The organism is Flavobacterium sp. WC2421 (assembly GCF_040822115.1).
Classification (GTDB): domain Bacteria; phylum Bacteroidota; class Bacteroidia; order Flavobacteriales; family Flavobacteriaceae; genus Flavobacterium.
Genome location: NZ_CP162004.1, coordinates 173,015 through 230,685 on the forward strand (window position 1 = coordinate 173,015; position 57,671 = coordinate 230,685).

Consider the following 57,671-nt stretch of genomic DNA (forward strand, 5'->3'; position numbering starts at 1 on the left):
AAGCATTAAGCATTTTGTATCGTTGTTTTTTCTCAGAAAGAACAGAAACATTTGTACTATATGATACTTTAGTCACGCCACCTTTTGCAGCATTTTTAGTTGTAACAATGATTACCCCATTCGCAGCTCTCGATCCATAAATAGAGGAAGCCGATGCATCTTTTAAGACTTGAATAGATGCAATAGCACTTGGGCTCAAACTAGCAAAAACCTCAGGTCTTGTTGTAGGAACACCATCGATAACATACAATGGATCTGTATTACCAAGTGTACTTACCCCTCTAATTAATATTCTACTATTTGCTCCGCTTGGATCTCCTGATTTCTCTATATTCAAACCAGCTACCCTTCCTTGCAAAGCCTGCATAGCATTTCCAGAACTCATGGTTTGCCCAGTAATAGGTTTCAATTCTACTACTGTAACTGCACCTGTTAAATCGGCTTTTTTCTCTCTAGAATACCCAGTTACAACAACATCATCTAATTTCAAGGATTCTGCTTTCATTGAAATTTTTAAAGAAGTTTGTCCATTAAGCTTAATAGTTTGTGTTGCATAACCAGTATAGCTAAATACCAAAGTTGCATTTTTGTCTACATTGTTAATCGAAAACTGGCCGTCAAGATCTGTAGAGGTTCCTATTTTTGTTCCAGAAACCAGTACTGATGCACCAGGTAGAGACATCCCATCTTCCGAAGAAGTTACCACTCCTTTGATTCCAATATTTTGGGCCGATAAAGAAAAAAAGGATCCCATTAGGATTAGGTAAAGAATAATTTTGTGTTTCATAATTAAGTTGGTTTAGTTAAAATTTAGTTGATTAATAATTACGTTTTCAATGGTATACTCCGTATTAGCTTTAGAAGCTGAGAAAAATTCCATTGGTTTATCAGGAAAAAATATTTCTGTCATTACTGTCTTTCCATTATTATAAAAAATTTCAATTGAGGTTTTATCGACGATTATTCTTATATCCATTTTATCAAAATCACCAGTAAAAGGAGCTTTTGAAATCTTGTTTGCGAAAACATCAGAAAAAGTAATTTTACTGGATTTTGATCTATCTATAAAAAAGTAATTTTCCTTTTTATTGATTCCAAATTGAATTGAATTGTTAGCATCATTAGACAACGAAAAGCTGTAAACATCCTTTTTAAGATTCTTTAATGAAAATCGAATATCTAGTTTAGATAAATTGACTAAACCTTTATCGATTAAAACCGTTTCTTTATCTATTTTAAGAGATTCTTTTTTAATCGTTTTAGCGATGTAATTTTGTAATTCTTTTACAGGTTTAGACGAAACAATAAAGTGCCCATCCTCTTTTATAAGTACCAATTCTCTCGGAATTGTCATGCTACTTCTCCATGTTTCCGTAGGTACTTTTTGAGCATAATCCCAATTTGACATCCATCCAATAAATATTTTACGGCCATCTACCTCAGAAATATTTGACCAAGTAACACCCGCATAATTGTCTCTTCCGTAGTCAATCCAAAGGCCTTTTTGTTCTTTAACATCTTTTGCAAAAGATGTATCTATAGTGAATGTTTTTCCATCAAAATCACCTACAAAATATTGTGTAGCTGAACCACCATTAGGACCTCCAGGATTAATACTTGACAACATAACCCATTTGTAATCATCAGTTCCATCAATCAGCATGGGAAAGAAATCTGGACATTCCCATACCCCTCCGTGAGCACCAATCTCTTTTCCAAAATTGGAAAGCAGTGACCAGTCTTTCAAGTTTTTAGAACCGTAAAGCATTGTTTTATCTCCTCCTGCAAGAATCATAATCCACTGTTGATGAATTGCATCCCAAGTCATTTTAGGGTCTCTAAAGTCTTTGATATTTGGGTTTTTAATGATTGGATTAGCCTCATATTTCGTCCAGGTCAACCCTTCATTTAAGGAATACGCAATACCTTGTGACTGAAAATTAATCTCTCCAGATTTTTCTTTAATTGCATCATGATAAGTAAACATAGCGACCATAGGAGGGTTTTTTAAGCTCCCAAATCCTGATGTATTTTTGACATCAACTACGGCGCTTCCTGAAAAAATATACCCTTTTTCATCTGGATAAAGTGCAATAGGTTTTTCAGTCCATGAGATAAGATCAGTACTTATTGCATGTCCCCAATGCATCGGTCCCCATACATTTGAATCAGGATAATATTGATAAAAAAGGTGGTAATATCCATTATAATAAAACATCCCATTTGGGTCATTCATCCACCCTTTTTTGGGAGTAAAATGGAAATTTGGCCTGTATAATTCTGCCTCTGAATAGTCCTTCTTTTCATTAAGTAAAGATTGCTTACATCCTACTAAGACTACTGTACCTAAAATCATACATAAGAGTTTCAAAAATTCTTTTTTTATTATTGTCTTCATAACTATTATTTAATTAATTTTTTACTCAATTCTTCCAAAGAAATTCCTTTTGTTTCCGGCATCATAAAAGCAACAAACAAGAGTTGAAAAACCATCATCACTGCAAAAAATAGAAATACTGCTCCAGGTCCTACTGTAGAAAATAGATATGGAATTAATGATGGAATGATAGCTGCTAAAACCCAGTGTGTAGTACTCCCAAAGGATTGTCCTGATGCCCTTAAATGATTTGGAAAAATTTCTGAAATAAAAACCCAGATTACGGCCCCTTGCCCTATAGCATGAGCAGCAATAAATAGAAATAAGAAAATGGGAACAGCCATTCCTTCCCAGTGAAAAAAGAAAGCCATTGCAACTAGTGAAAGTGATATAATGTAGCCTACAGAACCAATGTACATTAATATTTTACGACCTAATTTGTCGATTAAGAAAACTCCAAGCAGTGTGAAAATTAAATTCACTACACCTATTCCAATACTACTTAACAAAGCAGTGCTTTCTCCAAGACCCGCTTCTTGAAATATTCTGCTCGAATAATATAAAAAAGCATTAATCCCCGATAATTGATTGAAAAAAGCCATTAAAAAAGCCAATACCAACGGGGTTCTGTATTTCTTTAAAAAGATAGTATCATTAACTTTAGAAGCATCTTTATTATCTTTATCTATCTCTTCTTTTATTTTTTCATAATCCGCTTCTTGCCCCATTAACTGTAAAACTTTTCTTGCCTCCTCATTCTTAGATTTCGATAATAACCATCTTGGACTTTTAGGAATCGAAATAATTAACAAAACATAAATGACAGATGGAATTGCTTGCACTCCCATCATCCATCTCCATGAATTTTCACCTACATCATTTAAAAGATAATTTGATAAAAAAGCCATAAGAATTCCTAAAACAATATTGAATTGATAAAAAGCAACCAACTTACCTCTATCTTTTGCAGGAGCAATTTCTGATATATATGCTGGTGCTGAAATAGTTGATGCCCCAACACCAAGACCACCAACAAATCGAAAAGCAGAAAAAACAAAAGGATTATTTGCAAAAGCAGACCCAATAGCAGAAAACAAGAATAAAACACCTATCCATAATAAAGTATTTTTTCTCCCTATCTTATTAGTAGGAATCCCACCAAATATTGCTCCAAGAACGGTTCCCCATAAGGCCATTCCCATAACAACTGTTCCGTGAAATGCATCCGAGGAATTCCAAAGAACTTGAAGCTTTTTATCAGCTCCAGAAATAACAACGGTATCAAAACCAAATAGGAATCCTGCTAAAGAAGCAATCAATGCCCAAACAACTATTTTTTTCATTATCAAAAAATATTAAATTAGATTGCTAAGATATCCGTATAAATTCTGCCTTTATTTTGAGGATGTTACAATTTCATTTAATACCGTTTCACAATAACGAATAAACAACAAAGTGCTTATTATCAAATAGTTAAAATTAAAATCGCTAAAATAACTACTTCGTTGTAGTTCGATTATGTTACACGTGTTACAATCATGTTACACGTATTTTTCTAAAAAAAATAGATATTCAGGAATAATAAAAGTCGCATGACGAATTTTATTCGATTAATAAAATTTTAAATTTATTTTTACAGGAAGTTTAAAAATAATCGATAAAAAAATGAATTTATTAAGCTATTCTATATTTTGAAGTATTCAAAAGCTTTTCAAGAAAAATCAAACAGATGAAATGCAATGTGAGCTCAAGATTCAGTGACGTTTTTATACCAGAGTACAGGAATTCCAACAAGAATAAGACAACTTGTATTAAAACAATCCCAATATATCTTCTGCTCCGTTTTATTATACAAAAGGCACTCGAACCCAGATTCCGAATAGTTACATCCAGCGTGGAAAGCAGCAGAATTATTGCATTGAAATAAAGCCATAAAAAAAACCATCAAAATTAGATTTTGATGGTTTTGATTTTAAGATTTCGCAGGTAAGAAAGTAAAAAATAAACAGAATTAATTTTAATTACTGATCCTTTAAAAACAAGCGTTATAAAAAAGATTAAAAAGACTAAAGTCACCCTTTTCTATACTCCTTTATTTAAAAATTTTTAAGTCTGAAAAAGTGACTTCACCATTATCCGAAAAAATAGCCCACGGATTCTGATTCATTTTATAGATACGGTTTGTAAAAGCGATTTCGTCATTAATGTATATCACACATACCGAATTTTCAGAAATGATTGTAACATCAAACTCTTTACTTGCCAACACAGTTAGCGGAAGCTGCGTTACATTTATGGAGGACGCATTTTTTATAACCTTATCTAATCTTAATTGATTTTTGGCTAAATCGAATACAATGGCAAATACTTCATTTCGTGTCCCACAGGCTCCAAATTCAAAACCAAATTGAGTGGATGATGTCGCTTTTATATGTGTTTTAATTTTAAATGCTCCAGTTTCTCTGTCAAACACTGAAAATGCTTTTTCAGAAGCATTACCCTTCAATGTATAGGCATCTCCTTGCTTTGTAGCTCCAAAACTTATTTTCGAATTTAAAGCTCTATTAATAATAAACTTGTTATCTACACCATTAGGTATCGCAATACCTAATGTTCCATTTGGATGCTGAACAATTCGATGCGTTACAAGAGATCCAGCCCAATCAAAATTATTAGAATCAATATCTTTATTTTTCGTAGGACACCATCCTGTTATATATCGATTGGTACCATCTGTAACTGTTTTTCCAGCATAAAAGGCAATCCCATCTAACTTATTATTTATAGGAGAAATCCAAGTATTAGCTGTCAGTAAACGGTATTTATAGTGTACCATTCGATCATCAATATTTGAGTAAATCAAATACTGATAATCACCCATCGTGAACACATCAGGACATTCAGTAATAAAGGTAGTTGTATCCTCATAAAATGGCTTTTCCAAAGTCCAATCTCTCAAATTCACAGAACTATATTGAGCGATTACTGCTCGCCATGGCACAGTACTATTAGTAACTATACCAACCTCAGAACGTGTTGCAATCAACATTTTATAAGTTCCTGTACTTTTATCTTCTATGACGATTGGGTCTCTAAATTCATTGCGATCATATCCCCAAGAAGCCTGCAATAAAAAAGAAGGATCTTTGGTCCAATTTTTTAAATCCGTAGACATTGAAAGCATAATTTTTTCTTTGGGATCAAGATTTCCGTTATGCCCTGTATAGAAAGCATAATAAACACCATTCCTTTTAAAAACGGATCCTGTACCCAATGCACCATCCTGCTGATTCGCAGTTCCTGTGGCAATCATTTCGCTATTGTCTGCAAATGAAGAAAAATCAGTTGTAGTTACTTTATACCAAGGATGAAACGTAGGCAAGGCGTTTCTGGCATCATACAAATAGAAAATATGGAATTTTCCGTTTTCATAAAATGGCATAGGATCTCCTACCCAACCAGTAGTTGGTTTATAAAAAGTGGTATACTGATTTGCCGATTCAACAGTCGTCTGACAAGCTGGCGCAGTTGTTTCGGCAACCGGAATTTCAACTCCTGGTTTATTATCACTACTGCAATTATAAATCAATGCAAAACAAAGTGGAAGACATAAAAACTTAAAACCTATTTTCATATTTTGATGGTTTACGAGAATGATTAAGTGCATAAAAAAGACATTAATACTCTTCGATTAAATATTTCTATGAGAAAAAGGAAACGATCAAAAAGAAATTAAAAACTTCCAAGATCTTTCGCAGCTGTAATTTAAATTGAAACAAAAAAATAATTATGTTTAGATCTTAAATTCAATTACCAAGATATTTTTAAAAAATCAGCTTTTATATCAAGAATAGTGTGATTTCATATAATGCTTTACAAAATCATAAAAAACAACTCAAAAACTCTAATTATCAACACATTATATACAAAATAAAAAAGCAACTACTTCGTTGTAGTTGCCATTATGTTACATAAAGTACAATTATGTTACGCTATTTTTGTTAGGAAGAAAATGGTTCCATCGATAATAATCTACTTTTTACTTTTGTATTCTTTAGGTGTAACTCCAAATTTATTTTTAAAGGAAGTTGAAAAATAATTTGGTGAAGAGAAACCCACTGCATAGGCAATTTCTGAAATGTTTAATTCTGACTTTTTCAGTAGCTCCTTTGATTTATCTAATCGCATATTATTTATATAGTCACTTACACTTATTCCTAATATAGCTTTCACTTTTCGATACAATTGTACCCTAGAAATAGTTAAACTTCGTGCAAGATCTTCAACAGTGTAACCAGAATTATCCAAGTTTTTTTCAATAAGATCATTTAACTTTCTTATAAAATCTTGTTCAGAAACACCAAAATCACCATCCTCAATATTTAAAATATTATTTGTATAATAAAATCGAAGTTTCTCTCTATTAAAAAGCAACCCTTTTATAGATTGAGACAACACTTTTAAATCAAAAGGTTTTGTTAAGAACACATCAGCACCACTCTCTAATGCCCTTAAATAAGAATCTGGATCGTCTGAGGCGGTCAGTATCAAAACTGGAATATGTGAAGTTCTAAGATCTTTCTTTAAAATTTGACATATTTCAAAACCGTTTTTTCCAGGTAAGTTTAAATCACAAATAATAACATCCGGTATTATTTCCAACGATTGCTCAATAGCATCAAATCCATTAGAGGTGTATACGTTATACTGTACAGACAATTTATCTGAAATAAAATCAGATAAATCCTTATTATCTTCAATATACAAAACAGAATATTTATCCTCATTAGTTTTGGTACCTGAACTTTGAATTACCTCCTCATCCAAATAATCCGTTTGATTAATGATGTCTAAAACCAGATTCTTTAGAATATTCTTTTCGTCAAGATGTGCTTTTCCTAATTGTAATGTTATTATAAATTCAGTCCCATTTTTAGAAATAATCTCTATAGTTCCCTTATGCAAATCAATAAAACTTTTTGACAAATGCAACCCAACCCCTGAGCTATTTCTATAATTATTCGACCCTTGGTAAAAGGCATTAAAAACTTGATTTAATTCGTTTTCTGGGATTCCTATTCCCGAATCTTTAAAAGATATTTTTACTACATTATTAGCTTTATCTTCTCGTATTTTTATTGCGATTTTACCATTTTCAGGTGTAAATTTAAATGCATTCGACAGTAAATTAAAATAGACTTTATCCATTAAATTGCGATCAATATAAACTTCAAGTTCAGGATTATTTGACACCAAGGAGAAGTCGATATTACGCTTCTTAGCTTCTCTTGTAAAATCGACAATAATACTATTTGAAAAATCCAATAAATTAGTATTTGAAGCCCTTAGTACAAATTTTTTATCTTCCACTTTTCTATAATCCAATAGCTGATTAATTAAACGGAGTAGCCTTCTGGAATTATTATACATCAAATTAATCTCTTTATTTACTGAACTCCCCTTAGTTTTTAATTCAGTACTCAAAGATTCGACCGAACTCAAAATTAGAGTCAGAGGCGTTTTAAATTCATGAGACAAACCCATAAAAAAATTCAAACGTGCTTCATTACTTTGTTTTATTTCTTCCGAGTATTTTCTAATTTCATTTCTTTGACTTTTAATTTTTTTATTTCTCTCTTCTAATTCAATCTTTTTACGACTTATTGTTATACGGGAATAAATACTAAAAAAAGCTAAACCTAATGCCAAGATAAATAGAAAAAATAAAAGCTTTAAAAGGTTACTTTGATTTGAATATTTCTCTACTTGTTTTTTGATAACACTTTGTTGTTCCTCAATATCAAGTTGTTGCTTTGATATTTTATCATATTGATTACTCATAATATCTGCATTAAGAGAATTTATCAATATGGTATTGAGTTTATTATTTTTGGGTACACTCTCTTGATTCGCTATTTTCATTGCCAATTTGATAGCTTCGCTCCCTCCTGTGGGGTATAAAATGGTAGATTCCAGTATTTCGTCCTGAACAAGCTGAATCCCTCCAAATGGTCCATTAAGTCCATCGACCCCAATAAATTTTATTTTATTTTCTAAACCCTTTAACTTGGCTATCTTCCATGCATTATAAGCAATCAAATCATTAAAAGAATAGACATAATCTATATTTGGCAAACTGTCTAATAATTTACCAAAAGTTGATTTAGGATGCCCAAAGTCATTAGAGTCAGTAATAATAACTTTAATTCCAGGAAATTGCTTAACAATTTGTTGAAATCCTATACTTCTTTCAAGCCCAGGAGATGTTTTTAAATCTGCATCAATTTCAACCACAGTAGCATGTCCGTTGGAAATGGAAGCAATATGCTTACCCGCTAATCGCCCAACTTCAATATTATCTGCTCCTAAAAATGCGGTATAATTTGGAGTATTTGCCTTTCTATCCACCATAATTACTGGAATGCCTTTTTCTCTGGCTTTCTCTATTACAGGGACAATTGAGTCTGATTCAAAAGGAGAAACAATAATAACATCCACTTTATCAGCAATAAATCTTTCAATATCATAAATTTGCTTTTTTGCACTACGATTGGCATTGTAAATAGTCAAGTTAACTTCTGGATGAAGCGAGGCTTCTACTTGCATACTATGATCCATTGTTTTTCTCCAAATATCATGATCTATACTTTGAGAAAAACCAATAGTTATTTTACGATTATCCGTAGCTGAAGAATTACAAGAACTTTGTATTAAAACGAAACTTAAAAGCAGTACAAAAAAGATACTTCTTATCATGATCAGATTGGTTGGTTATAGTATATTATTAGTCTAGAAATACTAATAACTTTTAGTTTATGATGAAAAACACAGAAATAGCCTGCTATTTTTGAAAATACATTAGTTTATGAATGTGAAGTGTAGTATTTAATAATATTCCCTAGCAGCTATTATAAAGTATTGAAAAACAAATATAAAAAAAAATGGTACCAAAATTAAATTTACAACAGTAAATTAGAACAAACGAAATAAAATAAAAAGCTCCCTCTTTATAACTTTAAAACTATTCATCTATTCATATTGCTCCACAAAATATTTAATTAAATCCGTTGTAGTTACAATCCCCATTAAAACACCATTCTCACAAACTGGCAGTGCGTGAAATTCATTTTTGGATAGAATTTCAGCTGTTTCTTTTATTGTGGTCTCTGGGCTAATAATCACAATTTCTTTGGTCATTACTTGCCGAATTGAAAACATATTAAAAACGATTGACTCTACTTCATCTGCTTCCTTTTCAACAACATCTGCATAAGAGACTCTCAGCAAATCAGTATAACTTAGCATCCCAATAATTTTACCATCACTCACTACTGGAATATGTCTAATTTTATGCTTTTTAAATAAATCTTCTGCTTTAGTCAATTCGTCAGAAAGATTCAATTTAATTATGTTTCTGGTCATAATCTCTGAAACCGGAACTATACTTTTCATGACATTGCTTTTTTAATTTCTACTTAAATTTACAACTTAAAAATCACAATTAATAGCAATTTAAATTATTAAACAAACGAGAAAACTAAAAATATCTTTATATTAAATGGAAATAAATCCAAAAAACACGATATTTTTAAGACCCAATTTAATCCACTTTTTTATAAAAAATCACCGAATGTGGGTATTGTTTATCGATTTATTTTTTCAAATATTTGTGAGTAAATATTCACAAAAAAAATAAAGTTTAGTCTCTCCTAGAAATCAAACAGTTAACTAACTTATTGCTCGTCGAATCATTTAAATTAAAACAAACAACCCCATTAATTGAAATTAAAAAAAAAGAAATGAACAAAATTTTTATTGCGCTTACCTTTATTATTTGTATAAAAGCCAATTCTCAAATAGCTAGTGACTACTACACATCAGGGAATAACAAAAACCTATTAAAAGATTACAAAGAAGCAGTTAAAGATTACAGTAAAGCCATTGAACTAAAACCCAACTTTAGCAAAGCTTACTACTCAAGAGCACTAGTAGAAAACATTCAAAAAGAGTACAAAGACGCTCTTAAAGATTTATCTAAAGTGATAGAAATTGATCCAAATCATAGCAAAGCATATTATTCTAGAGCAGCTACTAAAAGTATTTTGAAAGATTATAACGGCGCGATTGAAGATTATTCTAAGGCTATTGAAATAGATCCGAAATTTAGCAAAGCGTATAATGACCGGGCTGAATTGAAGTTTAAATTAAACCAAACAGAAAGTGGCTGTAGTGATTTAAATAAAGCAGCTGAACTTGGCTATCCCTACCCCTTTGATTACATTAAGAAAAGGTGCAAATAAAAAAAGAGCGATTATATAATCGCTCTTTTTTTATGTAAAACTAAAAATTTTATATTATTTGTGGCCGCGACAGGGTTCGAACCTGCAACCCTCAGAGTCGAAATCTGATATTCTATCCAGTTGAACTACGCAGCCGTTTGATTTTAGATTAACGATTTTAGATTTGTGATTTAAAATCGTTAACCTTGAATCCTAAAATTTATGTCAATAGTTTTTTCACTATTGTAGAAATAACTTTCCCTTCGGCAGTACCACCTAATTGAGCAGCAGCTAATCCCATTACTTTCCCCATTGATGCAATACCAACAGCTCCAGTTTCGGCAATTATTTTTGCTATCACTACTTCTACTTCAGCTTCTGTTAATTGTGCAGGTAAGAATTTTTCGATTACTGCAATTTGAGCCAATTCTGGTTCGGCCAAATCCAAACGATTTTGTTCTGTGAAAATTCTAGCACTTTCCTTACGGGTTTTCACTAATCTTTGTAGTAATTTAACTTCGTCATCTTCGGTAATTTCTTCTTTTGATCCCGTTGCTGTCTGAGCTAAAAGGATCTCAGATTTAATAGCTCTTAAAGCTTCTAATGCAACTGTATCTTTGGCTCTCATGGCGGTTTTCATTTCGTCCATGATTTGTACTGATAAACTCATATTCTTTATTATTTATTTGATTAATCGATTATTCATCGATTGTTGAATTCCTGTTACGAACTATCTTTTGCCCCAGATGGTAGTGAAAAGCATTTTGAGAGCCAATGCTTTTTTTCTTGAATTTAAAAAGCGACCGAAGGAAGCTCTTTTAAAGACGTAGAAAAAACCATTTGGCGATAAAATCTTGTAACGGACAGCTGGATTAAGGCACAAAAAATATTCTTTGCTAAAATAGTGGTGCGAAGATAAAAAAAATAACCCGAAAATTAAATTCAATTTTCGGGCTAGTTCTTATTGGTTAAAATTAATTAATCTACATTGTCATGTAAATAAGAATTATTTGAACGCAGCTGTAAATCATTATTGCTGTCTGTACCAACAGAAATTCTAGAATTTGTATTGTTTGACTGTGTATTTGAGATATCTATTCCTAACCTTTTGTAAGCAGGTTCTCTTTCATATTCATCCACTTTAGAAACATTATTATGAAACTTATAGTTGAATTCTTTTAGCTTTTTTCTTCTCTCATCAGCTCTTAGCCTCAATGTTTCCTCAATTGTCATTTCCATTGGAGATATCTCCTCAAAATGAGAAGGAGCATTTACACTTTTATCCACTTGCTTCATTGTGATATTCAATTCAGCTGGTATCACTTCTTCCACAACTTTAGCAACTGGTTTTGAAGAAATCAATTCATTCTCCGCTTCCATATACTCCTCAAGAGAATATTTAATGATTCCATTATCAGACAATTCAGTTACTGGAACAAATTGAACGGGTTGATTCACTTTTATCTCACGTGTTTCATTTGTCAATTCAAATAAAACTTTCTCTTCTTTTATTTCTGCAACTGGCTCAGGTTTTGCAATTGGCAAGTCAAAAGAAAATGTTGTTTGCTCTTGTCTTTCAATTACTTTAGGCTGTTGCCCTTCTGCTTCTACTTGTTTTGGAGCTGTAAATGTAAAATCAATATCTTTAATAGGAGAAACGATTTCAAAAGTAACATCTAAGTTCTTAATAAACTCAGACATGGCCAATAAACCTTCGTTTCCTGGAACTGGAACAATTGCTTCAGGCACGACTTTGTCTTCTAACAAATCAAATACGATTCTTTCATCGGAATTTGATTTTGGTGATTCTGTATTTAAATCAAAAGCAGGTACCGCATTTTTTGATAGATTATAAACATTACTTTGTTCATCCTCTAGTGCATGAATTATTTTTTTCGGCTCCGTATTTACGATTCCATTTTGTTGTTCAATATCAAAACCTGTTGCAATTATAGTAACTGCAATAGCATCACCAAGAGTTTCATCTTCACCAACACCCATAATAATATTGGCATTGTGACCTGCTTCATTTTGAATGTGGTCATTGATTTCTCCGATTTCATCTAAAGTGATTTCATTAGTTCCAGAAACGATGAGCAACAATACGTTTTTGGCACCTGTGATTTTGTTATCATTCAATAATGGAGAATCTAAAGCAGAAATAATAGCTTCTTTTGCTCTATTTTCTCCTTCAGCAACAGCCGAACCCATAATTGCAGTTCCACTATTAGACAAAACGGTCTTCGCATCACGTAAATCGATATTTTGAGTGTAGTGATGTGTTATCACTTCAGCAATACCTCTTGAGGCAGTTGCTAAAACTTCATCCGCTTTTGAAAATCCTGCTTTGAAACCAAGATTACCATATACTTCTCTTAATTTATTATTATTAATAACGATTAAAGAATCTACCTGCTTGCGTAATTTTTCTATTCCAATTTTCGCTTGTTCTTGACGCACTTTTCCTTCAAATAAGAATGGAAGTGTTACAATACCTACAGTAAGAATTTCTCTCTCTTTGGCTAATTGAGCAATAACCGGCGCAGCACCTGTTCCAGTACCACCACCCATTCCAGCTGTGATGAAAACCATCTTAGTATTGCGGTCCAACATTTTTTCAATTTCAGCAATGCTCTCAATAGCTGATTGCTGCCCTACATCAGGATTAGCACCAGCACCAAGTCCTTCAGTCAAGTTTACCCCTAACTGAATTTTATTAGGTACTGAACTACTTTGTAATGCCTGAGAATCAGTATTACATACAATAAAGTCCACCCCTTTAATTCCTTGCTTAAACATGTGGTTTATAGCGTTACTTCCACCTCCACCTACACCAATTACTTTGATTACATTTGATTGGTTTTTTGGTAAATCAAATGAAATACTTCCAAATTCTGAGTTGCTCATCATTTTATTTGGTTTTTGATATTAATTATTAATTGTTGTTCTATTTTATTTAGGTTTACCCTATTCCGCGTTGTCTAAAAAATCTTTAATCTTATCTACATATCGGTCAAAAAAAGATCTTTTTATTTTATCTCCTGTAGACTCTTCCTTCTTGGCATGATTAATCCTTTTTTCTTCTTCATTTTCTTCAGGAATATCCTGATAACTTTCGGCAATTGGGGCACGATAAACTGGAGCTTTTGGTTGTGGCACCTCTTCCTTTCTAATAGCGCTTTGCGTTTTATTTTCAATGCTATTCATTACTAATCCTACAGCCGTAGCATATAATGGGCTTGAAAACTCTTCATCAGAATCACCTGCTAAATGCTCATTAGGATATCCAATTCTAGTATCCATTCCAGTAATATATTCCACTAACTGCTTAATATGCTTTAATTGTGCTCCACCACCAGTAAGTACTATTCCTGCAATTAGTTTTTTACGAGGATCTTCATGACCATACGCTTTAATTTCAGTAAAAACTTGCTCCACAATTTCAACAACGCGTGCGTGGATTATTTTTGACAAATTCTTTAAAGAAATTTCTTTAGGTTCTCTCCCTCTTAATCCAGGTATAGAAACAATTTCATTGTCTTTATTTTCACCTGGCCAAGCTGAACCAAACTTTACTTTTAATAATTCTGCTTGTTTTTCAATAATAGAACACCCTTCTTTTATATCATCAGAAATTACATTTCCACCAAAAGGAATTACTGCTGTATGACGAATAATCCCGTCTTTAAAAATAGCTAAATCTGTTGTTCCTCCACCTATATCAATCAAAGCTACACCCGCTTCTTTTTCTTCTTGACTTAGGACTGCATCTGAAGATGCTAATGGTTCTAATGTCAATCCAGATAATTCAATCCCCGAACTCTGAATACAACGACCCACATTTCTTATAGAGGACGCTTGACCAACAACAACATGAAAACTAGATTCTAGTCTGCCACCGTACATCCCTATTGGCTCTTTAATTTCAGACTGCCCATCAATTTTAAATTCTTGTGGTAAAACATGGATTATTTCTTCTCCAGGTAACATGGCCAACTTATTTACTTGATCAATTAGCAATTGAATATCATCACCACCTATCACTTCTTCTGGATTACTTCTGCTGATATAATCAGTATGCTGAATACTTCGGATGTGCTGTCCAGCAATTCCTACAACTACATCTTTTATTTTATACCCTGAATTATTTTCTGCTTCATGTATTGCTTGCTGAATGGACTGAATTGTTTGAGTAATATTATTTACAACACCTCTTGCAACACCCAAACTTTTAGATTTACCTACGCCTAAAATTTCAAGTTTACCATATTCGTTTTTTTTGCCAATCATGGCAACAATCTTGGTAGTCCCAATATCTAGACCCACTGCAATATTCTCTTTTTCCATTATCTATTTATTTTGTACAAACTACTTGTTTAGTAAATCTCAGGTCAATCTTTTTATATTTATATAAAGAACTATCTAAAACTGCTTTTTGAAAAAAGGCCTTGTAATCTTTGAATTTTTGTTCCACATTTACCAATCTTCCAAAATCAATTTGATAATTAAAATTTCTATTGAACATTTTTAAGCTCCCATTAGGCATAATTTGAATTGCAATGATGTTTTTTTTCAAAAAATCATCGTCATAAATTACATGAAATAATTGAGCTAAATCTTCGCTATTTTTTTTATTTATCTCCCCCGAAACAAGTAGAACTCTAGCTGTAAAATTATCTGATAATGGCATCCTACCCCCTTCATAGTCAACATAAAAAGAGTGGTCACCTTCGAAAACCCTTGCTATAGGAGTCTTTTGTTTTACTACTGCTTTTAGAACACGATCAATACTTACAAACACATCTGATTTCTCAATCATAGCATTTGAATCCAGTATCCTTTCCAGCTTATTCAAATCTAATTTATCTTTTTCAATGCTTGAAGCATTCTCTTTATTTTCTATTAACAATTTATTAACCGTTTCTCTTTTCACAAAAAGAGCGTTATCTCCTACAAAAACAACTACGGATTTCTTTAATTTTCTATGTTCATTTCGATTTGACGTAAATGAAAACAGGAAAATTACTAATCCTAACATAAGAAATAATCTAATATTTGTCCAGTTAAATATTCTCATTTAGCGCTTGTTTTATTGACACTATCATTTCCCCAATATCACCTGCTCCAATAGTAACAATTATTTGAGCATTACTTTCCAAAATAGTCTTTATTAATTCTTCTTTTTGAACTAATTTTTTATGCTGATTATCAATTTTAGACAACAACCAATCCGAAGTAATTCCCTCAATTGGCAATTCACGGGCCGGATAAATATCCATTAAAATAACTTCGTCAAAATTAGACAAACTTTTGGCAAAATCATCAGCAAAATCCCTTGTTCTACTAAATAAATGAGGCTGAAATACAGCCAAAACTTTTTTATCAGGATACAATTCTCTTACTGCCTGATGCACAGCATCAATCTCAGTAGGGTGATGCGCATAGTCATCAATGTAAACTAAGTTTTTTGTTTTAATTTGATACGAAAACCTTCTCTTAACTCCTTTAAATGATGCTAAGGCTACTGCAATGGCCTCGGTTGGGGTGCCGAATATTTCAGCCATTGCAATAGCCATTAAAGCATTCATCAAATTGTGTCTTCCTGGTAAACCAAAACGAAAATCTTTTAAAATCCCTTTTGGAGTATTTATATCAAAAACATAACTCCCATTTTCAATTCGCACATTAAAGACATTGTAAACAGCATCTTCATTTACCGCAACTGTCACCCCTTTTAAAGGCAAATCTTTAGTGATAAATAATTTATTTTTATCCTCAATTTTATTTGCAAATTCTACAAACGATTCTGCTATAGCATCACTTGTCCCATAAATATCTAAATGATCTGCATCCATAGATGTGATACAAGCAATATTAGGATGCAAATGCAAAAAAGAACGATCGAATTCATCCGCTTCAACTACCGTAACTGTTTTACCACTACCTATTAAATTCGAATTATAATTTTCTACAATTCCTCCAATAAAAGCTGTTACATCAACCCCACTTTCATATAAAATGTGCCCTAGAATACTTGATGTTGTTGTTTTTCCATGTGTACCTGCCACAGCAAAGCAAAAAGTGTCTTTTGTTATTATACCTAAAACTTCCGCTCTCTTTTTTACTTGATATTCTCTTTCCAAAAAATAATTCCATTCAGAATGCATTTTTGGTACAGCTGGCGTAATAATCACCAAAGTATTTTCTACATAAAAATTTTTCGGAATTAAATCAATATTATCTTCAAAATGAATTTCAATTCCACTTTCAATCAATTCTCTCGTCAGCATCGTTGGCGTTTTATCATAACCCGAAACTTGCTTCCCGATATTCTTAAAATACCGTGCCAAGGCACTCATTCCGATGCCACCAATTCCGATGAAATAGACGTTATGTATTTGATTTAAATTCATTGTTTTTAATATCTTAAAGTCCGTTGAACTTACTGTTTGTTATTTTTTAATTAATTTCACAATTTCATCAGCAATTTGCTTTGTTGCTTCTGGCATTGCTAGTTGTTTTATATTTTCGCTTAGCTGCTTTTGCTTTCCTTCATCTTTTAAAAGGGCCTCAAAAACAAGACTGAATTGAGAATCCAAATCTGATTCTTTTAAAAGCAATGCTCCTTTTTTGTCAACAATTGCTTTTGCATTTTTTGTCTGATGGTCTTCTGCCACATTCGGTGATGGAATAAACAGCACCGGTTTTCCAACAATACATAATTCTGATACGGATGAAGCACCAGCACGTGAAATAATAATATCTGCTGCTGCATAAACAAAATCCATTCTTTCGATAAAAGAAACAACCTGAACATTCTCCGTATTGTATTTTTTATAATCTTCGTAATATAATTTTCCGCATTGCCAGATAATCTGAACATTTTGAGAAACAATCTTATCTAATTCTTTTTCAATTAATTGATTCATTCTTCTAGCACCCAGACTTCCTCCAAGAACAAGCAACGTCTTTTTATTAGGATCTAAATTAAAATATTCAATTGCGTCCCCTCTCTTACTTTCGATAGCAATCAAATCCTGACGAACTGGGTTACCCGTAAAAACCATTTTTTCTTTTGGAAAAAAACGCTCTAAATTTTCATAGGCAACACAAATAGCACTTGCTTTTTTGCTCAATAACTTATTTGTAATTCCAGGATAAGAATTTTGTTCTTGAATTACAGTAGGTATGCCCATTGTATTAGCTACTTGTAATAATGGTCCACTAGCAAAACCGCCTGTACCAATAACTACATCTGGTTTAAAATCCTTAAGTATCATTCTGGATTTCCATAAACTATCAACTAATTTAAAGGGAAACATCGCGTTTTTTAAATTAATCTGACGTTGTAAACCAGCAATCCACAATCCTTTTATATTGTAACCCGCTTGAGGAACTTTTTGCATTTCCATTTTATCTTTGGCTCCTACAAAAAGGAATTCAGCATTAGGGAAACGCATTTTTAATTCATTAGCAATAGCAATTGCAGGATATATATGTCCTCCCGTTCCTCCACCACTTAATATGAATTTATATTGTTTCATTTAATTTAAAATTACTGTTATGAAATACTTCAATTAAATATTATTTATTCATCACCGCATCCATAGGATTTCCAGCTTTATCTTCAATAGAATAATCCGAATTAATTTCTTCTTCAGAAGCTAGCTCAGCATCAATTAATTTTTGAAGCGCTTCTTCTCTTTTAGCTGCTACTTTTAATTCTTCCTCTATTTCTTCGTCTTTTTTAGTCACACTTATAATAATACCGAGTGCAAAGCACGTCATCCAAATGGAACTTCCTCCGCTACTGATCAAGGGTAACGTTTGCCCTGTAACCGGCAGTAACTCTACAGCTACGGCCATATTTATCATGGCTTGAAATATCATTGGAAAACCGAGCCCTATGACGACTAATTTTCCAAATAAGGTATTTGCTTTATGCGAAGCAATGACAAAACGGAATAAAAGCAGAAGGTATAAGGTAAGAACACCAAGCCCTCCAATTAAACCGTATTCTTCGACTATGATAGCATAAATAAAGTCAGAAGAAGATTGTGGTAAAAAATTCTTTTGAACACTTTTCCCCGGTCCTAATCCATAAATTTTACCTGAAGCAATAGCAATTTTGGCTTTCTCAATTTGGTAATCATCTTCGTCTGGTTTGTCGGTTGTAAAATTTTCAATTCGACTACTCCACGTACTTACCCTACTAAAAAATCTAGAATCAGGAAACGCTTTGGAAACAAGCACAAAAAAGGCAAGAAAAACAATACCTGAACCAATTATAAAACCAATATATTTTATTGGGTATTTACCAATAAAAACAAGCATAATTACCATTGAAAATATCAAGGCTGTTGTAGAAAAATTGGCAGGTAAAATAAACATTAAAGTTATAAATACGGGAATCCAAAGTTCTTTTAAAGATTCTTTAAAATCAATTGGTTCTTCTCGAGTTTTAGATAAATACCTAGCAACATAAATGAACAACACTAAGGATGCTAATGTTGATGTTTGAAATGTAATGCCCACAAACGGAATTTGAATCCATCGACTTGCATTAGCACCTGCAATTACCGTTCCTTTGATTAAGGTATAAGCCAATAATATCCAAACAACAGGTAATCCCACTTTAGAGATGGCTCTAAAATAATGATATGGCACTTTATGAACAAAATAAATAATAGTAAATCCAATACAAATATGAGCTAAATGTTTTACCAAATAACCCAATGTATTACCCGTCCCATGTCCTAAATAGGCTAAATTACTACTGGCACTAAAAACAGGCATAAACGAAAACAGCGCTAATAAAGCCACGAATGACCATATTACTTTATCTCCTTTTAAATTACCTATTAATTGCTTCATTTCAAAATTTGTTTAAAGTTTCACTTGTTTAAAGTTTAAAAATGTTCAACCTTACTCTTTATAATTTACCTTCTTTCTATAAGTTTTGTACCGCTTGTTTAAATTGTTTTCCTCTATCCTCATAGTTTTCAAACAAATCAAAACTTGCACATGCAGGCGATAACAATACAGTATCCCCTTTTTCGGTCAAACGTTGCGCCATTCTTACGGCATCATTCATATTGGTAACTTCAACCATAATATCAACTACATTACCAAATGCATCAATTATTTTTTTATTATCGACTCCTAAACAAATTATTGCTTTTACTTTTTCACGAACTAATGACATCAATTCATTATAATCATTCCCTTTATCGACACCACCTACAATCCACACTGTTGGTGTGTTCATACTGTCTAAAGCAAAGAAAGTAGCATTTACATTTGTCGCTTTTGAATCATTGATATATTGAACATTTTGAATTTTCAATACTTTCTCCAAACGGTGCTCTACTCCTTGGAAATTAGATAAACTTTCACGAATTGTTGCTTTTCTAATTTGCATCAATTTAGCCACAGAGGTTGCTGCCATTGCATTTTTCATATTATGTTTTCCTTCCAAAGCAATTGACTCCGTGTCCATTTTAAATTCCTCTTGATTAATTGATACTTCCATTATGTTGTTTTTGATAAATGCTCCTTCACTAAAAGTTTTTGTTAATGAAAAAGGGATTAGTTTTGCTTTTGTTTTATTTTTATTTAGCCATTCATTAATAGCCTCGTCATCTGCGTCATATATGAGGTAATCATCCTCTGTTTGATTCATTGTTATTCTAAATTTTGAATCAATATAATTTTCGTATTTGTAATCGTATCGATCTAAATGATCCGGACTAATATTGGTAATAATTGCTATATGAGGTTTGTAATCTTTAATGCCATCCAATTGAAAACTACTTAATTCTAACACATAGGAATCAAATGTGTCATCAGCTACTTGCCAGGCAAAACTCTTTCCAATATTACCCCCCAAACCGACATTCAATCCAGCCGATTTTAACAAATGATAGGCTAACATTGTTGTCGTAGTCTTCCCATTACTTCCAGTTATCCCAATAGTTATTGCTTTTGTAAAAGGAGCCGCAAATTCTATTTCTGATATCACAGGGATCCCTTTTTCGATTAGTTTTTTAACAATTGGAGCTTTTTCTGGAATACCAGGGCTTTTCATAACCACGTCAGCATTCAAAATCAAATCCTCAGTATGTTGTTCGTCTTCGAAATCAATACCATTACTTACAAGAACTTCTTTATAGTTTTCTTTTATCTTTCCAAAATCAGACACAAAAACATCATATCCTTTTTTCTTACCTAGGATTGCTGTTCCTACTCCGCTTTCTCCGCCGCCTAATACAACTAGTCTCATGTTATCTTAATTTTAAAGTAACAATTGAAAGTATCGCTAACATGATAGCTACAATCCAAAAACGAGTTACAATTTTACTTTCATGATAGCCCTTCTTTTGATAGTGATGATGTAAAGGAGCCATTAGAAATATTCTTCGTCCTTCACCAAAACGTTTCTTGGTATATTTAAAATAGGTCACTTGCAATACCACCGAAAAATTCTCAACTAAAAACACTCCGCAAAATAATGGAATCAACATTTCTTTTCGAACTGCAATCGCTAAGACGGCAATAATCCCACCGATCGTCAAACTTCCAGTATCTCCCATAAATACGGATGCTGGATACGAATTATACCATAGAAATCCAATTAGTGCCCCTGTAAAAGAGGCGATAAAAACCGTCATCTCACCCGAATTAGGGATGTACATAATATTCAAGTAATTGGAGAAAATAATATTTCCTGAAACGAAAGTAAAAATACCTAATGCCAGTACGGATATTGCCGAAGTTCCCGCGGCGAGTCCATCTATACCGTCAGTTAAATTAGCCCCATTAGAAACTGCTGTTATAATAAAAATCACAATAGGAATAAAGATTACCCAAGCCCATTTTTCATATCCTTCTCCAGTCCAAGCTAATAATTCAGCATAATCAAATTCATTGTTTTTGAAAAATGGAATTGTAGTCGCTGTCGACTTTTCTTCCAAAGGAGCTTCATAAATAACATTCTCAGTGGTCATCTTAAAAACATCACTTTTACCCGTATCAGTACGTACTGTTACACTTGGATTAAAATATAGAACTGTCCCAACAATTAAACCTAACCCCACTTGTCCAAAAACTTTAAAAATCCCTTTTAGTCCTTGCTTGTCTTTTTTGAAAATTTTTATATAGTCATCTACAAAACCAATTGTTCCCATCCATAAAGTCGTAACAATCAACAAGACAATATAAATATTATGCAATTTTGCGAATAACATAACTGGTAACAATGTGGCAAATATGATGATTAACCCCCCCATTGTAGGAGTACCTGCTTTTTCGTTTTGCCCAGCCAAACCTAGTTCTCTAACTGTTTCACCTACTTGCTGATTGCGTAAAAAATTGATAATTCTTTTACCATAAACAGTAGATAATAATAGTGATAATAAGAAAGCCAATGCCGATCTAAAAGTGATGTATTGAAAAACACCAGTTCCAGAAACATTCATCGTTTTATCTAAATATTCAAATAAGTAATACAGCATATTTTACTATTTATGAAGTTGTTCTAATATTTCTTTTACAATTTTCATATCATCAAAATCATGGCGAATTCCCATAATTTCTTGATATGTTTCGTGTCCTTTTCCTGCTATTAAAATAATATCATTGGGTTGAGCCAATTGACAAGCTGTTTTTATAGCTTGTTTTCTATCAGTAATTGTCAAGATCTTTTTATAGTTTTGAGGAGCAACACCCGTTTCCATCTCAGTTAGAATAGTATCTGGATCTTCATTTCTAGGGTTATCGGATGTAAGAATTGCTTTGTCACTCAAATCAGAAGCAATCCCAGCCATAATAGGACGTTTTGTTTTATCTCTATTACCTCCACAACCTACAACTGTAATCAATTGTTCGTTTTTGGTTCGAATATCATTGATCGTTTTCAAAACATTTTCTAATGCATCCGGAGTATGTGCATAATCCACAATAGCAGTAATATTTGACTCAGAAACGATATATTGAAATCTTCCTGAAACACTTTCCAATTCAGATAACAATCTTAAAGTTTCTAAACTATCTAAACCTAATTCAATAGCGGTTCCGTAAATAGCCAAAACATTATAAGCATTAAAAGTTCCAATTAATTTTACCCATACTTCATTTCCATCAATTTTCAATAACAATCCTGACAATTGATTTTCTAGGATTTGGGTTTTATAATCAGCATACGATTTTAATGCATAGGTGCGCTTTTTGGCCGCTGTGTTTTGCAACATAATTGCCCCATTTTTATCATCAGTATTTGATAATGCAAATGCCGTTTTTGGAAGATGATCAAAAAAAGATTTTTTCACATCTCTATATTCAGCAAAAGTGGGATGGTAATCCAAGTGATCGTGTGATAAATTGGTAAAAACTCCACCCGCAAAAAATAATGCCTCCGTTCTTTTCTGATGAATTCCATGTGAACTCACTTCCATAAAACAATAATCAACATTGGCTGCTTTCATTTCTGCCAAGTAATAGTTGATTGTTATAGAATCTGGTGTTGTATGAGTTGCTTTATATTCAACATCATCAACCATTATTTTAACGGTAGACAATAACCCAACTTTAAACCCTGCTTTTTTAAACAATTGATACAATAAAGAAGCAATTGTAGTTTTTCCATTGGTTCCTGTAATCCCTACTAATTTTAAACTTTCCGAAGGATTTCCAAAATAATTAGCCGCCATATAAGCCAAAGCCTTGTTTGTATCCAATACTTGTACATACGTAACTCCTTTTACTAAAACTTTAGGAAAGGCATCGCAAACAATTGCTTTAGCACCTAAATTAATTGCTTTTTGAATAAAATCATGACCGTCCGAAATAGCCCCACGAATAGCTATAAAAATATCATTTTGCTCTATTTTCCTAGAATCAAAATCTATTTTGTTAATAGCAATATCCGTTGAACCGTTTATAGACTCAATAGCTACTTTATATAATATGTCTTTTAGTATAATCACAATAATTCTAATGTTATAGTTGTGTTTTTTATTATATTCTGACCCGCTTGAAGCGATTGCGTTTTTACTTTCCCCATTCCTACCGCTTTTACCTTAATGCCTAGATTTTCTAATAAAGCAACTGCATCCATTCCCGGCATCCCTTTAACATCAGGAACCAGTTCTTGTTGTTTTTGTACTTTAGCAAAGTAATTGTTATAGCTATCTTCTTGTTTTGGGACTTTCTTATTTAATTTTTTAATTTCATTAGTCGAAGGCACATCTGTAAATATTTTTTGTGCAATTCGCTTAAAAACTGGTCCAGCAACATCGGCACCATAATAATTATTGTTCACTGTACTCGGCTTATGCACGACTACAATACACGAATATTTAGGATGATCTGCAGGGAAGTACCCTACAAATGAAGAGGCATAGTATTTTCCTGCTCCTCCATCTTTGGCATAATTAACGGCAGCAGTTCCCGTTTTTCCAGCCATTGAAAATTCTTTGGAAAACAATTTAGAAGCCGTTCCTTTTTTAACCACATTAGCCAAGACTGCTTTTACTTTCAATAGAGTTTCCTTAGAACATATCTTAGGATTAATTACTTCTTTTTCGACCTTTACAATCGTTTTATTCCATTCTTTAATTTCAGAAACAAATTGTGGTTTCACCATTTCACCATTATTTGCTACAGCATTATAAAAGGCCAACGTTTGCATTGGCGTAACCGAAACACCATACCCAAAAGCCATCCAAGGAAGTGAAATATTAGACCAATTCTTGTCAGAAGGTTGCGGTATAAACGGCCTACCTTCTCCTTCAAAATCCATATTCAATTTTTTATTCAATCCATACGAATTAACGTGGTTTACAAACTTGGTAGGATTATTTTTATAATTATCATAAACCGCTTGAACCATTACCGTATTTGAAGACAACTCAAAACCTCTAGCCAATGAGATCTTACCATATCCTCCTGTATGAGAATCCCTTACCGATTTTCCGGAATATTTAACTACCCCACCATGTGTATCATAAACAGTACTTGTATCCGCCACTTTATCTTCAAGAATAGCCATTAAATCAGCCAATTTGAACGTTGATCCCGGCTCATGCGATTCAGCTACAGCATAATTTGTAGTTTCATAATAAGTACCATCGTTAGCTCTTCCTAAATTAGCTATCGCTTTTACCTTACCAGTTTGAGTTTCCATCACGACAACACAACCATGATCCGCTTGGTAATCTTCCAATTGCTTCAATAAAGCATGATGTGCAATATCTTGAATATAAACGTCAATAGTCGAAATTACATCGTAACCATCCTGAGGATCTACTTCATTTATATCACGTATGGGTTTCCATTGCCCTTTCGCAATTTTTTGTTTTAAGATTTTACCGTCTTTACCGTTAAGATATTTTCTATATGCCCATTCAATTCCTTTACCATCAGAAGTTCCATTGGAATTTCGACGCTCATAGCCAATCGTTCTTTCGGCAATTTTACCTATCGGATGCTCCCTAACGGTCTTTTGCTCAACAATAATTCCTCCTTTGTAAGCTCCTAATTTGAATAAGGGAAATCCTTTTATTTTAATATAATCGGTATAACTTAAATCACGAGAAATCAAATAATATCTATTATTATTTGCTCTAGCTCTTCTTAATTCATTTTGATAAAAACTACTCGGTTTATCTAGAACTGTAGCTAAAGAATCTGATAATGCTTGAACATTTTTTTCGAATACCTCTGCTTTTGGTGCCAAAGCATCAAAACGTATTTCATAATTAGGAATCGAAGTCGCTAACAAACTCCCATCAGATGAATAAATATTTCCTTTATTAGAAGGAATTACAAAATTCTTAACCGTTCTCTCTTTGGCTAATTTTCTATAATAATCCCCTTCAACCCATTGAATATTTGTCAATTTCACGGCAATCGCAATCGCTATCAAAAAAATAGCAAATGCAACCAGATAGATTCGGTACGATATGTATTTATCTTCTACTGCCATAATTTTTTAAGAAAACTTTTCTCTTCTTCTTTTTTTACTTTTATCTTAATTGGAGGAACTGTTGATGGAAAAATTTCTTTCTCAATCATTTTTTCAGAAACTGTCGACTCCATTTTTAACTTCATTAACTGTGAACGTCTGTCCACAAATTCGGATCGCAATTCTTTGACCTCAGTTGTTAACTGAGCTATTTGAAAAACTTTTTGCTCAAAACGTTGTGTATTTGCAATCATAACTATAGCCAGTAATATTAAAAAAACTATAAAACGCCAATTTTTTACCGCGTCATCATCGATAAGAAACTTAGCTTTCAATATACCGTAAATGCCTTTTTTCATTACCTTAAATTATTTCTTTTCGGCTATCCTTAGTTTTGCACTTCTCGCTCTATTATTAACTTTAATTTCCTCATTTCCAGGAATAATTAATTTACCTATCGTTTTAAAAGGAACAGAAAAATTACCAAAAAAATCACGCTCAGGCTCTCCATCAAACATTCCGTTTTTCATGAATCGCTTCACTAATCTATCTTCTAAAGAATGATATGAAATAACACTCAACCTTCCACCTGGATTTAAAATTTCTAATGATTGCTCCAAAAATTCCTTTAAAACATCCATCTCTTGATTCACTTCAATTCGAATAGCTTGGTAGATTTGAGCTAAAATTTTATTCCTAACTCTTTCCGGTAAATATTTTGCCAAAACTTCTTTTAGCGTATCGGTTGTTTTTATTGGATGCACTTCTCTTGCTTCCACAATTGTTCTTGCCAAAACAGGCGCGTTTTTCAACTCACCATAATCTAAAAAAACTCTTTTCAAATCTGCTTCGTCATACTCATTCACCACTCTGTATGCATTCAAATCGTTTTTTTGACTCATCCTCATATCCAATTCCGCATCAAATCGAGTTGAAAACCCTCTCTCCGCAACATCAAATTGATGTGAAGAAACGCCTAAATCACCCAAAATTCCATCTACACTTTTCACTCCGTAAAAACGTAAAAACCGCTTAATAAATCTGAAATTTTCATTAATCAACACAAAACGATCATCATGCAAGGTATTCTCTAAAGCATCTTCATCTTGATCAAATGCAAAAAGCTTTCCTTCAGGCCCTAACCTACTCAAAATCTCCTTAGAATGCCCTCCTCCACCGAAGGTCACATCTACATATATACCGTCAGGCTTTATATTTAAACCATCTACAGATTCCTTTAGTAAAACCGGATTATGATATTCCATTGTCGTCGTCATTTATATTTCCCATTACATCTTCTGCCAAATCAGCAAAATCAACATCTTCTCCGCTTATTGATCTTTCATATAAATCTTTATCCCAGATTTCAACAATATTTACTGCTGATGAAAAAACAACATCTTTTGTAATATTTGCAAAAACAACTAAATCTTTAGGAACTAATAATCTTCCCAAAGAATCAATCTCAACAATTTTAACTCCCGCAGTGAACCTGCGTATAAAATCATTGTTCTTTTTAACAAATCGATTTAACTTATTAATTTTCAACATCATCAAATCCCATTCTTCCATGGGATACAGCTCAAGACACGGTTGAAAAACAGAACGCTTCAAAACAAAACCGTTTTGAAGAGATGGCGCCAATTGCTTTTTCAAAGGAGCTGGTAACAGCACCCTTCCTTTAGCATCGACCTTACATTCATATGTTCCAACAATTGTATTCAAACAAATAGCTTTTAAATGATATAGAGCAAAAATATGAAAAATATTACCACTATTTACCACTATATCCCACTTTGTTGATAAGTTTACCCGCTTTTAGAGAAAACACCTTAATTTTTGGACTGTCAGACTGTTAGCATCTTAATAATTTAAGTGTAAGAATATTCAGGCTATCGAAAAAGTGAGCAAATTATAATCAATAATTTAACGTTAAGACGATACTATTTATATTACAAAAAGTCTCGCGAAAATTGAAATCCAAAGGATTTTGAAGCAATCCATCTATTAAAAAATAAATGATTAATTATATACTCAAAAATCGCATTCAAAAATTCTTTTTAATTTATTAAATCATATATTTGTGAAAATTGAAAAATCGCATTCATAAACATGGAAAAAAACTATAAGAAAGAAGGCAGATACAGTTATTATGAAGCTGGAGAAGGAACGCCTATCGTAATTTTACACGGGCTAATGGGTGGACTAAGCAATTTTGATGCAGTTGCTGAACACTTTTCTGATAAAGGATATAAAATAGTTATTCCAGACTTACCATTATATACTCAAAATATTTTAAAAACTAATGTTAAAAATTTCGCTAAATACGTTAAAGACTTTATTACTTTCAAAGGTTTTGACAGAGTAATTCTTTTAGGAAACTCATTAGGGGGACATATCGCATTGTACCATACAAAAATGTATCCCGAAAAAGTAGCGGGACTTGTAATTACAGGAAGCTCTGGGCTTTACGAAAGTGCAATGGGAGACAGCTACCCAAAAAGAGGTGATTATGAATACATTAAGAAAAAAGCCGAAGATGTATTTTACGATCCTAAAGTAGCAACCCCTGAACTTATTGACGAAGTATATGCCTCCGTTAATGACCGAATAAAATTAATAAAAACGCTAACGATAGCTAAAAGTGCGATTAGACACAATATGGCAAAAGATTTACCTAAGATGCATGTACAAACGTGTATTATCTGGGGTAAGAATGACAAAGTAACCCCTCCTGATGTTGCAGAAGAGTTTAACAAATTGTTACCTAACTCAACTCTATATTGGATTGACAAATGTGGCCACGCAGCAATGATGGAACAACCGGAAGAGTTCAATCGTTTGCTAGAAGACTGGTTAACACATACCCATTTATCAGTTCATTAAATTTATAAAGGAGAATTTATACCTAAAAAAAATGAAAATTAATACAGCCGAATTTGTAATTAGCAATTCAGATGTCTCAAAATGTCCTAAGGACTTTTTACCTGAATATGCTTTTATTGGCCGATCAAACGTAGGAAAGTCATCATTAATAAATATGTTGACCAACCAAAAAAAACTAGCTAAGACTTCTGGGCGACCTGGAAAAACACAACTGATAAACCACTTTTTAATAAACAACAATTGGTTCTTAGTTGATTTACCAGGATATGGATATGCTAAAGTTTCTAAAAAAACAAAATCAGTTTTTCAGCAATTTATTACGGATTATTTTGAAACAAGAGAGCAATTAGTTTGCGCCTTTGTTTTAATTGACATCCGACATGAAGCTCAAGCCATAGATGTTGAATTTATGTCTTATATGGGTGAAAGTGAAATTCCTTTTTGTATTGTTTTTACAAAAGCAGACAAAATTAGCAAAGTAAAAATTGACTCTCATATCGCAGCGTATAAAAAGAATATGTTTGCCAATAACTGGGCAGAAATGCCTCATTATTTCGTAACATCAGCTACTGAAAATATTGGAAAAGAAGAACTACTTTCCTATATAGACGAAGTAAATCAAGAAGTTTTCAAAAACAATGGACAGTTTTAAATTACTGTTCATTATCCACTTCAAAAAGAAGATTTTTATACCAAAAAAAGTACAGCTAGCGCTGTACTTTTTTTTTACTTTATATTTTAAAAAGAAACTATTTTGATTCCAACAAATGGATATTCTTTTTTGTACTTTCATCAATATCATCTTTTATTTCAAGATTTAAGACTTTCCATTCTTTATATATTAAATACTGATATAAAATATAGAACAAGGAATTAAAAAACCAAAAATCCAATAAGAATGGCTTAGTGAAAATCACTGAATCACTATTTCCACTTAAAAAGATACTAGCACTACTAGCCAAATAAAGTATTAAGCCGTTACAAAAATAAAAATAATCGCTTTTATCCTTTTTAATATTAAACACTAAAAACAAAATTCCATAACTAATTAACAATAGTGATGTAATACCAATTTCAAGCATATTAAATTGCCAATAAATAGATGGATCTATTGAATATTGAATTCCTAAAAAAAGAAGAACTGCTATTAATAAAAATGCAACAATTTTTTTTTAAAAATCCAATTGAGAATATATTATAAAAAAACAGACTCATTGCAACAAATTGAAAAACAAAATAATAATGAGACAAATAAAAATTTTCTCCTGGCCTTAAAAAACCTATTAGATTGCAACAAAATTCAATAATAAACAACAAAATTAAATAAACAGTAATTATACGATACAAAACATCCTTGTTTTTTCTTGCCAAGTAAAATCGTATCCCGTTAATAAGTAAAAAAAACAAACCTACTAAACTAACAATAAATGGAAATAACATATCATCAAGATTTAATTGCAGACTAATTTAAAAATCAAATTTCCAATTGCACAACATCCCATTATACAATGTACTACATAACAAATATAACTAACTCATAAAAAAAACTAGCGCTAAAAATAAAATTTTCTGTTTTTTGACATAAAAAAAGGATAGTTTAAAAAAACTACCCTTAAAATATTTCACTGTTTTATTGCCACTACTTTGTCAACTCTAATTTTTCTGCAAAATAATCACAAAAATCTTTCATTGTATCGGCCATTTTTTCATCACCTGTAGCACGATGAAAAGTATCTGACATAGCAACTAAGGTTTGATGAAAGAAAATTTTCATCTCATCGACTGGCATTTCTTTTGTCCATAAGTCAATACGCATACTTTCTTTAGTTTTACTGTCCCACACAGACAACATAATCGCTTTCGCTTCCTCTAATTCCACCCCACCATCTTTGGCAGACCAAAGTAATTTTTCTGGAACACGGTTTTCATCTAATTCTACTAGAAATTTAATTTCTGATCTATTTATATCTGACATTACTTCTTTGGTTTATATTTTGATTTTTCAAATATTTCTTTAGCATTTGCTTTTAATAATCCTTGCAAAGATACTTCATTGTTATTCATATATGAACGAACAATTTGCCATCCAATCCAAGAACCAACTCTTCCCGGAGACTCATTATCAATTTCCAAATAAAATTTAGAAAATGGTGCTAGGTTTATAAATCGAGGAATCAGTTTTTGATCATCACTATATAGCATTTCTTTTTCTATAAAATAACGCCATATATAACTTTCATTTTCCTCACACCATTTAATTTGCTCAGGCGTATATCCCATTTTATCCGCATCGCTATAATCAGGCAAAAACATATCTTTTAAATACAATTCTTTCCCAGCATAAACCATATCAGACAATAAACTCTTTTCTTGATTAGGTGCCGTTTTATATTTAAAAAAACCAGAAACTACATCAGGCATAATTTGTTCTTGTTCAAAATTTTGCTTGATATAATTAGGAAACTGATAAAACTTATGTTCTTTACCTAAATACATCTCAAGAGAAATGACTACAAGACTATCCGCATAAATTGCTTTGTTATTGTAATCCATTTCAGATATAACGGTAATTATTTTTGGAGTTTTCGTTTTAGGAAAATAATACTTTATATGTTGAAAAAGCGAAGTTAATTCTAATTTTGTTGGTTCAAAATCAGCATATTTTTTTTGCACTTCACTATATAATTCACGCCACTGAGGGTTTTGCATTTTTTCCACCCAAACTTCGTCATCATTACCTAATGGAAAGAAAAAAGGAAACTCTTTTTTAAGTTTATTTAAATCTTTGGGTTGTGATTCAAAAAAAAGCTTGTCAAAACGAACTACTTTTAATTCAACAGGAACTTCAGCTACTGCTTTTTCAATTTTATTTTTTTGACCACAGGATAAAAAAAACAGAGATAGAACAAAAGGAATTATATATATTTTCATTTTTTTAATTAAATTTGCATACGAAAAATAAGGCAAAAGTACATACTGCCAAATGACTTTGCAAATATACATTCCTCCTACCTAAAAGTTAAACTATTATGACAAAAAAAAATACTATTCAAGTTGAAAAAGTCAATACTCATATTGTAAACTGGTTAAAAACATATGCCGAAAATTCAAAAGTAAACGGGTTTGTTATTGGAATTTCTGGTGGGGTGGACTCTGCTGTTACCTCCACTTTATGTGCCCAAACTGGATTACAGGTATTATGTGTCGAAATGCCAATTCATCAACACGAAAGCCATGTAAGTCGTGGACGAGAGCATATTAAACAACTAAAGGAAAGATTCCCAAATGTTTCTAATGTTGAAACAGATTTAACCTTGCTTTTTGAAACTTTCAAAAAAACGATGCCTACAAATGTCGAAGATTGTAAACTCCCTATCACACTAGCTAACACTAGAGCACGTTTACGAATGACAACTTTATATTATTTCGCAGGAATTCACGGTTTGTTAGTTGCTGGAACAGGAAATAAAGTAGAAGATTTTGGCGTTGGTTTTTATACAAAATATGGTGACGGAGGAGTTGATCTCAGTCCAATTGCAGATTTAATGAAATCAGACGTTTTTGCGTTGGCAGCATATTTAAAGGTACCCAATTCCATTTTAGAAGCCACACCATCAGACGGCCTATTTGGAGACGAAAAAACGGATGAAGAACAACTAGGTGCAAGTTATGACGAATTAGAATGGGCAATGCTTGTAGACGAACAAGATAAATCTCAAGAAAATTTTACCGAAAGAGAAAAAATAGTTTACGAAATTTACAAAAGGTTAAACAAAATCAATCAGCATAAAATGAATCCTATACCAGTTTGTTTACTTAATCGGGATTAATAGCATTTTATCAGAAATAAATAGTGATTATCTATTTTTTTAACTAACTTTAATGACATCGTTCAGTAAAAAACTCTTAAAAAAACAATATTATGATAAAAGTTTGTTTAGCAGATAACTATCCGGTAGTGCATTTTGGAGTAAAGTCTTACTTCAAAGACCATAGTGAAATTTCAATTACCGCAAATGTGGGAAGTTTTTTAATGATTAGAGATATTCTACTCACTAAGGATATTGATGTTTTAATTTTAGACTTAGAATTGGAAGGCCTTTCAAGTATTTTTGAAGTAAAATCAATTTTGAAAAATTTTCCAAAAACAAAAATTATAATCTTCAGTGGACTATCTGAACAAATATATGCGCCAAATGCAATTAAGGCGGGTGTATCTGGATTTGTTCATAAAAAAGAAAAATTAGAAACACTTGGTCTATCCATTATAAAAGTCTACCAAGGTAAGATTATAATGAATGAGACCGTTAAGAAAAACCTTGCTTTAATTGCCAAACAAAGTAAAAGTGAACGACTGTATAGAAAACTATCCAATCGCGAAGTAGAAGTGCTACGTTATTTAAGTGGCGGGAAAAAGAACCATGAAATTGCAGAAATCCTAAATCTTAACGAAAAAACAATCAGTACCTATAAATTACGATTGTTAACCAAATTAAACGTAACCAATCTAGTAGATTTAGTTGATAAAGCAAAAAAGCTAGAAATCGTTTAATTAAATCTTGACATAACTCGTCCTAATTTTTTTGAAAAAGCATGAGTTAAGCCATTATAATCTTGAATCATTGTCATAGGTTCTGTATTATCTGCATCAGCTGATATTGAACCTTTTAATTCCTCAATAATCCTGCCTACTAGATACCAACGCAATGTCAAAATAGTTTCAGAAACATTTTGAGCAATGGTGTCATTTTTTGATTTGGGAAAAATATTTTGCCCCTCCCAATTGTGCATAACAAGCCTTTCCTCTTCCATCAAGATGTCTGTAACTTCTTGTGCAAATTCTGGCTGCAAATGCATTAAATATTGTTCTAAACTAAAAGAATCATTTTGGAGGTAATAATTTGTCAAGTCATTAAATATTTCTCTAAATAAAGGATTTGCTAATTGCACCTCATCTTCTTGTAGACTCAAATAAATTCTTTGAAAAACTTTAAATTCTCTTTTTTCAACAACCATGACAATCTCTCCTTCTTCATTAGTTTTCATGAATGTATCCTCAAACTCTTCTGTCTTATTGCCATACAAAAGTAATATTTCGATTATTTTTCGCTCCAAACGATAGAGAATATCGACTTTTTCAGCTTCAACTGGATTCTCATTTTTTATTACTTCAAAGGATTTTTTTCCTTGCTCCTGTTTTTGTTTTTTCCCAACCTCAACAACATCTTTTTGAACTAATTGAGCCAAAGTACTCACTAATACTTGTTCAGAAATATCCATTATTCTAGAACATTCCTGAATGTAAATTTCTCTTTGAATTCGATCTGGGATTTTCGAAATACTCAATACCATATCTCGAATCAAATCGGCTTTCTTAATTGGGTCGTTCTTGGCTTCATTCATTAACATTGAAGCCTTGAATTGTATAAAATCCTTGGCGTTAGTCTCTAAATAAGCTACTAAATCATCATAAGAAGTTTTTTTGGCAAAACTATCTGGATCTTCTCCATCAGGAAAAGCACATACTTTTACATTCATCCCTTCTTCAAGAATCAAATCAATTCCACGAATAGTCGCACGAAGTCCAGCTGCATCACCATCAAAAAGTACTGTTATATTTTTTGTCAATCGATTCACCAACCGAATTTGATCTGGGGTCAATGCTGTACCAGATGAGGAAACAACATTTTCAATACCTGCTTGATTGAATTGAATCACATCTGTATATCCTTCTACTAAATAACAGTTGTTCAATTTAGCTATGGATTGTTTGGCTTGAAAAATACCATACAAAACTTTACTCTTATGGTAAATGTCGCTTTCAGGCGAATTTAAGTATTTTGCCGCTTTTTTATCATTGGTCAAAATACGTCCTCCAAAACCTAAAATCCGACCAGACATGCTTTCTATAGGGAACATTACTCTCCCTTTGAAGCGATCAAAAGGCCTGTCTTCTCTAGCAATAGTTAAACCTGTACTTTCTAAAAATTCTAATTTATACCCTTTACCTAATGCTTCTTTAGTAAATGCATCCCAACTTTCAGGAGAATAACCTAGACTAAATTTCTTAATAGTTTCATTTGTAAACCCTCTTTCTTTAAAATACGAATAGCCAATAGCTTTACCTTCCTCAGAGTTTAAAAGGGTCTTATGAAAATAGTCTTTGGCAAATTCAGAAACTAGATACATGCTCTCTCGAACATCAGTAATGGCTTTTTCCTCATCTGTTTGCTCCGTTTCTTCAATTTCAATATTGTATTTATTAGCCAAGTATCGAATGGCTTCAGGATAGGTAAAATGGGAATGTTCCATCAAGAATGCCACTGAATTCCCCCCTTTTCCCGAACTAAAATCCTTCCAAATACCTTTGGCAGGCGACACCATAAAGGAAGGGGAACGCTCGTCAGAAAACGGGCTCAAACCTTTAAAATTACTACCGGCGCGCTTTAAATTAACAAAATCGCCAATAACCTCCTCTACTCGAGCAGTTTCGAAAACAGTATCTATAGTCGCTTTTGAAATCAATTTAATTTGGGGTCAAAGTTATAAAAGGTCAAAGTTACAAAGTTTTTAAATAGTAAAACCCTTTCGAGATTCAATATCTGAAAGGGTTTATTAACTAACTCAAAACTATTCTAATTGAAATCAAAACGTAATCCTAGAGAAACATTATTTTGTTTTAGTACGTTTTCTTTAAATATGGGATTTAAATCATATTTAAGATACAAACTAGTTGCCTTGTACCCTACATATGTACTCAAACCGTAAATAAAATCATTGGTGTTAAAACCTCCTTTTAATTTATCAGTGACATCGTGATTATCGACTTGGTATTTTAAAATTTGTTTTGTTTTTAATCTTGTTCCTATATATCCTCCTAAACCAATTCTCCAAGATTGATGTGTTCTAAAATACGTTTGATCCACTTTTGTCTTTTTTTCTGAAAAATCAAATTCGAAATTCAAAGGCAATACTAAATAAACATTTTTGAAACGAGCTTCCTCTATTTTTATACTATTACCCGCTGGATCATTAGAATTTGCCTGCAAAACAGTTTGTTTACCGTTAACTTCAAAAAAACGATTATCAGTAGGTCGTAAATTGTTATACATCACTGAAAACCCATATTTTAAGTGCAACAGATTATTTTCTTTAAAAAGTCTTGTATTAGAGGTAAAACCCCATTCGTAAAAGCGAGATGCTAGATATCTAAAATCAGAATCTTTAACTTCACCTTCAGTTGCAACATTATTTAATCCCAATGCAAAAACAAATTGAGAAGTAGTTCTTTTTTCATTTCTATTATTATTCTCATACCCTTTATCTCCTTTTTCCCATTTCAATATTAATTTATACGGTTTTTTTAATGTATCTGATTCTGATATTTGGCCGTCTACTTTTTCTTGAACCAAATTTTTCAAAGCTTCTTGTTCTAGTGCTACTCTATTTTCGATATTAGTTGCCCTTACTTCTGCCAGCTTTCTCTTTCTTAGCTCTGCTTCTTCTTTCGTAATGTTTCCATTAATTAATTCATCATTGACCAAATCTACTTCTAATTTCAAAGCTGATTTCTCTTCATTGGTTATCATTTCGATCGTATTGGCAATTGATTTTGCCCTTTTTTCGAATGAATCTTGTGCCATCATTTTACTTGCTAAAAGGCATGTCAGAAGTACTAAGTAAATTGTAAAATTTCTCATGATAATTTGATTTTAATAATGATTGATGATTTGTTTATTCTAAATTTCTATTCGCCAACGCTACTTTTACAGTTTGGTAATTTTTGTTAATTTTTACAATTACTTTTTCTCTAAAAGAAGGCTCTAGTTCGTTATCTACTTGTGAAAGTAAGTTATTCGCATTAACAGAAACTGATTGTTTTTGCCCTATTTGGTTCTCTTTAACCATTTTTGACTCAATAGATCCTAAAAGAGTATTGATTGTATTATTACTCGCTTTCTCAGCAACTAAAGGAACAGGGACATTATTTTGATTGTTTTCTGATTTGTTTTGATTGATGACTGAAACCTCCTTGTTTTTATTCAATAATTGCGTTGGCTTTCTGTTTAGATTATTATTCTCGGCCACCACTTCTTTCCTCCTAATCAAACTTTTAGTACTTATAGAAGTTGTAGTATCTTTAATATTTACTTTTTGTTCTTCAGTAGTATTCCGATCTAATTTTTGTTCCAATACAACTGGAGTAGTAGTACTTATTTTTTTAGCTCCAAAACCATTAAAAAAAATAGTCCCAACAATTAGGAAACCTATAAAGCTAGCTGCAATATACATCCAAGTAAAAGACCTTTTCGGTTTCTCAGTAGCAGTCAACATCGCATCCAATCGATCCCATGCTTGAGCAGAAGGCTGAATTTTTCTTGCCTCCAATTTCTCCTTTATTATGCTATCCAATTTATTCGGTTCCATAATCGTATTTTTTTGTTGCGTTAATTTGCTTCTGCAAAATTTTTCTTGCATGTGACAATTGTGACTTAGATGTTCCTTCATTGATCCCAAGCATAATGGCTATTTCCTTATGTTTAAAACCTTCAATAGCATATAAATTGAAAACCATTTTATAGCCATCAGGTAAATTATCTATCATACACTGAATGTCATCTGTTGAAAATTCGCATTCTTCAGCTTCGTCACTTTCCTCTACATGAACTACATCTTCAATAAAGCTTACTTTCTTATGCACTCGCAAAAAAGAGATACATTCATTAACCATGATTCGCCTAATCCAACCTTCAAAACTCCCGTTGTGTTGAAAATTTTTAAGACCAGTAAATACTTTCATGAAGGAAGTAATCATCACATCTTCGGCTTGTTGTACGTCTTTTACATAAAGCCGGCAGATACTTAACATTTTTGGTGAAAACCGAGAATAAATTTGCTGCTGTGCCTGACGATTATTCTCGACAGCTAGCTGGATCATTTCTTTTTCCTCTTGATGTAAGTTGATTACTTTCAAAGTCTTTATAAAGGGTTTCTATTAATATAGACGATTGACAATGCAAAAAGGTTGCATAGCAGTTAAAAAAAAATGGGTTTAAAAAATAAAACAATAACTGCCAGCGAGTTATAATTTTAAAAAAACTATTTCTTTCTTTCAATAACGTAATTAACCATTAAGATTAAAGCATCTTTAAAGGCCGAGTTGGGATAATTATCCAATAGCAAAAGTGCTTCTTGTTGAAATTCGACCATTTTGTTTTCGGCGTACCCTAAACCATTATTATCTTTTACAAACTCAATCACTTCTTTTACCCTTTTTTTGTCTTTGTTGTGGTTTTTTATGGAATTGATTAACCATGATTTCTCTTTTGAAGTACAGGTATTCAAAACATGAATTAAAGGAAGAGTCATTTTTTGTTCCTTAATATCAATACCTGTTGGTTTCCCAATAGCATCATCAGTATAATCAAATAAATCATCTTTGATTTGGAAAGCCATTCCAATAAGCTCACCAAATTTTCGCATATTCTCAACTTGTACCTCATCATCAATAACTGATTTTGCGCCAAGAGCACAACAAGCTGCTATAAGTGTAGCAGTCTTTTTACGGATAATTTCGTAATAAATATCTTCGGTAATATCGAGTCTTCGCGCTTTTTCTATTTGAAGTAATTCTCCTTCACTCATTTCGCGAACAGCGACAGAAATAATTTTAAGTAAATCAAAATCACCATTATCAATTGAAAGCAGCAATCCTTTTGAGAGCAAATAATCTCCCACAAGTACAGCGATTTTATTTTTCCACAATGCATTAATGGAGAAAAAACCCCTGCGACGATTACTATCATCCACCACATCATCATGCACTAATGTTGCAGTATGAATCAATTCAATCACACAAGCCCCGCGGTAGGTTCTTTCGTTTATTGTTCCTCCAGAAACCATCTTAGCAGTTAGGAAAACGAACATCGGTCGCATTTGTTTCCCTTTTCTATTTACGATATAATAAGTGATTCTATTGAGTAATGCCACTTGTGAAGTCATCGATTCATAGAACTTTTTTTCAAAAAGTTCCATTTCTTTAAAGATGGGCTGTTTTATTTGAGAAGTGACATTCATTTAGCATTCAAAGTTACATCTTTTGATAAATATATTCAGCCTTAAATTCAATTTTAGTCATTCATTTAAAAAAAACCTTCTCCTTAACATTGCTAACCCATTCTTAATTTCATTTGTCTTTTTGTTAAAGTTGTCTTAATCTGATGTAGAAATCCTACCTATAAGTTTGCACAACGAAAACAAACAACAAAAAAAAATGAAAATTTCAAGAAAAAATCTACTATTTCTTTTACTTGTGTTTTGTATGCATTTAGTGAATGCACAAACAAAATCAATCTCTGGAAAAGTCACCGATTCGTCTGGTTTCCCACTTACCGGAACAACAGTTTTAGTTAAAGGATCTAAAAATGCAACTATTGCTGATAGCAATGGAAACTATACTATTAATGTCGAAAAAGGAAAAACAATAGTATTTACTTTTATGGGATTCACAACAAAAGAAGTTTTAATTAGTAATCAAGAAAATCAAAATGTAATACTACAAGATGATTCCATATCACTGGGCGAAGTGGTTGTTACTGCATTAGGAATTAAAAGAGACAAACGTGCACTAGGATATGCTTCACAAGAATTAAAATCGGATGATATTAACAAAGTAAACTCATCTAATTTTGTTTCGAACTTAACAGGGAAAATATCTGGGGTACAAATCACTGGTTCTGGTAACGGAATTACAAGTTCTTCAAGAATAACAATCCGTGGTGATAAATCTTTGAATATTAATAATAACGGGCCTTTATTTATTGTAGATGGTATACCTATCAATAATAATGTATATGGCGTGGGTGGATCTGCAACGACCCAAACTGATTTACCAACTGATTATGGAAATGGTGCTTCGGAAATTAATCAAGAAAATATTGAGAGTGTAAACGTATTAAAAGGAGCAGCTGCATCGGCACTTTATGGTTCCAGAGCCGCAAATGGAGTTATTGTTATCACAACTAAATCCGGTAAGAAAGGAAAAGGACTTGGAGTTTCCATCTCTTCTTCTTTTATGACAAGTGAAGCCTTAAGACTACCTGAAATTCAAGGTGTTTATGGCGCTGGTTCAAAACAAACATATGATCCAGGTGCTGATACTAACTTAGGTCCTCGATTTGACTCTGGTATTTCTCTATTACAAAACGGAAGTCCTGGCTATTCAATAGGACAAGGGCAAGTATTACCGTTTGAATTTAGATACAACCTAAACGACTTTTTTAGAAAAGGAAGTTCTATTTCGAATACTGTATCTATTTCTGGTTCAGATGAAAAAACAAATTTCAGACTGAGCTATGGTAAAACAAATAGCGAAGATATTGTTCCTAATTCTAATTTGAAAAGAGAAAATATAAGCTTAAACCTTAATTATTCTATTTCGGACAAATGGAAATTAAGTACGGTAGCCACTTATACAAAAAGTTCAAGTGATAACACGCCTGTTACGGGTTACGGAAGCCAAGGTATTATGTATAATTTACTTTGGAATCATACTAATGTTGACTTAGACTGGCTTAAAGACTATTGGATTACAAAGGATGTGAAACAAAATAGCATGTTTGGTTGGGGAGATAACCCATTCAAGATTGCTTACGAGAACATCAATGCTTTCAAAAAAGGACGCCTTTTTGGTAATATTTCTTCTACTTATGAAATCAACAATGACTTTTCATTCATGGCTCGTATTGGGATGGATAATTCAAATGATTTTAGATGGTCCAGAAGACCTATTGGTTCTTCAAGATATACTAACGGAATGTATCGCGAACAAACCATTGGGTTTACAGAGTATAATGCCGATATGTTATTGAGTTACGATCATAGTTTTGGTGATTTTTCCGTTAAAATATCTTACGGTGCGAATAGTATGAATCAATACACATCCGAAAGTAAGATTGAAGGGCAAGGAATAAGTATTCCGGGTATCTACAATTTACAGAACATCAATGTGATGCCGATTCAATCGAGAAACATTTACAAAAAGCGTATCAACAGTATGTATAGTTTGGCCAATATTGGATATAAAGATTATCTGTATTTAGACCTTACCGCAAGAAATGACTGGTCATCTACATTACCTGCAAACAACAACTCGTATTTCTATCCATCGGCATCATTGAGTTTTATTCCAACCTCATTATTTGAAATGAATGAAAATATTGATTTCTTAAAACTAAGAGTGAACGCTGCATCAGTAGGAAATGATACTGATCCTTATCGATTAGTAAAAACCTATGACAATGGAGCTTTGGCTGGGACTTTAACCAATCCTAATTCTATTTTAAACAGTAATTTAAAACCTGAAATTGCAACTTCTTATGAGGTGGGTGTTGAAGCTCAGTTTTTCAAAAAAAGAATTACACTTGATGCGAGTTATTATATTACCAACTCTAAGAATCAAATTGTAGGTTTGGATATTTCACAATCAACTGGTTTTAATTCGAATGTAATTAATGCGGGTAAAATTCAAAATAAAGGAATCGAATTAGGTCTAGGAATTACACCTGTTAGAACAAAAGATTTTGAATGGTCGCTTAACGCCAATTTTACTCAAAATCGAGGTACCGTAAAAGAATTGACAGATGGGATTAATAATTATATCATTGCTCAAGGTCCTAATGGTGGTACAATTGAAGCACGTGTAGGTGAACGAATGGGAGATTTATACGGTCGTGGTTATTTAAGAAGTCCTGACAACCAAATTGTATATGACAATACTGGTTCTCCAATTTTAGATACTAAAATTAAAAAAATAGGAAACTACAATCCAGATTGGATGTTGGGTCTAGCTACTAATTTAAAATACAAAAACATCAGTCTTAATGCTTTATTTGATGTAAGACATGGTGGAAAAATCTATTCGATGACCAATGCTATAGGAATGGAAAGTGGCATACTAGCGGTTTCATTACCTGGTAGAGAAACTGGAATCGTTGGAAAAGGAGTGGTACAAAACACAGATGGAACTTACAGCCCAAATACTACTTCAATAAGTGCCGAAAACTGGTATTACTCTAATGCCTTTCGTAGAGATAATATTGAAGCCAATTCATTTGATGCGTCTTATGTAAAACTAAGAGAAGTAAGTTTAAATTATAGATTTTCTGACAAATGGATTAAAGCGGTAAAAATGCAAAACTTAAGCATTGGTTTAGTTGGAAATAATTTAGCACTTTGGACAAAAGTTCCAAACATCGATCCAGAAACTCAAGCGATAAGCGGCGGTACATTATTACCAGGATTTGAAGTTCTACAACTGCCTTCTTCTAGAAACTATGGAATCAAATTAAATGCTTCATTCTAAAAAAATTATCATGAAAAAAATCATATTATTTATACTATTACTAAGTGTCAGTATTTCTTGTACCGATGGATTTGAAGAAATCAACACTAATAAAAACCAACCAACTGTCTCACAACCGAAGCAATTACTTCCCAACGTTATTTTCAATTTAGCAAATAATAATGTTTCAAACTCATTCAACTTTGGAGATATCGTGGCTCAATATGGCGGTAACTACGAGTACAATGAATTAGACATTTACAACTGGGGTGCCGACAACCGTTTTTGGGGAATGTACAAATGGCTTAATGACATCTACGACATTAAAAAGCAAGCAATTCTATTAAACAACAAAAACTATGAAGCGATAAGTCTGGTTCTTGAAACCTACACGATGAGTCTTATTACGGATTCTTATGGTTATGCCCCTTACTCTGAAGCCTCAAAAGGAGAAGAAGGAATTTTAAAACCTAAGTACGATTCTCAAGAAGAAATTTACACCCAATTACTTTTAAACTTAGATAAGGCAAATACTTTAATAGATACAAAAACAAAAGTAGAAGGTGACTTATTGTATGGTGGAGACATGTTGAAATGGAAAAAATTCTGTAATTCATTACACGTAAGGCTTTTGATGCGTATTTCTAATAAAATAAATGTAAGCGTCAAATTAAATGACATTGTTTCAAAACCTGCAGAGTTTCCTTTATTTCAATCCAATGTAGATAATGCTAACTATGTTTACTCGGGAAGTTTTCCTAATATTTCTCCTATGAGTGATGGTATCAATAGACTGTATGGATATAATATTGTAATTCCATCTACTAATTTAGTAAACACGTTAATTACAAATAACGATCCCCGACTAGAAGAATGGATTGATCCAATTGTGGGAACTACTAATCAGTTAGGACTTCAACCTGGTCTTACTTTAGATCAAATTGGAGAACCTACAAAATATTCTAGAAGAGCGGAAGATTATTTTTATACCAAAACAAAAATATCTTCAATATTCATGACGTATAGTGAATTAAACTTTTTATTAGCTGAAGCAAGTCAACGCAATCTTATCACATCTGGATCTGCGAAAACGTATTACGATACTGCTGTAGAAGCTTCTTTCAAACAATGGAATGTAATTATGCCTGCAGATTACTTGACTACAACTGCACCCTATAGTGCAACTACTGAGGTATTATATACTCAAAAATGGTTAGCTTTATACCACACTGGAGTAGAAGCCTGGTTAGACTGGAAAAGAACGGGTAAACCAAGTTTTATTAAAGCAGGCCCTGGTTCAAAAAACAATGGTAAAGTTCCAAGAAGAATCATGTATCCTAGTTTAGAGCAATCAGTAAATGCCGAAAACAATAGTGAGGCATTACAAAAAATGGGTGGAGATGATATCAATGCAAAAGTATGGTGGGATAATTTTTAATCAAAAAAACGTAAACATGAAAAAAATATTTTTAATTCTACTACTTTTTAGTGCTGTAATTACTCATGCACAAAAAGCTGAAAATATCATCATTATCACAACAGATGGTTTTAGATGGCAAGAAGCTTTTAAAGGAATGGATGAAACATTAGCAAGAGACAAAAAATTCAACCAAGCAGATAGCGCCTATGTTTATAAAAAATATTGGGCTGACAACATCAATGAACGCAGAGAAAAGCTAATGCCTTTTATGTGGTCAGTACTTGCCAAAAAAGGACAAATTTATGGTAATAGAACACTTGGCAATAAAGTAAACAATGCCAACCCTTACTGGTTTAGTTATCCTGGTTATAACGAGATCATGACGGGATATGCTGATACTTTGATTAACTCTAATCACTACCCTGCAAATCCTAATATTACTATTTTAGAATATTTAAACAAGCAACCCAAAATAAAAGGGAGAGTTGCTGCTTTTGGTGCTTGGGATGCTTTTGATAATATTCTGAACGAAAAAAGAGCTGGTTTTCCTGTAATATCTGCATTTGACAAAGTGGGTGGTAAAAATCCAACGGAGAAACAAAAACTGATTAATGCTATGTTGGCAGACTCTTTCAAACCTTTTCATGAAGAAGAATGTTTAGATGTATTTACACATTATGGCGCATTGGAAGAATTAAAAACAAACAAGCCACGTGTCTTATATATTTCTTATGGAGAAACTGATGAGTGGGCACATGCCGGTTTTTACCGTTCTTATTTAGATGCAGCTCATCAAGTAGATGCTTGGATAAAAGAGATTTGGGACTTTGTTCAAAATGATCCGCAGTACAAAGATAAAACTGCTTTGTTTTTCACTACTGATCATGGTCGTGGTGATATCACTAAATCAGAATGGACAAGTCATGGTCCAAAAATTAAAGACGCTTCTGAAATATGGTTTGCCACTATGGGACCGCAAATTGAAGCAAAAGGGGAAATGAAAAATGAAAACCAATTGTACCAAAACCAATTTGCACAAACAATGGCAAAAATTATGGGCTATACGTTTGAAGCCAACCATCCAATCGCAAAAGAAATACCTGGAGTAGTAAAATAATCACTTCTTAATATTGACAAAAAAAGGGTTTGACATAAGTCAAACCCTTTTTCAATTTCTAAAATATTTATTTATATTTAAATAAAACTACACTTCTTTATTGGCAAGTTGCCCACAAGCAGCATCTATATCTTTACCTCTACTTCTACGAACTTTAACTACAATCCCACTTGCTTCTAATGCTTTTATGTAAGCATTAGTCGCTTCTTCTGAGGCTTGTTGAAATTCTCCGTCATCAATCGGGTTGTATTCGATCAAGTTTACTTTACAAGGTACGTATTTACAAAATTTAACTAAAGCATCTATTGATTCCTTATTATCATTGATATCCTTCCAAACTACGTATTCGTAAGAGATCTTTGATTTGGTTTTTCGATACCAATATTCTAATGATTCACGCAAATCTGCCAAAGGAAAATTAGCACTAAAAGGCATTATTCGAGCACGAATTTCATCAATAGCTGAATGCAGGGAAACGGCCAATTTAAATTTCACATCATCATCAGCTAATTTTTTTATCATTTTAGGAACTCCTGATGTGGAAACCATAATTCGCTTGGGTGACATTCCTAATCCCTCCTCGGATGTGATCATTTCAATAGCTTTCAATACATTATTGTAATTCATTAATGGTTCTCCCATTCCCATGAAAACAATATTAGAAAGAGGATGATTATGATACAAACGACTTTCTCTATCTATGGCCAAAACCTGATCATATATTTCAGCAGGTTCTAAGTTTCGCATCCTTTTTAATCGCGCTGTAGCGCAAAAATTACAATCTAAACTACAACCTACTTGGCTAGAAACACAAGCTGTTGTTCTGGTATTGGTAGGAATTAAAACAGATTCTACTACTAAACCATCATGTAAACGGACGGCATTTTTTACCGTGCCGTCTTCAGAACGTTGCATTGTATCTACCTTTATGTGATTGATTACAAAGTAGCTTTCTAACATCGCACGCGTTTCTTTAGAGATATTAGTCATATCCTCAAAACTGTGCGCCCCTTTATTCCACAACCACTCATATACTTGATTACCACGAAAAGCTTTGTCGCCACTGGTTACAAAAAAATCTCGTAATTCTTCTTTGGATACTGCCCGTATGTCTTTTTTCTCAATTTGCATGCTGCAAATTTAATGACTATTTATTGTATTAAATAATTATCCACACAAATTCAGCTTTTCAAGCTGTTTCTATTGCTGTTTTTAAAATAAAATTATTTCAAAAAAACATCAAAGATATCGATATAGTACTACTGTTTTTTAATAAACCCTTAACCACTGATATTTATCATGTATTGCTCTTCTACTTCGGTATAAATTTGTCTCATAATTAATACAAAAAATGGAATTTACAAACCATCATTAACTTAATAAATAACAGCATGAAATCAACAACACTTAAATCGGCTTTTTTAGCAATCACTTTATTGGGAATAATATGGTCTTCAAATGCGCAAAAAAACTATGAGTTAAATAAAAAACAAACTTTTTCTGTACTGGGAACTTCAACATTACATGACTGGGAAATGGAATCAAGCACAGCTACTGGTACTGCAAATATTACTATTACCAATTCTAAATTAGAAGCCATTAATGGAATAACAATAAATCTAAAATCGGAAAGTATAAAAAGTGGCAAAGGCGCTATGGACAAAATAGCATACAAAACCTTAAACACAAATAAATTCAAAACCATTAAATATGTTTTAAAAACTGCTGAAAAGGTAAATGAAACAACTTGGGATTTAATTGGAACATTTAGTATTGCTGGCGTTAGCAAAGAATTCAAAACACAAGTACAAACAACAATAAGTAACGGTTTCGTTACTATACAGGGATCGAACAAAATTACATTTGATGAATTTGGCATGACCCCACCAACTGCATTATTTGGAACTATTAAAACCGGAAAAGAACTTACACTAAAATTCAATATTAACTTTAATTAAAGCAATCATGAAAATAATTTATCTTTTAGCTGCTGTCGTATTAAGTTTGACAACAGTAACTGCACAAAATAGTTTTGGACAAATTCAAAATACGATTCCACGTGATCAAAATGGAATAAATCAATTTGACGTAAAAAAAGACAGCGTAGCATATAAAGGAATTAGCGTTGATCTTGGAGCTGCATTTGCTTTGCAATTTCAAGTAGTAAAATCCTTTAATGACCAATCCAATTTACCTGCTCCTATTACCGGTTACAGATTAAATAATCTAGGAAATAATTTTAATTTACCTACAGCGAATATGATTATTGGAGCGCAATTATACGATGGTGTGCGAGTAAATTTAGAACTCTATTTGGCCGCGAGACACCACAATGAGACATGGGTAAAAGGAGGTTATTTACAAATTGATAAATTAGATTTTATCAAAAAAGACTTCTTAGCTGATTTTATGAAATATGCAACCATCAAAATCGGGCAAATGGAAAACAACTATGGTGATGCCCATTTTAGAAGATCTGACAATGGAAATACATTGGCCAACCCTTTTATTGGAAATAACATTATGGATGCTTTCACTACAGAAATGGGTGCTGAATTTTATTACAACAGAAACGGTTTTGTAAGTATGATCGGTGTTACCAACTCAAAACTAAATCAAAATGTAAAAGAAATAGTTGCAAGTTCACCTACTCAAAACACAACTATTAGCCCCACTATTTTAGCAAAAATAGGATTTGACAAACAAATTGATTCTGATTTAAGAGTACGATTAACTGGGTCTTTATATCATGTTTCAAATATAAGTGGAAACTTATATGGATCTGATAGAGCAGGTAGCCGCTTTTATGGTGTTATGTCTCATGCGGCATACACAGGAGTTTCTGGAGAAGTAGCTGACAACTTTGATCCTGCAGCAAACAAAGATACTGGCAGATTCAATCCTGGATATGGCAACTGGGCAACTTCATACATGATAAACCCTTTTATAAAATACAAAGGCCTTGAATTCTTTGGAACATTAGAATTCTCTTCTGGAGGAGATGCAAAAGGAAATGACGATAAAAGAACTGTTAACCAATATGTAGGTGATGTATTGTACCGATTTGGAAAAAACGAAAACCTTTATGTTGGAGCCAAATATAATTTAGTTACAGGAAAACTAAAAAATGCCGATGCAAATGCCGTTACAGTAAATAGATTAGAAACTGGACTAGGTTGGTTTATGACTAAAAACATATTGACTAAAGTAGTTTATGTAGATCAAAATTATAAAGATTTTAGTCAATTTACAGCAGGAAATCCTAATGATTTATATGGAGGAAACTTTAATGGAGTCCTATTTGAAGCCGTAATTACATTTTAATATAATGAAAAAAAGAATTGCAATAGGTATAATGGGTTTAGCACTTTTCACACTCTTAGGAGGTGCTAAGTCCACTGTTGCACTAAAAAATGCAACACTGATAATAAATAGAATTGAAATAAAAATTAGCGGAACTTCAAACGTGGGAAAATACCATTGTACCAATACTTTTTATATAAATGACACTATCAATTTGAACTTAAACAAGAAAAACTCTATAAATGCAGATATCCCAATGCTAAACTTTGATTGTGGTAATAAAATCATGACTAAAGATTTACGAAGCACTGTAAAATGCAAAGAATTCCCAAACAGCCATGTTACAATAACAGACATCAAAGCTTACAAGTCCGATTACAAATGCAACCTTACTTTTTTAATAACAGATAAAAAACTGAATTACAAAGACTTTATACTATATAAAGAAGATGACAAAATTCATGGCACTATCAATATCAATTTTTCAGATATTGACCTTGATCCGCCAGTAAAAATGGCTGGTCTTGTAAAAGTAAGAGACCAGGTTGTTATTGATTTTAGTTTATACAATAATTGATTTCTAACACAAAAAGCTTCCTTTAAATTTACTTTTAAACTTCTTTTATTCCCATTTTTTGATTTGTAACTTTGCATCAATTAAAAAAGTCAAAAATGCATTTCATCTCACAAGAATTAGAAGATTATATTGAACAACATTCTGAAAAAGAACCTGCTTTACTAGCCGCTTTAAATAAAGAAACGTATCAAAAAATTCTTTTACCACGCATGTTAAGCGGTCATTTTCAAGGGCGTGTTTTGAGTATGTTAGCCAAATTGATTCGTCCTGTGAATATCCTTGAAATTGGTACCTACACGGGATACTCTGCTTTGTGTTTATGTGAAGGAATGCAAGAAGGTGGTGTATTACACACCATTGACATTAAGGAAGAACTGATCGATTTTCAGCGAAAACATTTTGACAAATCACCTTGGGGAAAACAAATTGTACAACATTTAGGTGAAGCTACTGCTATCATACCAAATCTTGACGTAAAATTTGATTTGGTTTTTATTGACGCAGACAAAGAGAACTACATTAACTATTTTGAGCTGATTGTTCCAAAAATGAATAAAGGCGGTATTATTTTATCGGATAATGTATTATGGAGCGGAAAAGTCTTGGAACCCTTAAACCCAAAAGACATTAGCACTAAAGTACTTTTGGAGTATAATGCCTTATTAAAAAATGACCCTAGAGTAGAAACTGTTTTGCTACCCATACGTGATGGACTGACTGTAAGTAGAGTACTTTAATTATTTTATCGTTTCCTCAGATTTTCTAGCCCAGATGGAAATGAAAATCCTTATGGTATAAAAATGAAATTTTTCTAAACAAAAAAGAGCGACCAACGGAAGCTCCTTTATTGTTATTGAAAAATCATTTTTACCAGAAGATTGAAATGTACCGCTGGAAATAGCTTTTTAAAATTAAACTGGAAAATATTTTTTTTGTGCTTTCTTATAAAGAATAGAAAATAGATATCCTGAAAATATCCCGAATACATACCCACAAAAAATATCTAGCGGATAATGCAATCCTAAATAAATACGACTATAGGCAAAAATTAATGGCCACAAAAACAATAGAATAAAATAGAAAGAATATTTACGTAATGTGAAGTATAAAAATGAGGCTACTGCCATACTATTAGCTGCATGACCTGAAAAGAAACTATAGGAATTACTTTTCTTAACGACTCTTATTATGGTATTTATTTCTGGATTATTACACGGTCGAAGTCTTTGAAATCCGTTTTTAAACAAGTTCGTAATTTGGTCCGTAAACGTTAATAAAATAGCAATAAATAGCAGTAAATACAAGGTTTTTTTTGTTCCTAATTTTTTAAAAATCACATACAATAACAATAAGAATAAAGGCAACCAATTGAGTTGATTTGTTATAATCAACCAAAGTCCATCATATTGCGTAGAACCCAAACTATTTAAGTAAACAAGTAATTGGGTATCTAAAGAAAGTATTTTTTCCAACATTATTTTTGACGTTTTACTGGTCCTGTAATGTCTTCAATATCTTCTTTTACCTTATTTGCTTGCACAACTGAATCTCCTAAAAGATCTGTTTTCACCTTATTTGCCTGAGCGACACTATCACCCATAAGATCTTCTTTTACTTTATTAATATGAGAGTTTATATCTCCTGTCAATTCAGACAATGATTTTGTATCCAAACCATTGGCCTCAACCCCTTTTTGGATTTCACTTTTGATATCATTTGTCGCATTTTTTAATTGCGCCATTGCTTTACCCATAGTACGAGCCATTTCTGGAACTTTATCTGATCCAAAAAGCATTAGCACTATAAACATAATAAAAACTAACTCTCCTCCTCCTATTCCAAACATATTTTTTCTATTTTAATATTGCAAATATACCAATTTTTGATTCCGCCTCTTTTAAATTTTTCATAAAAAAAAAGACTCAAAATTGAGTCTTTTTTTTATATGAAAGTTGAACTTAATCAAATTTAGATTTTATCTCTTCTTTTGGCCAAGTGTTATTAGTCACATCAATATCTGCTGTTTCTAATTTTGGGTCAATTTGAATTTTTTTGATTGCTTTTTCAGTAGCATATACTTTCTTAGCGGTATCATTGTTCTTTCTCCAAATTTGAGCTGGATACTTATAATTATCTACCGTTCCATCTTCATAAGTAATTTCAACAAGAATCGGCATTATTAATCCTCCTGGCTTATTGAACTCTACTTCGTAAAAATACTTTGGAGATTTTAAAGTTCCTTTCTCTTCTGCTGTAAGCGTGCTCACATAATCAGAAAGTAATTTTACATCTTCTACTTTTAATGCTTTCTTTTGGTTTGATTTTAATGCTACATTGTTTTCTTCAATTAAATAAACAAATGGACCAGCATCTACACCAAAACGTCCTTTTCTTACTTTAGCATTTTTAAGTTCAGCCGAAGGTGTCTCCGATACATAATATTGCTTTACTTCATTGATACCTATATCTACAAAATCAGTGGAGTAAAACCACCCTCTAAAGAACCAGTCTAAATCAACTGCAGATGCATCTTCCATTGTTCTAAAGAAATCTTCTGGAGTAGGATGTTTGAATTTCCAACGGTTTGCGTATACTTTGAAAGCATAATCAAACAATTCTCTACCCATAATTGTTTCTCTAAGAATATTTAATGCAGTTGCCGGTTTTCCGTAAGCGTTATTTCCAAATTGAATAATGCTTTCTGAATTTGACATAATAGGCTCTAAAAACTTTTGATCTCCACTCATATATGGAATAATATTTTTAGCAGGACCTCTTCTTGATGGGAAATTTGTCTCTAATTCTTGTTCGGCCATGAATTCCATAAATGAATTTAAACCTTCATCCATCCAAGTCCATTGGCGTTCATCAGAATTTACAATCATTGGGAAAAAGTTATGTCCCACTTCATGAATTACTACACCCATCATTCCGTTCTTTGTTTGCTCGCTTGTTACTCCTTTTTCATCAGGACGACCAAAATTCCAACAAATCATTGGGTATTCCATTCCTTGATCTTCTGCTGAAACAGATACCGCTTTTGGATAAGGATAATCAAAAGTGTGGGAAGAGTAACTTTTTAAAGTATGAGCTACTGTTATTGTTGACGTTTCTCCCCAAAGTGGATTAGCCTCTTTAGGGTAGATTGAAACTGCCATCGCTGTTTTAGTACTCAATTGTACCGCCATTGCGTCAAGAATAAACTTTCTTGAAGTTGCTATACCAAAATCTCTAACGTTTTTTGCGCTAAATTTCCATGTTTTTTTCTTAGTTGAAAACCCTTTTTCGGCTGCTTCTGCTTCCGCTTGAGTTACGATAACAACTGGTTTATCAAATGTTTTTTGTGCCAATTCCCATCTTTTTACTTGAGCTGGAGTAAACACTTCACTTCTATTTGTCAATTCTCCTGTTGCTTCCATAACATGATCAGCAGGAACTGTAATATTTACATCAAAATTTCCAAATGGCAAAGCAAATTCTCCGCTTCCCCAAAATTGCATATTTTGCCATCCTTCAACATCATTATACACTGCCATTCTAGGGTAGAATTGTGCTATTACATATAATCTATTGCCTTCTTTTTCGAATAATTCATATCCTGAACGACCCCCTTCTTTTTGATAATTATTGATGTTATACCACCATTTTACTGAAAAAGAAATTGACGTACCCGGTTTCATTGGTGAAGCCAAATCAATTCTCATCATGGTATGATTAATATTGTACGTCATTGAATTCCCTTTGGAATCCTTAACATATTCAATATTAAATCCACGTTCTAAATCTTTTTTCAAAAATTTATCAGCAAAATTTGAAGCAGGAAAAGTTTGTGTTATTTTTTCACTCTCAGCCAATGGAGATTCAGAATCTTTAGCAGCTTGATTTTGATCTAATTGTACCCATAAATAATCTAAATTATCAGGAGAATTATTAAAGTAAGTAATGGTTTCAGAACCCATTAACTTAGCATTTTTATCATCTAATTCTATGTCAATTTTATAATCAGCTTGTTGCTGATAATACGCTGGACCAGGAGCACCAGCTGCATTTCTAAACATATTGGGCGTTGCCAATAAGTCATACATTTGACTGAATTTGTTGGTGTCGTATTTGCCTGTTTGTTTAGGAGTTACGGTTGTCGTTTTTTCTTGTGCAAAAATAAGAGCTGGAAGAAAAAGGAGTAAAGAAATTTTTTTCATAAATAAAACGCTAGTAGTTTCAGTTCGTGAAAATAATAATTTTTAACAAAAAACCGTCCTTTAATCAGTATTTTAACATTCCATTCCTTGAAGATTCTGTAAAAAGAATGCTGTTTTTAGTTCCAAGCACCGTAATATGTGTAATGTTTTGCTGTTCAGAGCTCCAATCCATCAAAACAGAATTATAAATTTCAAGTGTACTGATTTTTGAAATTCCTTTGATATTAGAATAACAAATCAACACATCGTCTTCCATTTCTTTACTTAAAAAATTCATTGGTTTAGATTGCCCATTGACTTTAACCGAGAAATTCTCCCCAAGGTATTTTTTAAACAACTCTAGTTCTTCAGGTGTCTCTTGATTAGTCCCAATATGGAAGTGTTGCTTTTTGTATTTTTTCTCCAATGTCTTATTTAAATCATCAAGAAAAATACGAGAAGTAATTTGTAACATTTTCTTTTCGGGTGCATAATTAATCTGATAGATACCCATATAAAATTTATGAGCAGCAAAAGACGACAAAGTCAATATTAAAAATCCAATAAAAAGGTATAAAGTTCTTTTTTTCATTTTCCAAAAGTAGCAATTCTTTTAAACTCTTTGTTTTTAGTAATCAAAAAATCCATTAACATGAATCTGTCTTCCGGTTTCAAATACTTCTTCGAAGCAGCATCATTCGAACAATAAAGCAAGAACAATTCCACCTCATCCTCTTTTAAACTTAAATCTTTAGAGAAAAAAGAGGGACTAAAATTAACTTTTACATATTCTGAGAAAGCAACATCTGAAATAAAATCTTCTTTAACTTCCTCTTTTTTTCTTAGGATTTTTTTAAAATCTTTAAAAATACGAACAAAATCCATTCCATTCTCTATAGTCCCATCTGCTGGCATTAATCGGTTTTTAGGCGATGATTTCTCATCATCAAAAAACTTTTTATCTACAAATCGCTGTGACCCGCCACCTAAACTATTTACTTTTAACCCATTAGAAACAACTACTTCTTTCAATTCATTATTTACTAAATCCATTTGCACTAAGAAGAGTCGTTCTTGACAGTTTTTTTCAGTCAATACAATTTTTTTAGACTGAAAGGCCAAGCTTGAGAATAACAAAGTATCTTTTGGCTTCGCCAAAATATCAAACAAACCATTAGCATTAATAAAAGTCCGTGTTTGTGAGTTAATGTTTAACACATACCCACTTTCTAAAGTTAACGAGTCGTTTACTACCTGTCCATGTAACGGTTTTCTAGTTTCATTTTGCGCAAAGCAAACCTGAAAAAATAATACTGAAAAGATTACCCCTATTTTAGTTTTCATCGGTTATAATTTTATTATATTTTTCTGCTAAAGTAATAATCAAAAACATAGATAATGTTTTATTTTTAGACTTCAGTGCCGCTGCAAAATCGGTGTTTTCAACACAATAATATTGAAATCCTTTAATGTATTCTTCAGGAATTTTTAAAGTCTCTATATAATATTTATCTTCAAATAGATACTCTAGTTTATTCATGAGTTGCTCCTTATATTCTACTGCAACTTCTTTTTTTAGCATTGCAGTTCTTCCAGACATCCAGTTTAAAGGCCTATCTAACAATCCCGATCTTGAGGTGTATAATTTTCTTTCGGCAGGGGTATATTTTTTTTGCCCTTCAGGAATTATTCCAAGATTTTCGGCATTGATTTGTGAGTTTTCATTTACCACAACCTCTTTTAACGGAATACTATTGGCTAGCATTTTAACACTTACATTTTCTTTTAAAATGTCCTCTTTAGATATCCTTCTACGTAAAGTTACGAGATTTACAGCAGAAAAAGCTAAAAGATCCCCTTCTTTTACAAAAAGATGAAACACACCATCTTTATTAGAAGAGGTCGCTCTATCCGTTGTTAGATTGACAATATTTATCCCTTCAACCGAAGTCGAATCTGCAGTAATTAGGCCGTGAATTTTTTTTTCATTGGAAACTTGACCAAAAATAATTTGAGTAAACAAACAGATAAAAAATAAGAAAGTATTATTCGTTCTCACAGGCAATTATTTCTTTATACTTTGATGCTAGTTCTCCTAATAAAAATTCAATGGTTGTTTTATTTTTTTGATCTAGAATTTTGGTGAATTTATCGTTGTCAACTGCATAATATTGAAAGCCTTTTACATATAATAAAGGTATTTGAAACTTTCCTACATATTGATCCAAATCAAACATTTCATCCAGCATTACTAAATAAGCTTCTTTTTTCTCTACTTCAAGTTCTTTCTTAAGCATTGCAGTCCTTCCGGAAAGGAAGTTTAACAAGGGATCTGCAGAAATTGAGCCTCCAGCCATACCACTTAGACTAGCACTAGGATTGAGACCTGTTGCTGTTGCTAATTTACGTTCTGCTTCTGTATACGATCTTTGATTTTCAGGAATAATACCCAAGGACCTCGAATTGATATTATTGTATCTTTTAATCACAACTTCGTTTAATTGATTCATAACTGGAACCATCTTAACAAAGAAAAGTCTTTTATTAAAATCATCTTTAGTTAAAGCAATTTTCAATCCTTTATACTGAATCGAAGAAAACATTAAAGTATCTCCTACAATCGCTTTAATGAAAAAATAACCTTGTTGATCCGTAATTACAGCTTTTTCTGTTTTTAAATTTATAACATAAATCCCTTCCAAATTAGACATATCTGCATTTACCTTTCCATTCAATTCGGTAGAAACAGATTCTTGAGCCAGACCAGCTGTTGCAAATAAAACAAAAAAGATACATCCTAATTTATTCATTGTATTTGTAATAACCATAATTATTGATAAGTTGTAAAAGTATCTTAATGTGTTCCAAATTAATTACTAAGGACATGGTAAAAAAATGTTAATAAAAATTAAGTCCAATTCGAAGTCTGATTTTATACCTTTAGCATATAAAATTCAATAAAAAAATGAAAAATATAATAATCGCAAGTACATCAACACTTCACGGGGGAGACTATTTAGAATATTTATTACCTGAATTGAGCAAACATTTTCAAGATTGCAAAACCATTCTTTTCATTCCCTATGCCAGACCAAGTGGTATTTCTCACGATGAATACACAGCCAAAGCAGCAGCTGCATTCTCTAAAATAAATATAAACGTAAAAGGAATACATGAATTTCAAAATCCAATTTCGGCAATTGAAAATGCAGAAGGGATTTTTACCGGTGGCGGAAGTACTTTTGTATTGGTTAACGAATTATACAAAAACAATATCATGACTGTGCTTAGTCAAGCGGTCAAAAAAGGGATTCCATATTTAGGCACAAGTGCTGGAAGCGTCATTTGTGGTTTAAGCATGCAAAACACCAATGACATGCCTATTGTATATCCACCAAGCTTTCAAACGACAGGATTAATTCCATTTAATATAAATGCGCATTATTTAGATCCAGATTTACAGTCCAAACATATGGGTGAAACTAGAGAGACTCGAATAAAAGAATTTCATGCTTATAATTCAATTCCTGTTTTAGGATTAAGAGAAGGAAGCTGGCTAGACGTAAAAGGTTCAAAAATCATCCTGAAAGGTAATTTGAAAGGAATTCTTTTTAGACAAAATCAAGCTTCAGAAGAAATAGAAAGCCAAAGCGATATAAGCGATATCAAATAAAAAAGCCGAAACATAAAATGTTTCGGCTTTTAAGAGCGAAAGACGAGGCTCGAACTCGCGACAACCAGCTTGGAAGGCTGGAGCTCTACCAACTGAGCTACTTTCGCATTAACAGGGTGCAAATATATAAATTAATTTACACGAACACAAGTTTTTTTATAAAAAATTTAAACTCGTTTTATTTTAAATTTTTTAGAACAAAAAAATGCTTTTAAGTTCTAATAAAAAAGCCGAAACATAAAGTTTCGGCTTTAAAGAGCGAAAGACGAGGCTCGAACTCGCGACAACCAGCTTGGAAGGCTGGAGCTCTACCAACTGAGCTACTTTCGCATTACTGTGGTGCAAATATAGATAATAAGTTCACTTTGTAGCAAGTTTTTTTAATGATTTTTTTATAAAAAATTCAACCACAACATAACCAATTTAAAATTAAATTGTTACAGCTTTATAATTCCAAACAAACATACCCTTCAATAAAAAAATAACACTTTTGAACACCAAAACTGACAGATATCAACCAGTTCGAGAATGAAAATCAATAGTCAACTTCTCGGTTTAGATCAAGAAACTTATTAATTAAAGTAAAATTTGGTCTTTTTATAAATCGGAAATCTCTAGGAGTCATTCCCTTTTTATAAAAAAAGCCAATCAAAATAAATTCTGATTGGCTTTATAAGTTATTTTTTAAATATTTACATCACTAATTTAGATGCTATTTTGTATGCTTTTGAAGGATAATAAACAAACAGACATGATTTATCTTTAATTGTTTGAATGATCTCATTTGTTAATTCCAAAGGAATTGCTGGGCAACCTAAGCTTCTTCCTAATCTTTTATTGTTTTGAATAAATGAATTCGAAACATATTGCGCTCCATGAATAACAACAGCTCTTTCTCTAGCATTACTATTAATCCCTTTTTCCAAACCGTCCAATTTTAAAGATTTACCATGTTTGCCATTGTATATCTCCCCAGTTGCGTAAAAACCCAAACTGCTTTTATAGGATTCTGCCGAATTTGAAAAGCTTGTTGCAAATTCATCACCCGTATTACGGCCATGCGCCACAAGCGAATTGTATAGGATTGTATTTGTAGTTAAATCTATAACCCAAAGTCTCTTTGAATTGGAAGACAGACTGAAGTCGATGAGCGTTAATATATTTTTACTTACTAATCCTTTCTCTTTTAAAAGATAAAAACCTTTTAAAGCCTCAGCAAAACTTTCTAGTTTAGGCAAAGAAAAATGGTTGGAATTCAAATTATTATAAACGAGCTCTTCACTAGTTTCAGAATTTGTTTTGATAGATTTAACCGCTTCCGTTCTTTTAATATTATGAGTTTCATTAAAGAACTCATTAGTTGAAATTAATGATAAGACAACAAGAAGCACAGTAGGAAATATTTTATAAATCATTGATTTTAATTATGTTATGTAATTTATTTGGGATTGCGAATATACTCAAAATTTGTTGAAAAAAAAATTAAGTAGAAAATTTAATATATTATTTGTAAACAAAAGATTACATTTAAAATCACATTGTATTTGCTTTTTGTGT

49 protein-coding genes and 3 tRNA genes (1 of these 52 cut by a window edge) are annotated in these 57,671 nt (G+C 32.3%); 13 read left to right on the top strand and 39 right to left on the bottom strand.

The window, feature by feature from the left end; translation table 11 throughout:
- The 6 genes from AB3G33_RS00810 to AB3G33_RS00835 all read right to left on the bottom strand — a co-directional run.
- Positions 1-787, bottom strand: the 5' end (the start) of a protein-coding gene (locus tag AB3G33_RS00810) for a SusC/RagA family TonB-linked outer membrane protein (RefSeq protein ID WP_367771916.1). The gene continues 2,363 nt to the left of window position 1, outside the view; the window shows 787 of its 3,150 coding nt (coding positions 1-787); its start codon is at positions 785-787; its stop codon lies off the left edge, out of view.
- Between the two features lie 12 nt (positions 788-799).
- Positions 800-2,398, bottom strand: a complete 1,599-nt coding sequence (locus tag AB3G33_RS00815; protein ID WP_367771918.1) for a glycoside hydrolase family 32 protein — start codon at positions 2,396-2,398, stop codon at positions 800-802.
- Between the two features lie 5 nt (positions 2,399-2,403).
- Positions 2,404-3,720, bottom strand: a complete 1,317-nt coding sequence (locus AB3G33_RS00820) for a sugar porter family MFS transporter (RefSeq protein WP_367771920.1) — start codon at positions 3,718-3,720, stop codon at positions 2,404-2,406.
- A 749-nt stretch (positions 3,721-4,469) separates the two neighbouring features.
- Positions 4,470-6,011, bottom strand: a complete 1,542-nt coding sequence (locus tag AB3G33_RS00825; protein ID WP_367771922.1) for a glycoside hydrolase domain-containing protein — start codon at positions 6,009-6,011, stop codon at positions 4,470-4,472.
- 398 nt (positions 6,012-6,409) lie between these two features.
- Positions 6,410-9,133, bottom strand: coding sequence for a substrate-binding domain-containing protein (locus AB3G33_RS00830; RefSeq protein ID WP_367771924.1), 2,724 nt, complete (start codon positions 9,131-9,133; stop codon positions 6,410-6,412).
- A gap of 273 nt (positions 9,134-9,406) precedes the next feature.
- Positions 9,407-9,829 (bottom strand): CBS domain-containing protein, encoded by a 423-nt coding sequence (locus AB3G33_RS00835; protein WP_367771926.1) that lies wholly within the window; start codon positions 9,827-9,829, stop codon positions 9,407-9,409.
- A gap of 347 nt (positions 9,830-10,176) precedes the next feature.
- Here AB3G33_RS00835 and AB3G33_RS00840 point away from each other — a divergent pair, with 347 nt between their 5' ends.
- On the top strand, positions 10,177-10,677 hold the full coding sequence (locus AB3G33_RS00840; protein ID WP_367771928.1) for a tetratricopeptide repeat protein: 501 nt from the start codon (positions 10,177-10,179) through the stop codon (positions 10,675-10,677).
- Positions 10,678-10,738: 61 nt separating this feature from the next.
- On the opposite strand, the gene AB3G33_RS00845 is transcribed toward AB3G33_RS00840, so the two are convergent.
- From AB3G33_RS00845 to AB3G33_RS00915, 15 genes are all read right to left on the bottom strand, one after another.
- Positions 10,739-10,812 (bottom strand) — tRNA-Arg (locus tag AB3G33_RS00845).
- Positions 10,813-10,876: 64 nt separating this feature from the next.
- Positions 10,877-11,326 (bottom strand): GatB/YqeY domain-containing protein, encoded by a 450-nt coding sequence (locus AB3G33_RS00850; protein WP_367771930.1) that lies wholly within the window; start codon positions 11,324-11,326, stop codon positions 10,877-10,879.
- Between the two features lie 308 nt (positions 11,327-11,634).
- Positions 11,635-13,566 carry a cell division protein FtsZ gene (ftsZ, locus tag AB3G33_RS00855; protein WP_367771932.1) on the bottom strand — a complete coding sequence of 644 codons (1,932 nt, stop codon included), beginning with the start codon at positions 13,564-13,566 and terminating at the stop codon, positions 11,635-11,637.
- A gap of 57 nt (positions 13,567-13,623) precedes the next feature.
- Positions 13,624-15,003, bottom strand: a complete 1,380-nt coding sequence (gene ftsA / locus AB3G33_RS00860; RefSeq protein WP_367755049.1) for a cell division protein FtsA — start codon at positions 15,001-15,003, stop codon at positions 13,624-13,626.
- 7 nt (positions 15,004-15,010) lie between these two features.
- Complete coding sequence (locus AB3G33_RS00865) at positions 15,011-15,733, bottom strand: cell division protein FtsQ/DivIB (protein ID WP_367771934.1); 723 nt, start codon at positions 15,731-15,733, stop codon at positions 15,011-15,013.
- Positions 15,720-17,069 carry a UDP-N-acetylmuramate--L-alanine ligase gene (gene murC, locus AB3G33_RS00870; protein WP_367771936.1) on the bottom strand — a complete coding sequence of 450 codons (1,350 nt, stop codon included), beginning with the start codon at positions 17,067-17,069 and terminating at the stop codon, positions 15,720-15,722. The genes AB3G33_RS00865 and murC overlap by 14 nt, the downstream gene beginning before the upstream one ends.
- A 39-nt stretch (positions 17,070-17,108) precedes the next feature.
- A complete protein-coding gene (murG, locus tag AB3G33_RS00875) occupies positions 17,109-18,200 on the bottom strand; it encodes an undecaprenyldiphospho-muramoylpentapeptide beta-N-acetylglucosaminyltransferase (RefSeq protein ID WP_367771938.1) in 1,092 nt (363 codons plus the stop codon).
- A gap of 40 nt (positions 18,201-18,240) precedes the next feature.
- Positions 18,241-19,530, bottom strand: a complete 1,290-nt coding sequence (locus AB3G33_RS00880; protein WP_367771940.1) for an FtsW/RodA/SpoVE family cell cycle protein — start codon at positions 19,528-19,530, stop codon at positions 18,241-18,243.
- A gap of 76 nt (positions 19,531-19,606) precedes the next feature.
- Positions 19,607-20,938 carry a UDP-N-acetylmuramoyl-L-alanine--D-glutamate ligase gene (murD, locus tag AB3G33_RS00885; RefSeq protein WP_367771942.1) on the bottom strand — a complete coding sequence of 444 codons (1,332 nt, stop codon included), beginning with the start codon at positions 20,936-20,938 and terminating at the stop codon, positions 19,607-19,609.
- Between the two features lies 1 nt (position 20,939).
- Complete coding sequence (gene mraY / locus AB3G33_RS00890; protein ID WP_367755060.1) at positions 20,940-22,169, bottom strand: phospho-N-acetylmuramoyl-pentapeptide-transferase; 1,230 nt, start codon at positions 22,167-22,169, stop codon at positions 20,940-20,942.
- 6 nt (positions 22,170-22,175) lie between these two features.
- Entirely contained in the window at positions 22,176-23,639 is a 1,464-nt protein-coding gene (locus AB3G33_RS00895; RefSeq protein WP_367771944.1) for a UDP-N-acetylmuramoyl-L-alanyl-D-glutamate--2,6-diaminopimelate ligase, read from the bottom strand.
- On the bottom strand, positions 23,636-25,639 hold the full coding sequence (locus AB3G33_RS00900) for a penicillin-binding protein (RefSeq protein WP_367771946.1): 2,004 nt from the start codon (positions 25,637-25,639) through the stop codon (positions 23,636-23,638). The genes AB3G33_RS00895 and AB3G33_RS00900 overlap by 4 nt, the downstream gene beginning before the upstream one ends.
- The gene (locus tag AB3G33_RS00905) at positions 25,630-25,977 is read right to left on the bottom strand and encodes an FtsL-like putative cell division protein (RefSeq protein ID WP_367771948.1); all 348 of its coding nucleotides are present in this window, start codon (positions 25,975-25,977) and stop codon (positions 25,630-25,632) included. The genes AB3G33_RS00900 and AB3G33_RS00905 overlap by 10 nt, the downstream gene beginning before the upstream one ends.
- Before the next feature lie 9 nt (positions 25,978-25,986).
- Positions 25,987-26,895 carry a 16S rRNA (cytosine(1402)-N(4))-methyltransferase RsmH gene (gene rsmH, locus AB3G33_RS00910; RefSeq protein WP_367771950.1) on the bottom strand — a complete coding sequence of 303 codons (909 nt, stop codon included), beginning with the start codon at positions 26,893-26,895 and terminating at the stop codon, positions 25,987-25,989.
- Positions 26,870-27,343 carry a division/cell wall cluster transcriptional repressor MraZ gene (locus AB3G33_RS00915; protein WP_367771952.1) on the bottom strand — a complete coding sequence of 158 codons (474 nt, stop codon included), beginning with the start codon at positions 27,341-27,343 and terminating at the stop codon, positions 26,870-26,872. Before AB3G33_RS00915 ends, rsmH begins: the two co-directional genes overlap by 26 nt.
- 387 nt (positions 27,344-27,730) lie before the next feature.
- Between AB3G33_RS00915 and AB3G33_RS00920 the strand changes: the two genes are divergently transcribed.
- A complete protein-coding gene (locus AB3G33_RS00920) occupies positions 27,731-28,504 on the top strand; it encodes an alpha/beta fold hydrolase (RefSeq protein ID WP_367755072.1) in 774 nt (257 codons plus the stop codon).
- A gap of 31 nt (positions 28,505-28,535) precedes the next feature.
- Positions 28,536-29,156: a ribosome biogenesis GTP-binding protein YihA/YsxC gene (yihA, locus tag AB3G33_RS00925; protein WP_367755074.1), complete on the top strand. Its 621-nt coding sequence runs from the start codon at positions 28,536-28,538 to the stop codon at positions 29,154-29,156.
- A 987-nt stretch (positions 29,157-30,143) separates the two neighbouring features.
- Here yihA and gldC read toward each other — a convergent pair.
- Together gldC and gldB are read right to left on the bottom strand one after the other, a co-directional pair.
- Positions 30,144-30,479, bottom strand: a complete 336-nt coding sequence (gene gldC / locus AB3G33_RS00930) for a gliding motility protein GldC (RefSeq protein WP_367755078.1) — start codon at positions 30,477-30,479, stop codon at positions 30,144-30,146.
- Complete coding sequence (gene gldB, locus AB3G33_RS00935; RefSeq protein WP_367771954.1) at positions 30,479-31,435, bottom strand: gliding motility lipoprotein GldB; 957 nt, start codon at positions 31,433-31,435, stop codon at positions 30,479-30,481. The genes gldC and gldB overlap by 1 nt, the downstream gene beginning before the upstream one ends.
- A gap of 98 nt (positions 31,436-31,533) precedes the next feature.
- Between gldB and nadE the strand changes: the two genes are divergently transcribed.
- Positions 31,534-32,334 carry an NAD(+) synthase gene (nadE, locus tag AB3G33_RS00940; protein ID WP_367771956.1) on the top strand — a complete coding sequence of 267 codons (801 nt, stop codon included), beginning with the start codon at positions 31,534-31,536 and terminating at the stop codon, positions 32,332-32,334.
- 92 nt (positions 32,335-32,426) lie between these two features.
- A complete protein-coding gene (locus AB3G33_RS00945; RefSeq protein ID WP_367755084.1) occupies positions 32,427-33,056 on the top strand; it encodes a LuxR C-terminal-related transcriptional regulator in 630 nt (209 codons plus the stop codon).
- Here AB3G33_RS00945 and dnaG read toward each other — a convergent pair.
- From dnaG to AB3G33_RS00970, 5 genes are all read right to left on the bottom strand, one after another.
- Positions 33,053-35,029 carry a DNA primase gene (dnaG, locus tag AB3G33_RS00950; RefSeq protein ID WP_367771958.1) on the bottom strand — a complete coding sequence of 659 codons (1,977 nt, stop codon included), beginning with the start codon at positions 35,027-35,029 and terminating at the stop codon, positions 33,053-33,055. The two genes, AB3G33_RS00945 and dnaG, sit on opposite strands and share 4 nt — an antisense overlap.
- 110 nt (positions 35,030-35,139) lie before the next feature.
- The gene (locus tag AB3G33_RS00955) at positions 35,140-36,204 is read right to left on the bottom strand and encodes a hypothetical protein (protein WP_367771960.1); all 1,065 of its coding nucleotides are present in this window, start codon (positions 36,202-36,204) and stop codon (positions 35,140-35,142) included.
- A gap of 34 nt (positions 36,205-36,238) precedes the next feature.
- Positions 36,239-36,931: a hypothetical protein gene (locus AB3G33_RS00960; protein ID WP_367771962.1), complete on the bottom strand. Its 693-nt coding sequence runs from the start codon at positions 36,929-36,931 to the stop codon at positions 36,239-36,241.
- A complete protein-coding gene (locus AB3G33_RS00965; protein WP_367771964.1) occupies positions 36,918-37,478 on the bottom strand; it encodes an RNA polymerase sigma factor in 561 nt (186 codons plus the stop codon). Before AB3G33_RS00965 ends, AB3G33_RS00960 begins: the two co-directional genes overlap by 14 nt.
- A 125-nt stretch (positions 37,479-37,603) precedes the next feature.
- Positions 37,604-38,581 carry a polyprenyl synthetase family protein gene (locus AB3G33_RS00970; protein WP_367771966.1) on the bottom strand — a complete coding sequence of 326 codons (978 nt, stop codon included), beginning with the start codon at positions 38,579-38,581 and terminating at the stop codon, positions 37,604-37,606.
- A gap of 196 nt (positions 38,582-38,777) precedes the next feature.
- Between AB3G33_RS00970 and AB3G33_RS00975 the strand changes: the two genes are divergently transcribed.
- The 3 genes from AB3G33_RS00975 to AB3G33_RS00985 are packed head-to-tail and all read left to right on the top strand — an operon-like array spanning position 38,778 to position 44,383.
- A complete protein-coding gene (locus AB3G33_RS00975; RefSeq protein WP_367771968.1) occupies positions 38,778-41,867 on the top strand; it encodes a SusC/RagA family TonB-linked outer membrane protein in 3,090 nt (1,029 codons plus the stop codon).
- 10 nt (positions 41,868-41,877) lie between these two features.
- Entirely contained in the window at positions 41,878-43,284 is a 1,407-nt protein-coding gene (locus AB3G33_RS00980) for a SusD/RagB family nutrient-binding outer membrane lipoprotein (RefSeq protein ID WP_367771970.1), read from the top strand.
- A 16-nt stretch (positions 43,285-43,300) separates the two neighbouring features.
- Complete coding sequence (locus tag AB3G33_RS00985) at positions 43,301-44,383, top strand: alkaline phosphatase family protein (protein ID WP_367771972.1); 1,083 nt, start codon at positions 43,301-43,303, stop codon at positions 44,381-44,383.
- Positions 44,384-44,470: 87 nt separating this feature from the next.
- Here AB3G33_RS00985 and rlmN read toward each other — a convergent pair whose 3' ends face one another.
- Complete coding sequence (gene rlmN / locus AB3G33_RS00990) at positions 44,471-45,514, bottom strand: 23S rRNA (adenine(2503)-C(2))-methyltransferase RlmN (protein ID WP_367771973.1); 1,044 nt, start codon at positions 45,512-45,514, stop codon at positions 44,471-44,473.
- A 260-nt stretch (positions 45,515-45,774) separates the two neighbouring features.
- Between rlmN and AB3G33_RS00995 the strand changes: the two genes are divergently transcribed.
- From AB3G33_RS00995 to AB3G33_RS01010, 4 genes are all read left to right on the top strand, one after another.
- Positions 45,775-46,341 carry a YceI family protein gene (locus tag AB3G33_RS00995; protein ID WP_367771974.1) on the top strand — a complete coding sequence of 189 codons (567 nt, stop codon included), beginning with the start codon at positions 45,775-45,777 and terminating at the stop codon, positions 46,339-46,341.
- A 7-nt stretch (positions 46,342-46,348) separates the two neighbouring features.
- Positions 46,349-47,707: a hypothetical protein gene (locus tag AB3G33_RS01000; RefSeq protein ID WP_367771976.1), complete on the top strand. Its 1,359-nt coding sequence runs from the start codon at positions 46,349-46,351 to the stop codon at positions 47,705-47,707.
- 4 nt (positions 47,708-47,711) lie between these two features.
- The gene (locus AB3G33_RS01005) at positions 47,712-48,263 is read left to right on the top strand and encodes a YceI family protein (protein ID WP_367771978.1); all 552 of its coding nucleotides are present in this window, start codon (positions 47,712-47,714) and stop codon (positions 48,261-48,263) included.
- A gap of 95 nt (positions 48,264-48,358) precedes the next feature.
- Positions 48,359-49,000 (top strand): O-methyltransferase, encoded by a 642-nt coding sequence (locus AB3G33_RS01010; RefSeq protein WP_367771980.1) that lies wholly within the window; start codon positions 48,359-48,361, stop codon positions 48,998-49,000.
- 174 nt (positions 49,001-49,174) lie between these two features.
- Here the strand turns inward: AB3G33_RS01010 and AB3G33_RS01015 are convergent, their stop codons facing one another.
- From AB3G33_RS01015 to AB3G33_RS01045, 7 genes are all read right to left on the bottom strand, one after another.
- On the bottom strand, positions 49,175-49,738 hold the full coding sequence (locus AB3G33_RS01015; protein WP_367771982.1) for a phosphatase PAP2 family protein: 564 nt from the start codon (positions 49,736-49,738) through the stop codon (positions 49,175-49,177).
- A complete protein-coding gene (locus tag AB3G33_RS01020; protein ID WP_367771984.1) occupies positions 49,738-50,109 on the bottom strand; it encodes a twin-arginine translocase TatA/TatE family subunit in 372 nt (123 codons plus the stop codon). Before AB3G33_RS01020 ends, AB3G33_RS01015 begins: the two co-directional genes overlap by 1 nt.
- A gap of 112 nt (positions 50,110-50,221) precedes the next feature.
- Positions 50,222-52,462 (bottom strand): M1 family metallopeptidase, encoded by a 2,241-nt coding sequence (locus AB3G33_RS01025; RefSeq protein WP_367771986.1) that lies wholly within the window; start codon positions 52,460-52,462, stop codon positions 50,222-50,224.
- A 64-nt stretch (positions 52,463-52,526) separates the two neighbouring features.
- Positions 52,527-53,033, bottom strand: a complete 507-nt coding sequence (locus AB3G33_RS01030; RefSeq protein WP_367771988.1) for a DUF6702 family protein — start codon at positions 53,031-53,033, stop codon at positions 52,527-52,529.
- Positions 53,030-53,785 carry a hypothetical protein gene (locus AB3G33_RS01035; protein WP_367771990.1) on the bottom strand — a complete coding sequence of 252 codons (756 nt, stop codon included), beginning with the start codon at positions 53,783-53,785 and terminating at the stop codon, positions 53,030-53,032. Before AB3G33_RS01035 ends, AB3G33_RS01030 begins: the two co-directional genes overlap by 4 nt.
- Positions 53,775-54,500, bottom strand: a complete 726-nt coding sequence (locus AB3G33_RS01040; protein WP_367771992.1) for a hypothetical protein — start codon at positions 54,498-54,500, stop codon at positions 53,775-53,777. Before AB3G33_RS01040 ends, AB3G33_RS01035 begins: the two co-directional genes overlap by 11 nt.
- The gene (locus tag AB3G33_RS01045; RefSeq protein ID WP_367771994.1) at positions 54,487-55,251 is read right to left on the bottom strand and encodes a hypothetical protein; all 765 of its coding nucleotides are present in this window, start codon (positions 55,249-55,251) and stop codon (positions 54,487-54,489) included. The genes AB3G33_RS01040 and AB3G33_RS01045 overlap by 14 nt, the downstream gene beginning before the upstream one ends.
- A gap of 155 nt (positions 55,252-55,406) precedes the next feature.
- Between AB3G33_RS01045 and pepE the strand changes: the two genes are divergently transcribed.
- Positions 55,407-56,114: a dipeptidase PepE gene (gene pepE, locus AB3G33_RS01050; protein WP_367771996.1), complete on the top strand. Its 708-nt coding sequence runs from the start codon at positions 55,407-55,409 to the stop codon at positions 56,112-56,114.
- 34 nt (positions 56,115-56,148) lie between these two features.
- Here the strand turns inward: pepE and AB3G33_RS01055 are convergent.
- From AB3G33_RS01055 to AB3G33_RS01065, 3 genes are all read right to left on the bottom strand, one after another.
- Positions 56,149-56,221: transfer RNA gene (locus AB3G33_RS01055), tRNA-Gly, on the bottom strand.
- Between the two features lie 150 nt (positions 56,222-56,371).
- A tRNA-Gly gene (locus tag AB3G33_RS01060) sits at positions 56,372-56,444 on the bottom strand.
- A 362-nt stretch (positions 56,445-56,806) separates the two neighbouring features.
- Positions 56,807-57,529, bottom strand: a complete 723-nt coding sequence (locus AB3G33_RS01065; RefSeq protein ID WP_367771998.1) for a murein L,D-transpeptidase catalytic domain family protein — start codon at positions 57,527-57,529, stop codon at positions 56,807-56,809.
- Positions 57,530-57,671: the final 142 nt, after the last annotated feature.

What these genes read in the sequence shown, in the direction of transcription:
- AB3G33_RS00840 (WP_367771928.1), top strand. Translation starts at nt 10,177, where the DNA reads ATGAACAAAATTTTTATTGCGCTTACCTTTATTATTTGTATAAAAGCC.
- AB3G33_RS00815 (WP_367771918.1), bottom strand. Translation starts at nt 2,398, where the DNA reads ATGAAGACAATAATAAAAAAAGAATTTTTGAAACTCTTATGTATGATT.
- ftsA (WP_367755049.1), bottom strand. Translation starts at nt 15,003, where the DNA reads ATGGAAAAAGAGAATATTGCAGTGGGTCTAGATATTGGGACTACCAAG.
- AB3G33_RS01030 (WP_367771988.1), bottom strand. Translation starts at nt 53,033, where the DNA reads ATGAAAAAAAGAACTTTATACCTTTTTATTGGATTTTTAATATTGACT.
- AB3G33_RS00880 (WP_367771940.1), bottom strand. Translation starts at nt 19,530, where the DNA reads ATGAAGCAATTAATAGGTAATTTAAAAGGAGATAAAGTAATATGGTCA.
- AB3G33_RS00955 (WP_367771960.1), bottom strand. Translation starts at nt 36,204, where the DNA reads ATGAGAAATTTTACAATTTACTTAGTACTTCTGACATGCCTTTTAGCA.
- yihA (WP_367755074.1), top strand. Translation starts at nt 28,536, where the DNA reads ATGAAAATTAATACAGCCGAATTTGTAATTAGCAATTCAGATGTCTCA.
- AB3G33_RS01000 (WP_367771976.1), top strand. Translation starts at nt 46,349, where the DNA reads ATGAAAATAATTTATCTTTTAGCTGCTGTCGTATTAAGTTTGACAACA.
- murG (WP_367771938.1), bottom strand. Translation starts at nt 18,200, where the DNA reads ATGAAACAATATAAATTCATATTAAGTGGTGGAGGAACGGGAGGACAT.
- AB3G33_RS00920 (WP_367755072.1), top strand. Translation starts at nt 27,731, where the DNA reads ATGGAAAAAAACTATAAGAAAGAAGGCAGATACAGTTATTATGAAGCT.
- AB3G33_RS00820 (WP_367771920.1), bottom strand. Translation starts at nt 3,720, where the DNA reads ATGAAAAAAATAGTTGTTTGGGCATTGATTGCTTCTTTAGCAGGATTC.
- rlmN (WP_367771973.1), bottom strand. Translation starts at nt 45,514, where the DNA reads ATGCAAATTGAGAAAAAAGACATACGGGCAGTATCCAAAGAAGAATTA.
- AB3G33_RS01010 (WP_367771980.1), top strand. Translation starts at nt 48,359, where the DNA reads ATGCATTTCATCTCACAAGAATTAGAAGATTATATTGAACAACATTCT.
- AB3G33_RS01020 (WP_367771984.1), bottom strand. Translation starts at nt 50,109, where the DNA reads ATGTTTGGAATAGGAGGAGGAGAGTTAGTTTTTATTATGTTTATAGTG.
- AB3G33_RS01015 (WP_367771982.1), bottom strand. Translation starts at nt 49,738, where the DNA reads ATGTTGGAAAAAATACTTTCTTTAGATACCCAATTACTTGTTTACTTA.
- AB3G33_RS00825 (WP_367771922.1), bottom strand. Translation starts at nt 6,011, where the DNA reads ATGAAAATAGGTTTTAAGTTTTTATGTCTTCCACTTTGTTTTGCATTG.
- AB3G33_RS00835 (WP_367771926.1), bottom strand. Translation starts at nt 9,829, where the DNA reads ATGAAAAGTATAGTTCCGGTTTCAGAGATTATGACCAGAAACATAATT.
- murD (WP_367771942.1), bottom strand. Translation starts at nt 20,938, where the DNA reads ATGAGACTAGTTGTATTAGGCGGCGGAGAAAGCGGAGTAGGAACAGCA.
- AB3G33_RS00960 (WP_367771962.1), bottom strand. Translation starts at nt 36,931, where the DNA reads ATGGAACCGAATAAATTGGATAGCATAATAAAGGAGAAATTGGAGGCA.
- AB3G33_RS00980 (WP_367771970.1), top strand. Translation starts at nt 41,878, where the DNA reads ATGAAAAAAATCATATTATTTATACTATTACTAAGTGTCAGTATTTCT.
- AB3G33_RS00850 (WP_367771930.1), bottom strand. Translation starts at nt 11,326, where the DNA reads ATGAGTTTATCAGTACAAATCATGGACGAAATGAAAACCGCCATGAGA.
- pepE (WP_367771996.1), top strand. Translation starts at nt 55,407, where the DNA reads ATGAAAAATATAATAATCGCAAGTACATCAACACTTCACGGGGGAGAC.
- AB3G33_RS01035 (WP_367771990.1), bottom strand. Translation starts at nt 53,785, where the DNA reads ATGAAAACTAAAATAGGGGTAATCTTTTCAGTATTATTTTTTCAGGTT.
- nadE (WP_367771956.1), top strand. Translation starts at nt 31,534, where the DNA reads ATGACAAAAAAAAATACTATTCAAGTTGAAAAAGTCAATACTCATATT.
- gldB (WP_367771954.1), bottom strand. Translation starts at nt 31,435, where the DNA reads ATGAAAATATATATAATTCCTTTTGTTCTATCTCTGTTTTTTTTATCC.
- AB3G33_RS00900 (WP_367771946.1), bottom strand. Translation starts at nt 25,639, where the DNA reads ATGGCAGTAGAAGATAAATACATATCGTACCGAATCTATCTGGTTGCA.
- mraY (WP_367755060.1), bottom strand. Translation starts at nt 22,169, where the DNA reads ATGCTGTATTACTTATTTGAATATTTAGATAAAACGATGAATGTTTCT.
- AB3G33_RS00865 (WP_367771934.1), bottom strand. Translation starts at nt 15,733, where the DNA reads ATGAGAATATTTAACTGGACAAATATTAGATTATTTCTTATGTTAGGA.
- AB3G33_RS00970 (WP_367771966.1), bottom strand. Translation starts at nt 38,581, where the DNA reads ATGAATGTCACTTCTCAAATAAAACAGCCCATCTTTAAAGAAATGGAA.
- ftsZ (WP_367771932.1), bottom strand. Translation starts at nt 13,566, where the DNA reads ATGATGAGCAACTCAGAATTTGGAAGTATTTCATTTGATTTACCAAAA.
- AB3G33_RS01005 (WP_367771978.1), top strand. Translation starts at nt 47,712, where the DNA reads ATGAAAAAAAGAATTGCAATAGGTATAATGGGTTTAGCACTTTTCACA.
- gldC (WP_367755078.1), bottom strand. Translation starts at nt 30,479, where the DNA reads ATGTCAGATATAAATAGATCAGAAATTAAATTTCTAGTAGAATTAGAT.
- AB3G33_RS00975 (WP_367771968.1), top strand. Translation starts at nt 38,778, where the DNA reads ATGAAAATTTCAAGAAAAAATCTACTATTTCTTTTACTTGTGTTTTGT.
- AB3G33_RS00830 (WP_367771924.1), bottom strand. Translation starts at nt 9,133, where the DNA reads ATGATAAGAAGTATCTTTTTTGTACTGCTTTTAAGTTTCGTTTTAATA.
- AB3G33_RS00985 (WP_367771972.1), top strand. Translation starts at nt 43,301, where the DNA reads ATGAAAAAAATATTTTTAATTCTACTACTTTTTAGTGCTGTAATTACT.
- AB3G33_RS01065 (WP_367771998.1), bottom strand. Translation starts at nt 57,529, where the DNA reads ATGATTTATAAAATATTTCCTACTGTGCTTCTTGTTGTCTTATCATTA.
- AB3G33_RS01045 (WP_367771994.1), bottom strand. Translation starts at nt 55,251, where the DNA reads ATGAATAAATTAGGATGTATCTTTTTTGTTTTATTTGCAACAGCTGGT.
- murC (WP_367771936.1), bottom strand. Translation starts at nt 17,069, where the DNA reads ATGAATTTAAATCAAATACATAACGTCTATTTCATCGGAATTGGTGGC.
- AB3G33_RS00905 (WP_367771948.1), bottom strand. Translation starts at nt 25,977, where the DNA reads ATGAAAAAAGGCATTTACGGTATATTGAAAGCTAAGTTTCTTATCGAT.
- rsmH (WP_367771950.1), bottom strand. Translation starts at nt 26,895, where the DNA reads ATGACGACGACAATGGAATATCATAATCCGGTTTTACTAAAGGAATCT.
- AB3G33_RS00945 (WP_367755084.1), top strand. Translation starts at nt 32,427, where the DNA reads ATGATAAAAGTTTGTTTAGCAGATAACTATCCGGTAGTGCATTTTGGA.
- AB3G33_RS01025 (WP_367771986.1), bottom strand. Translation starts at nt 52,462, where the DNA reads ATGAAAAAAATTTCTTTACTCCTTTTTCTTCCAGCTCTTATTTTTGCA.
- AB3G33_RS00995 (WP_367771974.1), top strand. Translation starts at nt 45,775, where the DNA reads ATGAAATCAACAACACTTAAATCGGCTTTTTTAGCAATCACTTTATTG.